Below are 57,671 nucleotides of genomic sequence, written 5' to 3' on the forward strand. Positions count from 1 at the left end.
CACCTAAAGTTCAGGCGACATTTTCCTTCGTCTAAATCCCCCTTAGTTGAGATTTATATCTCGAAGTGAACGGCAGGGACGCCGTTGCAAGGAATGTGCATAGGGATGTGCGTACATTCCGTCTTCGACGATAATATAAATCTTAAATAAGGATTAGGGATTTGGTCGAAAGCGGCCTTTTTGCCTACTTTTTTGGCTGTTGAAAAAAGTAAGGTCGACGCAGTCGAAATAGCCGCCCGCAGGGCAAAGAAAAGCGCAGCCCGCAAGGCGAATTATGAACTTCCTCTGCATTTGGTTGGAGATCCCTAATATCGCTTAGGCTCTTTTGGGATGACGGTTTTTTCTGTTGATTTGGAATGACGGTTGTTTCTTTTTACTATGAGCCAATTTAAAGCGAATTATGAAATTCCTCTGCATTTGGTTGGAGATCCCTAATATCGCTGTGGCTCTTTTGGGATGACGTTTTTTCTGTGTATTTGGGATGACGTTGTGTTCTATGGATTTGGGGGCCTGCTGGGTCAATGTCGCTGATTTTTTAACGTCCTCTGCACTCGGTTGGAGATCCCAAATATCGCTTAGGCTCGACTCATATTACAAGCTAAAGGATGACGTTTTGTGTTCTGAAATTATGAGCCAATTTAGGGCGAATTATGAAATTCCTCTGCATTTGGTTGGAGATCCCTAATATCGCTTAGGCTCTTTTGGGATGACGTTTTTTGTTCTGAAATCTTGAGCCAATTGAAAGGCGAATTATGAACTTCCTCTGCATTTGGTTGGAGGTTCCAAATATCGCTTAGACTCGACTCATATTACAAGCTAAGGAATGACGTTTTTTCTGGGTATTAGGAATGACGTTTTTTCTGTGTTTTTGGAATGACTTTTTTTCTAAAATTATGAGCATATATATTGAGAATAGCGATTGGTACAGACGTGCCGGAAAGGATTTGCGTCTGGCTTAAACAGCATCAGACGCATTAATCTTTTTATTTTACCCTTGATTGTCTTGTGCGCGAACACCTAACAAATGGCAAATGGCATACGTTAATTCACTACGGTTCAAGGTATAAAAATGGAAGTCTTTTACGCCTTCTTTAGATAATACTTTTACCTGATCCATAGCTACTGACGCGCCAACTAGGTTACGAGTTGTTGGGTCATTATCAAGACCGTCAAAGGAGTTGTGTAACCAATTAGGTACATTAACGTTAGTTAATCCGGCAAAACGCTTTAACGTTTTAAAGTTAGTTACAGGCAAGATACCCGGTACGATTTCAGCTTCGATTCCAGCGGCAACGCAACGGTCCCTAAATCGTAAATAGGTTTCTACGTCAAAGAAAAATTGCGTAATAGCACGAGTCGCCCCAGCGTCTATTTTACGTTTTAAGTTGATCAAATCTGCTTGTGCATTGCGTGCATCGGGATGCACTTCTGGATAAGCGGCTACTGAAATTTCAAAATCGTTTTCTTTTTTCAACAACTTAACTAAGTCTGTCGCGTACATATGCGGAACAGTAGAGTTGTCTGGCAAGTCACCACGTAAAGCTACAATATGACGAACGCCGTGATCCCAATAATCTTTAGCTATTGCTTTCAACTCATCTTCATTTGCGTCTATGCACGTTAAATGAGCAGCCGTTGCAAGATTTGTTTCTTTTTGAATGCGTTTTATTACATCGTGAGTACGGTCACGTGTGCCTGAACCTGCACCGTATGTAACTGATACAAACTTTGGATTAAGCGGAGTTAAACGCTCGATAGAATTCCACAATGTGGTTTCCATTTCTGCTGAATTTGGTGGGAAAAATTCAAATGAAACGTCGATCTTACCTTTAATGTCCAACAAGTTGTTGTTGATGGATTCTAGCTGTTGCGCATGATGAAAAGCCATGACGCCTCCTAATATAATTCTGTTCTTGGATTTCCTGTGCCAGATGCTGCGACAGCAATCTGCAGGATATATTTATTCAAATCTATGTTTACAGCGGTCGCGGTGACAATTGCACCTGCGCCCGGGCCTCGAATAACAAGCGGGTTATTCAAGTAAAAATCAGTTGTTAATGTGAAAACATTATCCGCTGGCGTAAGTTGGGTAAGCGCATTATCAAGTGGCAACGACACTAAACTCACCTCGCCTTCGGCAACATTGCCGTTAAAAGTGGCTTTTGCTTGATAAGCTAATTTCTGACCGACTTTTTTAGCTGCCGCGCTTTTCTCAGCCATAAACTGGTCAATCGCTTCAGCATTGTTCCAAAAGTCATTAAGGTCACCGTCTAATAAAGACTGGGGTAATAACGGCGATACTCTAATGTCTTCTAGGTTTAACGAATATCCTGCGATACGCGCCAAAATTAATAATTTGCGTTGAACGTCTGTCCCAGATAAATCGTCTCGTGGGTCAGGCTCGGTCATACCAACTTCTTTTGCTTGTTTGATTAAGTCAGTAAAACTTTGTTCACCGTCATAATAACTTAATAAGTAGGACAAGCTACCAGAAAAAACACCGGTTATAGACTGCAGTTTATCACCCGCTTGCAGTAAGTCACTTAAGCTAGACTGCACGGGTAACGCCGCGCCAACTGTGGCATTAATACCCCAAAAACACCCATTCGCTCTGAATGTATTGATCAACAATTTATGGCGTTCTGTTGATTTAGTTAAAGGGATTTTGTTAGCTGAAATAACATTCCAGCTACGTTCAGCAAATTCTAAATAACGATTTGCAACAATATCGCTGGCTGTGAGATCTAAAATAACCAAGTTTGGTAACTCTAAATCAGACAACGCACCAATCAGCTGATGTAAGTCCGCAGCTTTAGATAACTGAGCATATTGATTTAATTGTTCAATACCAAGACCATTTTTATCTAACAAATAGCGAGTCGAATTAGCAACAGCAACAATTTTAACGTTAGCAACATTTTTAAAACGAGATCTAAGCTCAGCACTACCGTCAAGCCAGACCGAGCCAACAACACCACGCCCCAATACAACAACATTAATTTCAGTAAGGTTATTTGACATTATCTACTCCCTACCACAATGCCGCGAGCGCAGGACTGAGTCGGCAAGCCGCTGAGTCTACTGAATCATCGTCTAATACTTTTTTTAAACCAGCTTTAGCAGAACGTCCCGCCGCATTTGGTGTATTTTTTTCAATGTTCGCAACGGATAAAGCCTGTATTACGTCAGCTACTAAGTCTGCTTTATCTTCAATCCCAACCGAGAAACGAACAAGTTGAGTCGTAATTCCAGCCGTTAATTGGGCTTCTTCATCCATTGCCGCATGAGTCATTGTTGACGGATGACAAACCAAACTCTCGGTGCCACCTAATGATTCAGCTAATGTGAAGAGCTGCAAATTTTTGATAAACGAATTAACGGTGTCGATATCCCCGTTTAATTCAAAGCTCAACATTCCAGCATTGTAATTTTGCTGACGATTCGCTAGTTCATGATCCGGATGTGAAGGTAATCCAGGGAAATTAACGTGCTTTACCAATTCGTGCGCATCGAGCACTTCAGCAATAGACTGGGCATTTTTACTGTGTTGCTTAATTCTTAACGGCAGGGTTCTGATCCCGCGCAATATTAAATAACTGTCGAACGGAGAACCGGTAACGCCTGTATTATTTGCCCACCAAGCTAATTGCTCATGATCGTCAGCACTCGCACAAATTACAGCGCCTGATACAACGTCTGAATGACCATTTAGATATTTTGTGCTTGAATGCACAACAATGTCGGCACCAAGTTTTAACGGCGTCTGACCAATTGGCGACAAAAACGTATTATCTACAACAGTGCGTGCGCCAACCGACTTAGCGGTCGCTGATAATTTTTTAATGTCAGTAATACGAAGTAGCGGATTACTTGGGGTTTCAATCCAAACAATGCTCGGTTTAATTTTTTGAATTTGTTGTTCGATATCGTCTGCGTAATAGTCAAGCCAGACTAATTTGAACACACCGCGCTGAGCAAAACTGTCGAACAAACGATAGGTGCCGCCGTAACAATCCTGTGGCGCAACAATCACATCATCTTTTGACAACAGATTTAACACTAAGTTGATTGCCGCCATGCCAGATGACGTAACCACCGAACCGACACCGTACTCAAGTTCGGTTAATGCATTTGCTAACAAGTCACGGGTAGGGTTGCCACTGCGGCTGTATTCGTAAGCCGGGCGATTGTTTAGGTCTTCAAACTTGTAGTTACTAGCCATATAAATTGGGGCAACAACTGATTGGTGATTTTTATCTGTGTTTAAACCGGTTTGCACGGCTATTGTTGCTGCTGCGAAATCTTTATTTGCTAAGTTACTCATGTTTATTCCAGACTTTTATACGTTTAGATGGCTAAACCACTCAAGGTGACTAGACTATAAACTGATTAATTTTTATGTCAACAGTCTAGACGTCTAAACTTTTAGAAATCGATAATTTGACTAATTAATTTAATCCAATACAATTTGCCGGGTCTTTAACTTATATCTTTCGATTTTGCCCATAACGTCCTAATACTTCCAAAGACGAGTTCGAAGTGGCAAAAATGTTAAAAAAGAATTACTGAACATCGCAGGTGTACTATGGCTACGTGGAATGGCGAATACATTCATCCTTATGCAGAACATGGAAAAAAAGCGGAAAAGGTTAAAAAAATAACCGTCTCAATTCCGCTTAACGTTTTAAAAGTATTAACCGACGAGCGAACTCGACGCCAAGTGAATAACTTGCGGCACGCTACTAATAGCGAATTGTTATGTGAAGCATTTCTACACGCGTTTACAGGCCAACCTTTGCCGGCCGACGGTGATTTGTCGAAAGACAATCCTGAACAAATACCTGAAGAAGTGCGCAATATTTTGATAGAGATGGGAAAAGCGATCCCTGAAATCGAAGATTAGTTATTTTAGTTAGTTCGACTAAATACAACCGAAATAAAAAAAGCCATCAAATTTGCATTCGATGGCTTTTTTATTAACGTTCGTTTTTGCTATTCATATTAACGTTTGATTTTAATATGAATACGCCTGTTAGCAAAATGACTGATAAACAAAACTTTTGCCCAACAGCACCTTTGTCTTAAATACCGTAGTTTGTACGATACGCTTCCACTAAAGGTAAATAGTCAGCATAAGATGGCGTCTTAGCTAAATAAGTAATTACGTCTGCTAATGTCACGATTGATATGACTTTTGTACCAAAATCGCGTTCAACTTCTTGAATCGCAGACAATTCGCCTTTGCCTTTTTCCTGGCGATCTAAAGCAATTAACACCCCAGATAAATTAGCACCATGTTGCTGAATGATCTCCATCGATTCACGAATCGCCGTGCCCGCGGTGATCACATCATCCACTAACATGATGTCACCTTTAAGCTCAGATCCAACTAAACTTCCGCCTTCACCGTGGGTCTTTTTCTCTTTACGATTAAAGCAGTATGGCGTGTCAATATCGTGATGATCAGCCAACGCAACCGCCGTTGTAGTCGCAATTGGAATGCCTTTATAAGCAGGGCCAAACAATACGTCAAACTTGATGCCAGAGTCGACCAATGCAGCTGCATAAAAACGACCTAAACGTGCGAGATCACGACCGGTATTAAACAAACCCGCATTAAAGAAATACGGACTCGTACGGCCAGATTTTAAGGTGAATTCGCCAAACTTTAAAACTTGTTTTTCTAGTGCAAATTCAATAAATTCAATTTGATAATCTTTCATGTGGTCACCTAGTATTACTTAAGCAATCGCTTTTTTCTGTTCATCGATAAGTTCGCCAATCGCATTTTTAGCTAAAGCTAACATTTCTTGCATTTCGTCAAACGTAAATGGTTCTTCTTCTGCCGTGCCTTGTACTTCGATTAAACGACCGTCTTCAGTCATTATCACGTTCATGTCAGTATCAGCCTCAGAATCTTCAAGGTATTCTAAATCGGCAATTGGCGTGCCTTTATAAACACCAACTGAGATAGCCGCAATAAGGTGTTTAAGCGGATTCGTTTTAATGATGTTTTCTTTACGCATATAGTTAATTGCATCAACTAACGCCACACAAGCACCTGTAATTGAGGCAGTACGTGTTCCGCCATCAGCTTGGATAACATCGCAATCAACGGTAATGGTATTTTCGCCTAGCGCCGTTAAGTCGACAGCGGCACGAAGTGAACGAGCGATGAGACGTTGAATTTCCATTGTACGGCCAGACTGTTTGCCACGCGCAGCTTCACGGTTGTTACGAGTATGAGTCGAACGCGGTAACATACCGTATTCCGCCGTTACCCAACCTTTACCTTTGCCTTTCATAAAACGCGGTACGCCCACTTCAACGGTCGCATTACATAATACTTTTGTATCGCCAATCTCAATTAAAACTGAACCTTCAGCGTGTGCTGTAAAGTTACGTGTGATGGTGACTGGTCGAATTTGAGAAGTTGTTCTGCCGCTTGGACGCATGTTAATACCCTATTAAATTTCTTGAAAACGTAATATACCAACAAAAGGTGTATACCTAAATTACGTTTGTAAATTGTTTATATAAAAAAGGGCAACGATACGTTGCCCTTAGATTAACCTAGATGGTTAAATTATTTTTCTGAACGACGTCCACGATGGCCTTCACCACCGCCACTACGTCCGCCGTCACGACCACGTCCACGTCCGCCACGGTCATCTCTACCGCGTCCGCCGTCACGACCGCCACCGCCTTCACGACGACCAACACCTTCGCCACCACGAGGGTCAACTTTAAGGTCAATCGTTTGATTACGGATCTTAGTTTGCTTCAACTTCTGTTGTACGTCAGCTGGCATTTCTGCTGGTAACTCAACAATTGAGAAGTTAGGAGCAAGTTTGATGTTGCCGATGAAACGAGAGCTAATGTTAGCTTCGTTTGCAATTGCACCAACGATATCTTTTGGTGATACGCCATGCTCACGACCAACTTCGATACGGTAAGCTTGCATCTTCATACCTGGATCACGTCCACGTCCGCCATCACGGCCGCCTCTGTCACCACGGTCATTGCGATCACGAGGACCACGATCGTTACGGTCACGAGGACCTCTGTCACCACGATCATCGCCGTTGTTGTGACCAGGCATACCTTTACCAGTAACCTGTAGAGGCGCTTCTTGTTGCGCTAAGTACGTTAACGCACCTGCAACTTCAGCAACATCCATTTGATGCTCTTCAGCATACTCAATCGCTAATTTTTGGAAAAATTCTAATTCTTGAGAACCCAATGCATCTGAAATCTTTTCTTTAAACGAAGAAACACGTAATTGGGTCACTTCTTCATTTGAAGGCGCTTCATAAGGTAAAATCGTTTGCTTGGTTTCGCGTTCAATCGTTTTCAATAAACGACGTTCACGTGGCGCTGCAAACAAGATTGCATTACCTTTACGTCCCGCACGACCCGTACGGCCAACACGGTGAACATAAGACTCAACATCATATGGTAAATCGTAGTTAATAACGTGACTAACACGTTCAACATCGATACCACGAGCAGCAACGTCTGTTGCGATGATGATATCTAAGCGACCTGATTTTAAAGATTCGATACATTGTTCACGATGCGACTGGTTCATATCACCATTAAGTGCCGCTGCCGCATAACCTCTTGCCGACAATTTATCCGCAAGTTCGCTTGTGCTAATACGTGTTTTAACAAAGATGATCATACCGTCGAATTGGATCAATTCTAAAATACGAGTCAATACGTCAAGCTTTTGGTTGTTATTAACAATCCAATATTGCTGCGTAATGTTTGAGTGGCTCGCAGTTTTAGGCTTAATGCGCACTTCTTTAGGATTTTTTAAGTAGTTTTTAGTTACTTTTAAGATCTGTGCTGGCATCGTTGCTGAGAACAAAGCAATTTGTGCTTGTTTAGGAACATGCTCCATGATCCATTCAACATCGTCGATGAAACCCATACGCAACATTTCATCAGCTTCGTCCAAAATAACCATTTTCAGGTTAGACAAGTCTAATGTTTCACGACGCATATGGTCCATAACACGGCCAGGAGTACCAACTACTACATGCACACCACGTTTTAAAGAACGTAATTGCGTACGGAAGTCTTGACCACCGTAAATAGGTAATACATGGAAACCTGATAATTTTTCAGCGTATGTTGAAAATGCTTCAGCAACTTGAATTGCTAATTCACGCGTTGGTGTTAATACCAAAACCTGTGGTGAATTAATTTTTGCATCTAATTTACATAATGCTGGTAATGCAAACGCGGCTGTTTTACCAGTACCTGTTTGCGCAATACCTAAAACGTCATCGCCGTTTAAGATATGAGGAATACATTCTGCTTGAATTGGTGAAGGTGTTTCATAACCAACACTGTGAACAGCGTCTAATACTTCAGGGCTTAAACCTAAATCAGCGAATTTTAATTCTGTTGCTTCAGCAACTACGGCTGCATTTGGTTGGGGTGTTACATTTTCTGTCATTGTTTACTCACATTTCGACCCCAACTTCACGCACTATTCCGTCATCACTCTACCTACACACGCGTCTTATAAACGTTCACAATTCGAGCTTAGCCTGATATGGGGATATATATCAAAGGGCGCGCATTGTACACGTTTTTATAACCTTTAGCGAGCCTTAATGTATAAAAAAGCATCAAATTAAAGTAATTACTTAAATAAAGTTACGATAACACCTGCGCGTGCCGAAAATTATAGTCGAAAAATTGTACATCGTTATAAAATCACAAATTAATTTTTATCTCAGTCACCGCCACCCAAATTAAATTTGCAATCAAAGTATTAGGATTAGTTTCAAACCTAAAAAACAAATAATTAGCGTATTAAATCCTAAAACTGCCGCAAACTAAAAGCGAAGCGCTAGGTATAGTTTTAGATCCAAAAAACAAATTTTCCGTGTGTTAACTCCTCCGATGTTTATAATAGAGGCAATTGTAAAATAAAATGTTAGGAACGACCGTGATCCAAAGTATGACCGCTTATGCCCGTAACGAAGTTAAAGGCGATTGGGGCAACGCCGTTTGGGAAATACGTTCGGTAAATCAACGTTATCTCGAAACGTATATTCGCTTACCAGAGCAATTCCGTTCGATGGAAACCATTATACGTGAACGTCTGCGCAAACAGTTACAGCGCGGCAAAGTTGAAGTATTTTTAAAATACACCGCCAATGCCTCGGCAGTTGCCAAATTGTCATTAAACGAAACCTTAGCGCAACAACTTATCGACAGTGCAAACTGGGTAAATAAAGCCGCTGGTGCTGGCGAGTTAAATCCAGTGGACATATTAAAATGGCCAGGCGTTATGGAAGCTGAAGAAACCGACATGGACTCAGTGCAAAAAGACGTTATCGGTGGCTTTGACCAACTTGTTAAAGACTTCAAAGAAGCCCGCGGCAGTGAAGGCGCAAACTTAAAACAAATGATCGACTCTCGTCTTGAGATCATTGTTGAACAAGTCGCTATCGTAAAACAACACATGCCTGAAATCATGGCGTGGCAAAAAGAACGCATAGTTGCCAAACTCGAAGACGCAAAAGTTGAAATCGACGCCGCTCGCCTCGAACAAGAACTCATTTATATGGCACAAAAAACCGACGTCGCCGAAGAACTCGACCGCCTCGAAAGCCACGTAACTGAAACGCAAAAGATCATGAAAAAAGGCGGCGCATGTGGCCGCAGACTCGACTTTATGATGCAAGAGTTCAACCGCGAATCAAATACCCTAGCCTCAAAATCAATCAATGCCGACATCACTAAAGCCGCTGTTGAGTTAAAGGTTCTTATTGAGCAGATGAGGGAGCAAATCCAGAATATTGAATAATATTCTTTAGAGTCCAAACACCTCCTCCAAAGCCCAGCCATACTGGGCTTTTTTATTTTTAGCGTTCAAGTTAATTTGTATTGTAACCAGTAGACTTACGTCTATCACCGTACTGCTTTGTCTCTTATTTAGTAAAATAGCTTAACCTCCGTACCAAATCTGCAACTGTATCCAAGTTAGAGCTAAACTAATTTACAAAGCTCTTACAGAGCATATGCAAGAGGACTCGCTTTGGTTAACGCAAAAACAAATTGCAGATCTATTTGAGCGTTCAAATAAAACAATTAGTGAACATATCAATAATATTTACGATGAAGGTGAGTTAGACCCCACTTCAACTATCCGGAAATTCCGGACAGTTGCCCTAGAAGGCGCAAGGGAATTAGAAAGGCTGCTAGATCATTACAATTTAGAGGCGGTACTTTCTGTTGGTTACAGAGTTCGCTATAGATGACGAACGCCTTAAAAACCCCGATAAAGATCTGAGTTCAGACTATTTTGATGAATTACTTGAACGCTTTCGCGATATACGTGATTTCTCGAGAATGGTCGTCGGCATTGCCCATACACTGGGTAAATGCAAAGACTCCAGTGGGAAGGCATCATCACGCTGAAAATAAGATTTACCGTAACGAAACTTGCCTACATTGGCGACTGGGTCTAGCTCGACAATGGCACAAATTACAGGCTTACCTTCTAGCCCATCAATAAACACATACGCACTAGAAGTCATTTGGCAGTTCCTTTTCAACTTTAGATGTACTGTGTTGCGGATTGTTTTTAACTAACTCATATCACTGTTCAACGGTGTCTAAAATTGGATCTAGTAAATCTAGGTGTTCTAAAACCGAGAACAAGGTATCAACATTTACGCCTTTACCCAGCTCTAAACGGCTAATGGTATTTTTATTCGCACCAGTCCGAAGCGCTAATTCATGTTGATCCATGCTCGTTGCTGGGGTTTGTTTAATGAGTTGCCCAAGTAACACTTTTGTATGCTCTACCTTATCCATAAAACACCATAAATTAGTAATTAAGATCTAATAACCAAATTATAGTGAATTAACTTAAAGCCACTAATAAAAACCCAAATTTTGTTAATTAACCACTAAGTACCAATATTTGGTTATTTAAAATCAAAGGTGAACGTTTGGGAGCACAAAGACTGAAGTTCAACTTTTCTGGAAATGGCTTTTCCATTGTCATATCGTTTTGGATTGATGATCACAAATCCCCAGAATTGCAAAAAGCGGACAATAAATCGCGATTCAATTAAGTTACCAAGTTGTTGTTCACGAGTTCGGTATTCACTTTCATGGACAAGCGATAACAAATCTGGAAACGCGCAGCTTACTTCATCGACTAACTTATCTACACTGCAATGAACTGTTAGTCGCCAAAGCATGAACAACCAAAACGTTCTTAAATCAACGTCGTCTTGACAACTGTCGAAATAACCCCAATTATATTTACGTAACGCAGCTTCTAACATTGGCCGAAATAAACCAGCTATACCTTGCTTTTGATATACCTTTTGCATGTCTTTCTTAACATGCAAGTAACCACTTCTGGCATAAATAATCCCAGCTAATTCCGCTAAGATCCGGGTATAGTGTAAAGCGTTAAATTTATCTTCATTACTGCCACAATACTCGCTAATACTTGGCACCGTTTCATATTGAGCTACTGCAAATTGAGGTAATAAGTCACTGGCTTGTTTCACCAACTTAGCCGGCAAGTTGCCTTTACTGGTTGTTTTAATTTTACCGCCATTAGCCGTAGCGTGGTCGATGATTAATGTTAAATAAGCCATTACTGGACTGTTTGATAAGGAGCAGGAAGGAGTATTAATTGTTATTCCTTCTAATTCCGAAAGTGGCGCATATAACCAATTCGTCATTTGCATGGGTGATAACCCACAGAATTCAGCATTAGGTCGCTGGTTTATCTCTTCCATCTTATGATTAACAACCACATTCAATTCATCTAGAGATAAATTTGGGTTGAATGCAGTTACCTGTTCAATTACTTCCTGCAATTCAATCTGTTGCTGTTGAATTTTAGCCATACAACAACGTTTATATTTATTGCCACTACCGCATTGGCAAGGCTCATTTCGACCAATTTTCATTTCTAATTACTCAATTCAATTTATGCAGCGTTAGGTGATCTTGACACTTCTAGCAGTAAATAAAAAACCACTTAAAATATAAAATTTAGACCTGTCATGCTATTAAACAAGGTTACCAAAATTACCATAAGTTAATTATATTTTACTTATAATTAAAGACTATGGTTGTGTGCCCCAAAAGTTAACTAAAATTGACTTTTGACTGCACTGCGACTAAGTTAACTACAAAAGTAAATTATAGTTAACTTATATGAATCAAAAATCAACCAAACAAACATTAGGTCGAGTTGTTAAGGGTACTGAGATGCCGGACTTAACCCGTGACTTTTCACCTGAACAACTAGCAAAAGCTATTACGGCCAAGCGTACAGGAATGAAACTTAAATTGGTTGATGTTGCTGAGGCGTTAACTATTTCTAAACCAACGTTGGTGAAAATAGAAAAAGGCGATATCAATGTTAAGTTAAGCAACATTCTTAAAGTAATGGAATACTTAGGTTTAACGTTCAGTATTATCTCTGACAACCTAACCCAAAATCATACTGAAGGTACCAGCGATGACGAATGGTATTAGTTCAATCAACCAGAACATAAATACATTAGATGTATATATTGGCGGCCAGAAGAAAGTGGCTACCATTACACTCCCTGTTGGTTCGGAGACTGAAATAGCCTTTACGTATGAACCAAGTTGGATAGCTGACGGCTTTGCTATTTCACCTCACTTGCCATTAACGGGTGACTTTGAGCATAAAGCCGTGCGTAACTTCTTGCAGAATTTATTACCTGAAGGTCAGGGATTTGAAGAACTGACCAGCAACACTACCATTTCTAAAAACAACACTTTTGGTTTGATTAAAGCAATAGGTGCAGAAACATCCGGTGCACTGTCATTTAAAACAGAAGTGTCCAATACAGATTCAAATTCCATTGGCAGCTCTTTTCGTGAAGTCACAGAACAAGAATTAAATGACAAATTAACGCGCTTTAAAAGCCATGGCGAGTCCATCACCTTTTGGGATGGAAAAACCCGAATTTCTGTAGCGGGTGTACAAGACAAACTCAACTTACTAGAAATTGATGGAAAGTTAGGTTTTGGTGAGGGCGATTTATGTTCAAATAAAATCGTTAAGTTTGAAACTGGCAAAGCCCCTTTCATTGCAGTGAACGAACTATTCACTATGCTTTTAGCTGGACAAGCTGGCTTGTCTGTTCCCTATGTTGAACTAAGACGTTATGGCGGCGTGAGAGCCTATGTAATTGACCGTTTTGACAGACGATTAACACCAGATAAAAGTAAAGTGCTAAGACGTCATATGATTGATGGCTGCCAAGCAACTAACTTACCGCCATCATACAAATATGAACGACAACATGGTGATGAAGGCGATGGTATCTATATAAGAGACGGCGTCAGCTTCGCTAAACTATTTGCTCTCAATACAGTCAACAATGAGGCTTATCATAGCCAACTCATAAGGTGGATGACGTTTAATATTCTAGCGAGAAATTATGATGCCCATGGCAAAAACATTAGCTTCTTTGTTGGTAAAAAAGGGTTAGAGCTCACACCGTTTTATGACCTAGTTAATGTTGAAGCCATCATAAGAGAAATCCAACAACAGCAAGTAGAGGATGCACCTAGCCGAGCAAACAGCATTTCCCAATACTACGCTATGTCGATTGGCAGTTATGAAAGGGGCAGCGCCGGAAATTTCAATAACCCGATTACCGCATATATGTTGGCTGATTTTGCCAATGAATTTGGTATCTCACGCCCCCGATTACAATTAATAATGGGACAAACCATAACCTCTGTAATAAACGGATTAGAAAGTGCAAAACAACAAGCGCTGCAACAAGGTTTGTCAAATAGTGAAATTCAACATATCGATTTATGTACAAGCATAATCAATGAAGCGGCTATGGAATTGCGGCAAGAGATTGAGCAATTGCCAGCAATGGGGGGGTTGGGTTTAACTATGTTAACTGATAAAAATTAGTTCACTGTGGATTCATCCAATATCTCTATAAATTCACCAACTATTCGAATATTTTCGCAGTCATCTTTGTGTAGAACAATATCTTTAAACTTTGATTCAGTGGAGTTTGGTTTTAATAAAATAACAGAATGCTCCCATTCACCATCGTCTGATACTCTTTTTTCACTGGCATATGTCTTAATTGTAAATGATGAATTATATTCTTCATCATTTTGACCATAATTTTCAACGAGAACTATTTTACCATTTCGAGATCCGCCTAGAGACTCCCTGAAAACACAAATAGAGTTATTAGGAATTCTACGATTCATAGACTCACCTTTAACTCTGCAACAAAAGTACTTCTGCTCTACAGTGTACTTTTCTGGTACTGGAATCATCTCAAAATCTTTATTCTCTTGCATTTCACTAAACGATCCAGCTGCAGCATAGAAGTCATAAAATGGTATGTAATTATCTTCGTTTGCTGCGGCATCATTTTTATCGAAAAGTGGATGTATTACTTCTAAGGTTTCTTTTTCTTTTTCTTTTTCTTTTTCTTTTTCTTTTTCTTTTTCTTTTTCTTTTTCTTTAAGGTATTTATACATTTCGTCGGCAACTGGTGTAGACAAATTGAAAGTGAAATTAACCACTGAAACCACTTTTCCACTGTCGGTATTCATTGACGTTTGCTTAACTTTATCTCTTTGAGGCTCAACGTCTCCCATATAGTAAAATTCAATACCTTCGTCGTTACTCTTTTTGATAAATAATGGAAGTCTAATTCTTCCTTTGTTACCTAATATCGATTGAACATCGTTACTTGCTAATTTCCTATTCGACTTTGACATCCATGAAAATTCTCTATTATTAATAAATTCATCTTCATATTTAGTTGATTCCGAAATATCTTCGTCTTTATGGTAATTAACAAAAATGGGGCAATGTGAGTTATCTGTACTGACAACATAACCTCCAACATTCTGAGCTACAGGGTTTGTTTTCACATTCAATATTCTAAAAACATCTTTCCTTGAATATTTCTCATACAGATTAAAACCATCTCGCCAATTTTCATCTCTATAAGCCTTGTTAAATGCATTTATCGAGTAATTAATTGAGTCCTGTAAATATTCATTAAAAGTATCATTCTCAAGTAATGAGTTAAACTCTGTAGTTAGCTGAAATACGCCACCTTTAAGAGTTATTATATTTACTCCAAAAATTTCATTAAGGGGAAGCAGCTTGCCTTCACACTTGTCACGTATAAACTTCAAGTTAATATTATTTAGGCACGATTCAATTGTTTGATCTGTAACTTCATAATTATATTCACCAGATACGATCTTTTTCAATTCCATAACGGAACAAGTTTTCCGTGTTAATAACTCATTTAGAATTAAACTTTCTTCAACTCGTTTTCCGTTATTTACTTCGATGGAAAAAAACTCTAGTAACTTTAGCGCTTTATCAGTCAATGAATGAGAGAAACTCTTTTCAACCTTGCATACAAAATTCAGAAGCGACTTAGAATATTCTATGTACAAAAAGGGATCGCGCGAACCATGTTCAATGAAGTCCATCATCAAAGGTAATCGTCCAAGCTTATACTTTAAAAGGAAATAATCATTTTTCAAATCTGAAAACAGTTTCATATTCGAAGAGTCAATTGCTGCAAATATTCGTTCTTTCGTAATTGCATCAAAGTTAATAGTAGAACTTCCGGGGATAAGTCTGCTACCACTAGACATTGCTCTTCGTAAAGCATCTTTGTTATATGAAGTATCGCCATAAAGAGCAATTGGAATAAGATAATTGTTATTATGATTTCCAATAAAATCTATTACCGTCAGGTATCCCTTGCCATCGATTTTTCGTAAGCCCCGCCCTAACTGTTGAACAAAAATAATTGCGGATTCGGTAGGACGAATCATTATAATTTGATTCACTTTCGGAATATCGATTCCTTCATTAAAAATATCCACAGTAAAAATATAATCTAATTTTTCGGATAAATTATCGGACTCTAGTAATTTAATAGCAAGTGACCTTTCTTCCTCTGAATTTTTCCCGGATAGAGCTATTGAACGGAACCCATGATTATTAAAGCTCTCCGCTAATTTTTTAGACTCTTCATTGCTAGAGCAAAAAACAAGACCTCTTGTTATACCGTTATCTGAGCCATAAAAATTAGCGTATTTAACAATATTATTAACTCTTTCTTTTGAGGAAAGATATGCAAAGTTTCGTGCATCTTCTTGCTCTTTTCCATCAATGATAAGGTCTGAAACACCGTAATAATGGAAGTTACTTAACATGCCTTCTTCCATTGCTCTATTCAAACGGATCTCATAGGCGATATTATGGTCAAATAAGCTAAATATATCCTCACCATCCGTTCTTTCAGGTGTAGCCGTCATTCCTAATAAAAATTTTGGTTCAAAATGATTTAAGAGTCGCTTATAAGAGTCTGCACCTGAACGATGAGACTCATCTACGACGATGTAGTCAAAATAATCTTGAGAAAAACTCTTTAGGTTGTGAGCTTTTGAAATAGTTTGAACCGTTGCAAATAAAAAATCATTGTCTAATTCTTTTTGCGAGCCAGAATATATCCCCATCTTTTTATTCGTACCGAAAATTTTCTTAAAGGTTTCTAACGACTTTTTAGCAATAGTTAACCTATGTACAACAAACAATAATCGTTTAGGTTGAAATGCTAACGCGTCAAAAGCTGATAAATAAGTTTTACCTGTACCCGTTGCTGAAATTAGAAGAGCTTTCAACTCACCTTGCGTTCTTAAGTCATCAATACTACTTAACGCTTCTTTTTGCATTGAATTAGGTGTTATTTCAGTTTCTATTAAGGCTTGGTACTTGTCATGCCTTATTCTCTGCTCATTATATTTGGCTTCATAATTATCAATAAATGAATCAGTTACAGGTATACCTTTTTTAAAATCAGCATTAAATTCACTAATAACTCTTTCAACAAGACCACTATCATGTAAAGCTGATACTTTGAGATTCCACTCTTTATTTTTAGTTAATGCTGATGCCGTAAGATTACTACTACCTATAATGAGATTATGGTATTCCTTTTTTTTAAATAAATATCCTTTTGAGTGTGAATTCTCATGAGTAGCAATTCGGAGTTCAATATTAGTAAATTTTAAAAGTTTTCTAAGAGCTTCAGGCTGAGTAAAGTTTAAATATTGAGAAACAACTATTTTTCCCTGTACACCTTTATCTTTAAGCTCTTTCAGAATATTGATTAAGGTAGCAACACCGCTTGTTGTAACAAAAGCAACTGAGATAAAGAACTCATCACAATATTGTAATTCTTCTAAAATTGTTGAAAGAACTTTTTGTGGTGGATTCTTTTTATTCACTAATAACATTGGTTGGTATAGTTTTTCAGAGTTCACCTCTTTATCTATAAAACCAGTTTCTAAACTTTTATTCAGTTCATTTAATATCATTAATTTTGAGCTCTTAAATGTGATCTTTTTGAAGTTTTTGGACTATTGGTATATCAGCTTCAGCCCAATCAAGATGACCTAACTCTTGTACTTTTAACCATTTTTGATCAATATGCTCAGTCAGAATTATATCCTTACTTTCAACTGTACAAGTGAACGAATGCATCGTAATGAAAAAGTCTGGGTATTGATGGTTAACGGTACTGAAATATTTTGGCTCTATTATATCCAACTGCAACTCTTCTTTAATTTCTCGGATTATCGCTGCCTCTTTAGTTTCTCCAGCTTCAATTTTTCCTCCCGGAAATTCATATTTTTTTGAAATATACTCAAGTTTTGCTGAACCACGTTGAACACAAAGAGTCTCTTCACCACACTGTATAATTGCTGCAACTACTTCAATCTTTTTCAAAAGAATTCCTATACTTTTACTTTCCAGAGCAATTTCTATTTTCAAAGATGCTTCGTATATATTCAAGACAATTAGTAAGAACATTCATAATAATTGCAGTGCCATAGTGATTTTGGCCACTTAATTGAAGGATATTACGAGATTTTTCAGTTCTAATTTTCCCTAATATTTTTAATCCCGAGTCGAGCTTTGGCGCTGCTGGCTGGGTTGCCACACATTTTCTCACAAATTAGTTATAGCGCCCTGCCCCTATTTTTTATTATGATTTCTAAAGTGAGTGTTTTTTGAGGATTTGAGATGAGTGCAATTGGTAATTTAATCTGGTTTATATTTGGCGGTGTAGTCATGGGTTTGGCTTGGTGCTTTTTTGGGTTCCTGGCCTTTATAAGTATTGTGGGTATTCCGTGGGGTCGCGCTTGTTTTGTTATGGCGGGGTTTTCGTTTTTTCCTTTTGGCAAAGAGGCTATTGCCCGCGACGAATTAACCTTGCAAGAGGACGTTGGCACTAGTGAGTTTGGGGTTGTGGGTAACGTAATTTGGTTTTTGTTTGCTGGGCTTTGGCTCGCCATTGGTCATATTTTTTCAGCTATTGCCTGTTTTGTGACTATTATTGGGATCCCGTTTGCCATCCAACACCTAAAGCTCGCTGGTATTTCAATTGCGCCTATTGGTAAAACCGTTGTAGACAAAGAAGTCGCGGCTGCAGCCCATGAAGCGAATGCTGCTGCCGAAGTGGCTAATCTGCGTCGTCGGTATTAACTAACTGCGTTTTTGCATTCGCGCCCACTTTGCTTGGTCAATTCTGCTTGGTCATTTCTGTTTGGCCAATACATTAGCGATACAAATTGCTGAGTGGGCGTCGTTTGCGGCGTATTGGATTTGGCTTGGTTTAAGTGGGTAAGCCCCCCAATTGGATTTTTGTGCGCCCTTGCCGAGTCGTGCGTTTAGTACCATGGCAACTGCGGTTCGAGCGCCAATTAGGTCTTTGTCGCCAATCATTACTTTCAATGTCACAGCTAAGTCTTCTACATTGCTCAGTTCTATGTCGAGCTTATTGCGCAGCTCTTTTTTATCACCTCTTAGCCCAAAACCGACTTTTTTGATCTGTTCATTGTTTAAAATTTTTCTAGCGGCGGTTACTGCACACTTAAACCGAGTGGGAAATAAATAGCCATGTGAGTCGGTAGCCAGTTGGATCAAGGTCGGTCCAGGGCCGGTTTCACCTTTATTAAAAATAGGCTTCATTTCTGTATCAAACCCAACACAGCGCTCTTGGTTTAATGCCGCAAATGCTTGTTTTGCATCTTGCTCATTTTCAACAATGGTGATGTCTTGTAAATTTAGACCTGAGTACATAGGTAGCGCTCGAATTTGCTCTTTGGTTGGACGTTTCAAATTTATCTCTTTTATCTTTTTGCAAATAACTTAGTTATATATTACTGCTTCAACGTTACTCTTTAACGAGCTAAAGCAACCTAGTTGCCGATTTTCCAACTAATACACACTAACGCCATTGGGTCTCTGACACATTCAGTTTTCCCATGTTACACGCTTCACACAGGATTTGAAGATTGTCTAACTCTAGTGCTAAATGTGGGTATTTAGACCGTGGTTTTATGTGATCTACATGCAACACGGCTCCGGTGTCTGGGGTTGCGCCGCAGCAAGCACACTTATTTCCAAATTGCTCAAACGCTGCTGTCCGCAGGCGGAGCCATTTAGCCGTGCGATAAAAATCAGTTTCGGTTTTGGTTCCTTCATATGGCAGTTCGTTACTGTCGGTAAATGTTTGCGGCATGCTGTGTGGGGAGAAATAATTCACAGAACCTTTATTGGCATTAAGCCAATTCCACATTGCCTTCATTGCGCCGGATTCGGTTTTGTATTTCTTCTTTTTAGAAATGCTTTTTGAAATGCTTTTAGCACTACTTTTAGAGATGCTTTTAGCGCTGCCCTTTGCACCGCTATTCGAACTCGCAGAAGAATGGTTGTCGGTACCTTCGGCGGCATGGAAACTTACGGTATACATAGCTGACTCCCTGCATTTATGGCCATACCTAATGTGTTAAACGGCGGCTTAACTTTGCTGTAATTAGCTCAACAACGGTTATTTATTTTGTGCAAAGCAAGCCAAACTGTATTGATTTCTTAGCAAAACTCTAGCAAAAAGTGTCTGTGTTGTTAAGTCACAAACCAATGTGTACGCGGATATTTGAGCACCTATGTTGCGTGATAGCTGGGGTTAACTGTCTGGTTGATTTAGATTTAACTCTTTTTGTTTTATTTTGGTTAAACCTAACGACACTAAACGATAGGATTCAGACAAATAATATGTAAGTTGTTCGTCGAGTTCTGGGTTGTTTGATATCTGCTGGATCCATTTCATTCCGCGATTGGCTAAATATGGCGCTGGTCGATATCCTTCGCTTTCACTTAAAAATCCGTAGTTTTGTTCTGAAGTTTTAAATGTAAAGGCTGGGGTCTTGTCTTTTGTCCAACCTCCAATAGCAAAGACTTTGCCGCCCACTTTCCAAACATGAGAATTGCCCCATTGCACAACATATGTGGTGGCAGGGAATGAACGGCAATATGTATTAAATTCGTCGTAATTCATCATCTATCCAAAGTGGCGTTTTAAGCATTTATCTGAGTTTGCCCTACTTAATCACAATAGTGTAATACCATTTTGAACATTATAAAAAGTCAGTCATGAGATACGCGAAAAGCCCTTAAAAAAGGGCTTTTTGGGGAATGTCATAGTTACCTTGTTGGTAAATGTGCATTAGTGTTCTTTTAAGGCTTTGTGCTTTTTCCAACTTTAAGTTTAGTGAAAGTCACTTGAGTGTAGTCACCATTGGCCTTGTCGATTTCCCAATCGCCCGTACCTGGACAAGCAGTATACCAACCAGCGACGTCATCTTTAGTGCTACATTGGTTGTAAGCACCGGCTTTAAAGTAATGCCAATCAAGCGTATAGCCAAATGGATTGTCTTTAAGGTCTTGGTTGCCGTACGCATCAATATTGTTACTAAGGTCGATTGCATAGTTAACCGTTGGTTTACCTGCAGCGGTAAATTCTAGGTACATGGTATTTTCATGGACGTTGATAACGTAACTAAATTCTTCACCAAGTCTTATGCCTTCTGCGCCTGGATCGGCAGGGTTTTTCCAAGTGTTACCCCAAACAGGATAAGCAATGTCGGTACGGTCTTTTGCTGTTTTTGGCAAGTTACGTTCGTAGGTCCAAAATACTGAGCCTGTATCGTGGTTTGGCCATTTTTTATAGAAGATCTTAATTGGTTCATTACCCCAACCAAACTGCTCGTTGGTTTTTTCCAATAAGTTTTTGTCTTTACCCGCGTGGATTTGACCAACAACCACTGAAAACGCCGGTGGCTTGTCTGGGTAACCAGCGCGTACTGCAACTTGGTCGACTTTTAAACTTGCTTCCATCTTGCCGCCAACTTGCGCAAATTTATCAGAAAATGTATGTCTCGCTATGGCAAAGTTATTTTTAAATGAGGCCGTTTTAATGCCCTTGTTGTCACCGCGTAACATATGTCGTAATTCACTACGCGTGTTTGATGAATTAGCAGAGGTCGTCGCTTTATTTGGTGTTGCGAATACCATGTGGCCGTTGTCGTCTAAATAGAAAAAGTCTGGGTGGGCGTAATCTTGGATCGCACGCACACCAACTTCGTCAATTTTACCGTTATTGTCTTCATCTAGAGGTAAAGTGATCTTCCATTCACGTAAGTCAAACTTAGATGCTGGCGCTTTTGAATTTGCTCTTTCTTTAAATGGTGCCGGTTGTTCTTCAGTCGCTGAACAAGCCAATAAACTTGTTGTTAACGCTGATATTACGGCGATTCTAGTTAAACGCATGCCTACCTCTGTTATTCTAATTTTATTTTTGATTGTAATCCTGTGGTGTATTGTTAACCAATCAACATCCAAAATACAAGTCATACTTACAATTTGGTTGACCATTTTTAAAATAAATTAGACAAAAATGCTTAAATTGGTTTGTTAACTTTATAATTAGAACGGCGATAAGTAAAAATGCGCGCAATGCGAAAAAATAGAGAGAAAGAATAAGTTAGTGGAAAAGACACGTTCAAAGACACACCTTAGTGCATCTTTGACCCGCTTTAATAAAAGACCAGAACAAAGGTCTTCAGTTTAATTATTGATAACAAACCTCAGTATCTGTGCCACATGGCGCGCCAGCCAAGATCCAGTCCAATAACATAGTGTATTGTTTTTCTCCTTCAACCGTAGAACGGTCAATCACAACCCCACCACCATGATTTTCAGACGTTGGTTTAATTAAAATTGGACTGTTTGTTGGGTCGACAAAATCGATCCGCGAGCGTACGTCAAAGTATTGATCAGGGTTCGAATCGGCATAATACGCTGGGATATTAGGATAGCTGCCGGTGGGTCGGTGACATAATGAACAAGAACTATTGTCGCTAGTCCCCATAAGAGTCCGAATTTCGTTATCAAACGTCACTGGTGTTGCGTCTGCGGCATCAACGACGGTAACTTCTATCAGACTTGGGCTACTAGCGGTTCCTTCCTTATTGGTCACCACAAGCTCAAATTCGTATTGCCCAGGTGTCGCCGATAAAATTGCTAAGTTAGGCGTATTTAAATCTCCCAACACAATATCGGTATCATCTGCTTTATTAACTAATCGCCATGCATAGGTTGAGGCAAATATACTGCCTTCACCTAGTACAAACCCCGGGGCAACAAGTGTTGATGGCGCAACGGTTTTGGCATAAGGAAATTGTGGTTGGGCGACTTGGCCGTTTTCATCTAAGACGTCAAACCCAGGTAAAAAAGATGCTAAGAATGTAGGTTTGCCCTGTGGATTTTGCCAAAAACGTTCGTAATTTCTTAACGACATTGGCATTTGCCCACGGCGATATACGTAGTCGATAATTCGATCCGACATACTTATGAATTTTTCATAACTGCTAAAATTCACCGCATTGGCTAAACTGATTAACTCGCCATCAACTTCAACTTTTGTCGACTCGCCAATTTCTGTACCCCGAAGCGAATGGCAACTAACACAATGCGGTTCGATAACCGTTTTATATAAAGACGCTACGCCCGAAGGACGAGAACCGTTTTGTTGCCAACCGGCGGGCACATATGCGGTATCAAAACTGCCGTTGTCTAAATCATCACCGTAGCGACCTTTCGCAATTTCAATCGCAAAATCGGCTGACCAATGACCTTTAACACCCGTTTGATTTTTCTGTTGCTCAAACGTATCAGCGATGATGCTGTTGAATGTACGTAAATTTTCACTTTGTTCAAGTTGACTAAAGCCCGTTAAATCACTGTATTCAAATGTATCTATTTCCAATAGATTTAACTTTGCCGTTTGTAAAGATTGTAATTGAAACTCGCCATTTTTATCCAGCGGCAGCATAGCGCCACCGTGACAACTAATACAAGTGGTTGGCACTGGCTTAATGCCGCGTCCATCTAGATCTGCTTCAAGTAATCGTTCTTGCACACCGCTGCTATCGGCCGGTTTGAAAGTGAAAAATTTAGTGATCATTGGCGAGTTGGGGTCACTTGCGTCAATGGGGCTAAACTCGATGGCATTAGTGCCCGCATGATATTTTCTATTTTGTTCAACGGCAGCGTGTACATTAAGTGGGCCATAATTGGCCGGTGACGGACCGCCTAATTTAACAATATAATTATCAACGTATATCGCTGTACCACCGTCTGCGCGTTTACGGGCGAACATGCTGCGGCCGTATCCGAGATCTTTGGTATCTCTAAATGCCACATAGGTTTCATCACCTTGGTCAAAACCATTTGCGTCTAACCAACCCGCCAAGGTTGTGCGAGTATTGTCTGGGTCAACCGCTCGATAATACGCATCAGAATAAGCTGCATTACTAATGTTACTTGCAGCAATCGAAATGACAGCGGGTTCGGTTGCGCTGGTTGTTTGCGTCGCCGCCATGAGTTGGTCGTTTTTATATAAGCCAATCGTCAATTCTGCCGATGACGCCATGGTAATTTCCACACCTATGGCTTGGTTTAGTAAAAAGGTTTCTGTACTTGTCTGACCGGAAATCCACTCACCGGTAAACGTTTCTGGCTGCAAGTTTGCGTCGTCAGTTACGGTTCCTTTTACGACTTCTATTTGGTAACTGATATTGTTGAAAGTGCCATTAGAAGACATTTTTAGTTGGTATTCACCTGCAGGTAACCCCGCTTGGGTGTTAACGTACTTTAAAAATTTATTGGCGTGGATCTTTGGAAAAGCACTTTCTGTTTCCGGCGCGACAGCGTCTTCACCGCAGGCCACCAGCATGACTGTTATTGCGCATATTAAAAATATTTTCATCATTAGAATCTCACCAATAAACTTGCTCGCACCAGCATTCGCTGATATTCAACCCAGTCTGACGCACTGCTATCGATTGCCGTGGCCGAAATGTCGACACTGTACTTATGGCTCAGCGCGTAGTTAACCCCTAACGCTAAACTTGTTGTTGTTGCGGCCAAACGATACGCAAACCAGTCGCCACAAAAATGTTGATTAAATGAGTCGTCACGCCAAATTGCTTTTGATTCGCTAATTAAGGGATAGATGTCGTCAGCGGTAAGGCCGTTACAAAAGGTGGCCTGCGCTACAGAATAAACGTCGCCAGATATGACACTCGCGGTAAGATAAGCGACGAGCTCTCTTGACCAAAGATAGTCGACGTTAGCAAACAACCTGTGTTCCGAATTATCAAATACCGCATTGCCCGCCGTAACATTGGTATATTGATAACCTAGTCGGCCGGTAAAGTCGGTGCTAATTCGTCTTGTTGCAAATGCTTGAAAACTCAATATGTCGGAGGTGCGGCCGGCACTATCAAACTCTTTGTGTTTATAGGTCAAGCTGGCACGGTAAAAAGGGGCTAAAAAACCAAAACTGTTTTGCCAACTGTAAGCAACTTCAACCCCAGCTGTGAGAGAATTGAGGGTATCAACTGTGTCGTAAAATTCAGACTCTGCTAAAGCACTCACCGACAACAAGCTTTTATTACTTTCCCAGCGATATTGAAATCGGCCGTTGAGTTGCACCACTTCATCTTCAACGGTATCTCGAAGGAATTTGGCTTTGCCGACGTTTGAATCGTAAAAGCTACCAATATCGGCATCGATAGACCAATTACGCTCTTCGCCTGCAGCGTTCACAGCACTGGAAAAACAGGCAACCAGTAAAGTGGCAGCAACACAAACTCTTGATTTACTTTTTGAAAGGGTGTTTAGCTTTAAAAAGGCATTGTTCATTTTGACATCTCCTTTTTAAGCTCGCGGCATGTGGCCATTGTTAATTTGCGACGTGTGCCAACTAAAAACGTTGCGAATAACAACCACAACATATTCATCGAACTGCCCCCTTCTGGTTGTTCTGTTGGTTTCTCAAGTACTGGTGTATCAAACGATACTGTCAGCTCGGTGGTTGTAATTGCTACCCCTCCTGGGTCTACAATGACGCCATTAACAACGCCGTCGGCGTCATTTGGTCCCCCGTCTGATAAGGTCAACCTTATGCAATTATCAAAAGAAGTTAATCCCGCGGTATACACATCGTCTTCTGGATCTGGGCATATTCCTGCAATCGTTTTTGCCGAGGCAATTGCGTTGTTTGCATCGGCCACAAAGTCGAGCCACTGACTGCCGTCAAACTTGCGATATGTCGCATTTAACGGAATTGATTGGCTAAGCGGAATGACCACTCGTGCTTGACGAATGGCATCATTTAGTCCTGAGACCTCAAAGTCATAAAGCCCGCCAATGACGGAGAAGCCATCATCTGCCACTTGTTCACCCGCGTCATTAACGATATTTTGCTGATTGATTAAAGCGCCACCAGAAAGATCTGCGGCCGCCAATTCACCTAACGATAATTGTAAGCCACCGTCTGTTGCTATGAGTTGGTCGCCTCCTATACTTGTGGCGATTAAACTTGGTTCATCAATTGAGTCTAAATAGTCCGGTACTTTGTCACCGTCACTATCGCCAAACCCTTCATCTGCGTCTGTGATGCCATCGCCATCGCTATCATTAGATGCGCTAAGTGTTGGTGCTGCAGCGACAATATCCAACCGCTTAGTAAGAGTTGTGACTTGTTGTCCATCGTCTGCGGTGGCGGTCACTCGCACAAAGGCTGTGTCGAGCAAAGTTGGGTCAAACGTAATTTCATTGTCGCTTATGGCGTCAAAAGTCACGCCATTTGTCATCGATATTGCCAGCGTAATTTGATCATTGTTGGCGTCAAATGAGCTGGCTGTCACTGTGACTAACCCCTGGTCTTGATAAATGCTCGCGGCAACTTGTGCATTTTGACGCGCCACGAGTTTTAGTTCTGGCGCAACATTGCGGTCTACTATCATTAGGGTTTGTTTTTGCTGATTGGCGATGGCATTTAAGCGCGCAAAACCGTCGACAGAAGTGAGTTGAATGAGCACAGATTCATCTTCTTCCACCAGCGTATCCGCGAATGTTGAAAACATAATTTTGCCTTCCTGTCCCTGTTCAATAACAACACTGCCATTAACCAGATCCATATCCTCACTGCTTGCGGTGCCTGACACTTCAAAACCAACTGTCACCGGATATTCAGGTGCCGAGCCGTTTAATCGTAAGGTCACTTCCACCGCCTGATCTTCACCAATCACCCGCGTACCATTAACACTGATAAGCGGTAATACATCGAGTCTTTGCGTTGTTGTAGCAACGTTGCCTTCCGCATCACGGGCTTGCCAAACCAAGTCATAACGACCCGGGCGGTAAGGGCCGACATTACTTAATGTGGCATCGACGTTACCAGAAACTAAGTCGTTTGCAGTGGCATTGCCGGTGAAATCAACTGCGGTAAGTAAGCCGGTTGAAACAACCGTTATGGCGTCGTTTTCCACCGTAATCACAGGTGGCACATTGTCGCGATTAAAGGTTGAACAACTTGTATCGCCTTCACTTTGACATAAAAGGTATTCGTCTAAATTAGACAAGCCGTCACCGTCTAAGTCGGTTAATGCATCGTCTTTATCAAGAGGGTTCAGCCCAAACGCCAATTCAATTTCGTCACTTAAGCCGTCGCCATCGTCGTCAGAATCACATACATCGCCGGCACCGTTCATATCGGTATCGAGTTGAGCTGTATTACCAACTAATGGGCAGTTATCGGCATAATCAGCAACCAAATCACCGTCGCCATCTAATAATAAAACGCTGACAACTAAGGTTTGTTGACCTAGATGATTGGTATCGCCGCCGTCATCCGCAACGACATCAACGGTATATTGACCTGCACTAAACTGCGGTGCTTGCCATGAAATTAGGCCATTTGCCGATATCGACATACCAAGCGGTGCGCCACTTAATGACCATGCGACCTCAGTAGAATCAACATCAGTCGATATGGCCTGAATGGCGATAGATTGTAATTCGGTGATTTGTTGTGGTTCAAATGCGCTCACCTCTGGTGCGTCATTAACGGCGGTAACGGCAATATCAAACGATTGTAGTTCAGTAATAAGTCCATCTGACAATGACAAATTAACACTGCCGGTAACAACGCCCTCCGTTGGTGTCCAACTTAATTGATTATCAACTAATGTCATGCCATTTGGGCCCGACAATAACAACAATGTCAGATTTTCAGAATCAATGTCGCTTGTAATAATATCGTAGGTATAAAGCGTATCTTCAACCGCAAGGGTAATAGGTTGTGAGTCAAAACTCGGCGCGTCGTTGACCAAAGTGACTATTATCGAAAAGCTCTGTTGAACGGTTAGTTCACCATCACTTACAACAACCACAATATCTGCATTTGTTGCATTGTTACCTGGCGTCCAGTTCAATTCGCCGTTAACGATCGTCATGTCCGTTGGCCCCTGAAGTAGGCTAAAGATCAGCGCGTCATTATCGTTATCTACATCGGTCGCAGTCACTTGGTAAGTATAAAGTTGACCTTCAGTCGCTTCAGTTATTGGGCTGCTATCAAACACAGGTGCGTCGTTAACTGCAGTGACCGTTATAACAAACATGACCGATGCTGCTTCCGCCCCATCTTCACCACCGTCAGCAACCTGAATAATGACATCGCCAGACGTTAATTGACCTTCTGCTGGTGTCCAATCGATAACCCCGGTAGCAGACACTGTCATGCCTATAGGACCACTAATTAACTGATAAGTGATATCTTGTCCGTCGTTTTGATCGTCAGGATCCGTAACCTCTAATGTATATTGATAAGGCAAGTCTTCCGTTGCGTTCAGCGATGTCACCGCCGCAACTTCAGGACCTTGATTGACACTTGTGACACTTACTGTGAAAGTTTGTACAGCACTTGTCGCACCATCTTCACCGCCATCTGTCACCGTGATGATGATTTCACCCGAACTTAAATCGCCCTCTTGCGGGGTCCATGACAATGCACCACTGTCGGTGACATTAAGCGCGTTACCTAATGTTGAAACCACAGTCGTTGTTAATGCCGATGCGTCTTGAGTCACGTCGTCATCTGTGTCAACAATCGTTAATTGATACAGCCATTGTTGTCCTTCAAGGACCGCGAGTGTTGGCGTCGATGTAATTGTTGGCGCGTCATTGATTTGAGTAACAACAATATCAAATGCTTGTGTGGCCGCTTGGCTGTCATTCTCGCCACCGTCGGTCACTGTAAGTAATATGGCACTCGCTAATTCAACGCCCTCAAGTGGTGTCCATTGTATTAACCCTGTACTTGTCACAGACATACCGTCGGGGGCATTCGTTAATTCGAAATTGATGTCTGTACCGTTATTTTCATCGTCGATATCTTCAACAACCACTTGGTATTCATACAGCACATCTTCAGTCGCGGTAAGAACCGGTTCTGAGGTGATCTCAGGTGGAAAGTTAAATACACTAACCGTAATAACAAACGTTTGCTCTACAGCTACGGCTCCATCTTCGCCGCCATCGGTAACGGCAATGGTAATATCCCCAGAGCTTAAGTCTTCTGAACCTGGCGTCCAGGTTAGCAATCCACTCGCAGATAGAGTCATGTTGTCCTGAGTAGACGTTAACGCAAAGGTTAATTCGCTAACATCATCATCAACATCTGTTGCCACGACCTGATAAGTATATTCAACAAAACGTACCGCCGAGGTGCTCGGGCTTGATGTGATTATCGGTGCATCGTTAACGGCGGCGACCGTAATGGAATAAGATTGAATATCCTGTTGGATATCATTATCGGCCCCGTCTCGTACTCGAACTTGAACATCAAAGTTACCGGTTTGTTCATCACTTGGCGTCCAGCTAATTAGCCCAGATGTATCGACTATCATACCTTCTGGCGCTTGGAGCAAAGTATAAACATGGTTAGCACCGCCACTTGTATCGTCTGAATCTACTACAGATAATTGATATTGGTATAAGGTGTTTTCAGTGGCTGTTGTGACTGCTGTACTTGAAATAAATGGGGCGTCGTCGTCTGCAATGACGTTTATAGTGAAGCTTTGACTTTCACTGCTATTGCCATCGGAGACCTCTACAACCACATTTTCGGCATAACTTGCGGCCGCCGCCGCAGGAGTCCACGTAATTAAACCGTTTGTTTCGTTGATTGACATGCCACTTGGCGCAGTGGTTAAGCTAAAGGTCAAGCTGTCATTTTCTTCATCAGTCGCAACAACCGTATATTGATAAACGACCGACTCAGCACCATTGGTAACCGCTACTGACGTTATGATAGGTGTGTCATTAACCGCGGTTACGGTAACGGTGAAGTTGTGAGAAATACTGGAGTTACCATCGGATATTGCAACAACCACAGCGTTGTCGCCAATTGCAGAGGCCTCTGGTGTCCAGTTAATTTCTCCCGTTGAAGAACCGATAACCATGCCAGTTGGTGCCGTCGTTAATTCATATCCGAGCGTATCGCCCTCTTCGTCAGTTGCTCCAACGTTATAAACATAACTCTGATCTTCAGTTGCTGTTGTCACTGCAGTTGTTGTTAAGGTTGGCGAGTCGTTTACCGCCGTCACGGAAATAGAAAACGTTTGTGTTGTTGTGCCTTCATTTGTTGCATCGTTATCCGATACTTTAATAATGACTGAACCACTTGTTGTTTGGCCATTGACCGGCGTCCATGTTATTTCGCCGTTTGACGCATTGATACTCATCCCTACCGGTTTTGACAGCAAGCTAAATGTAAATGCACTGTCGTCGTCATCAACAACCACGGGATTATAGGTATAAACCGAGTCTTCCGTCGCAACTATCACTGGAGTTGAAGTAATTTGGGGCGCATCATTAACTTCGAAGGCTTCAATTGTATAACTTTTCTGTGCCGTCGCATTAATATCAGCGGTCGAATCAGTTGCGGTCACAGTTACGGTATAGCTATTACCAGATTGTTCTTCTGTCGGTGTCCAACTAATTAATCCATTTAAGCTTCCTATTGTCATGCCTGTTGGGGCAGTGTTAAGCGCGTACTGGATAGTGTCGCTTTCTGCATCGGTGGCGGAAATTGTTTGCTGAAATAACGTTTGTTCTGTCGCGTTGTTTAACGTGGTCGTAGAAATTGTCGGGCCATAATTACAGGCCGATGTTGTAAAATTGTCCGTAGATGAATAATTAGTGCCATAGGCATTTGTCGCATATAGCCGCCAATAATAGGTTGTACCACAACTTAATCCGGATAGGCTTGTACTGACTTGTTTAACACTGTAATAACCACTATTGACACCACCACCGCCAGTACCAACGGCACTTTCTTGGCTGCTGGTTGAAACTACCGAATTAGTCCATGATCCATTTACTGTACTGTAATTAAAAACATATGCAGAAGGTTTAAACCCATTTGGGTCAATTGAAGCATAAAGAGTAGCGCTGGTTTTCGAGCTCACAATATCGGTAACTACGGCAACGGTTGGTGCTTCAGCGTAAACAGAACCGTCTGCTACCCACTGACTAATTAAATTTTTCTCATTGGTATTTAAGTCTGCATCGCTATAGGGCATAAACCCAGTCGCTATATAGCTACTGGAGGTACTGCCGTGAGTTTTAAACTTTGAATAGGTACTGAGGTCGGTATAACTGGAAGAGCCTGAGTAGTGGCAACTGGCACAAGCGGTAACAGAATTACTCAAATAAATTTTCTCATAAACCCCATTATCCCCGAGATACGTCACTTTTGCTTCACTACTTGAGGAAAAGCAAATTGCAATGAATATGCAACTTAGCCAAATTATCGATTTTATGGTTTTCATAACGTTACTCGTATTTTTATTATTTGAGAGATTAGCCCAGTCACACATGGTGAATGAAAATGGCCTAAACGTTTTATATTTGTCTGTAACTATTTGCTGGTATGCACAAACACGCCATCCCAACCATCACCCGGTGGGTACTGCTGGAAGTGACGGATGCGGTCTTCGTACATGGTCAACAATATTTCATTAATACTATTTTCTTGCTTGAAGCGTTTTATAAAGTCTAACGCAACTGTCCAATTTTGCTGTTTATATGCGTCTAAAAATTGTGCAAAGTTTGAATTTAGCTCAGGTTCAATTTCTTTGTCGATGTGGAAAATCGCCACAGGTTCGTTTTTACCCTTCACTTTTACAAAATCGACTTGCCTCAATGAAAATTCATTCTCCGCGAGATGCTGGGCTGTTTTAGGTCCAACAAGACAGAATACGCCGTACTGTTTCGTTAAAGCCTCTAGCCTTGAACCAAGGTTGACCGAGTCGCCCATGACGGTATATGCCATCCTAAACTCTGATCCCATGTTGCCCACAAACATAGTATCGGTATTTAGGCCGATCCCTATTTTGATTTCAGGCCAACCACGCGCGGTAAAGTCGACATTGAGTTTGGTTAACTCGTCGGCCATATCCATAGCCGCTCGCGCTGCTAAGAGGGCATGTTCCTCGGTATCAATCGGTGCGCCCCAAAAGGCCATTATCGCATCGCCCATGTACTTATCGATAGTGCCATTATGGCGGTGAATAACGGTAGTCATTGCGGTTAGATATTGGTTCATTAGATCGGATAGTTCGTCCGGAGAGAGGCTTTCAGAAATTGTGGTAAAACTTCGGATGTCAGAGAACAAAACAGTAAGTTCTTTATTGGTATTTTCCAAATGGTATTTCTCAGGTTCTCGGCTCATTTGAGCAACCAACTCTGGCGGCACGTACTGCCCGAACATCTTCACGATAGACAACTTTTGTCGTGCTTCGGTCATCATATTGATCACGGTTAACGTGACAAACAATACAATTGTTAGCAATAAGCTCGACGCTAATGGCATAACAAAACCTTTGTTCCAAAACACTTGGCTTAACACTAATAATCCGACGATAAGTACTAAGACAGAAACAATTTGCCAACGCGGATCTCGAAGTGAAATGATGAGCAATAACAGCACGGTACAGGAAATAATACTGGTGATTTCAAACGATAACGCAAATTCTGGCACTTGCATTACTCTATCTTCAATAATGCCGGAAACGATGTTCGCGTGAACTTCAACACCTGGGTAGGTATTGGCAAATGGGGTGGTTCGCAAATCCAGTAACCCGGCGGCGTCAGTACCAAGGAGCACGACCTTGCCTTTTAACGTTTCAAGATCAGCTGTTTGTTGAATGATATCGATAACAGAAAAGTAAGGAAAACTGTGTTCGTAACCACGATAAGGCACTAATATTTCACCGTTTTCAGCCACGGGTACAATCCGATCACCTAGTCGTACCGACTTCACAAAAGAACGTTGTTCATACCGATCAAAATGAACGTCTATTTTATCCGCCCCTAATCCTAAACGAGCGAGCTCTAGTGCCAATGACGGGTACACATAACCTTGTATATGTTGCAATAAGGGAACTCGACGAAACACCCCATCGTCATCCAACAATGGATTATCAAAAAATCCGGCGTATGAAGCTTCTTCATGCAATAAAGGTAAATTGGCAACAAATGAATAGGCTTCAACTAATGAGTTGTTACGTTTAACTTCAGGTGTCAGGTCCATAATAGGAAGCGGTAATCGATTTACATTGTCTTTTGGTGTTTGTTCAAATACAAACCCGGTTACGACATCTCGGCCCTTTAGGCTTGTGGCAAAGGCCAAGTCAAAATCCAGTTGCGGCTGCAATGCGTTATAAGCCATTTGAAAGGTCGAATTATCTTTTAAATCACTGTTGGCAAGTAACTGCAAAACTTCCTGTCCGGTATTATCCGACGCTTCGGCAAACACCATATCAAATCCCAACGCCTTAATTTGATAATGGTCAAATAAGGTGTCGACCATTTGCGCCAATACATCCCTGCGCCATGGCCATTGACCAAGCTCAGCTATGCTTTTTTCATCAATATTAGCGATGGCAACATGTTGGTCGGTGTCGTCGGTTAAATGGATTTTTAAACTGGTATCGTAAAGTGATTTTTCGATGGCGCTGATAAGCGGTATTTCAAAAGCAGTAAATGCATGACACAGCGTAACTAAGCATAACAGCAAAGTTATGCAGAGCCGGTCTGCTGAAATCCGCTTAAACATGAACTTTATATCTCATTCTTTAGCACCACTTTAATAACCCCGGCGCGGTGCGTTGTATTGCATCAAAGAAGAAAACGGAGGCGCGCGGCCCACTAAGGCTTCGATGATCATGAGTTCTTCATCAGTGTGGTTTTTCATTGGTGCAGCTTCAATCAAGCTACCGGCTTTGCCATCTTTTAAAATATATCGAGGTGCATCATGATGTGTTGTTGTCACTATCTCTGAGCTGCTCGGATCGGTCAAAGAAGCAATTTCAGTTTGACCATAACAGGTACATACATAGCTGTGATCTTGGTGTGACTCAGAATAAACCCCGGTTCCTCGAATGCCTATTGTCGCCGTCGTGGTTTTGAGCTTTAAACTGCCTTCACCCTGCCCTCTTTTACCAAAGACCGACAACACTTTCCCTTTCGCTAGTTGCAAACCTGCTTCTAAGCTTGAGGTATTGTCGGTTAAAATCAGCTTACTGTTTTCTCGTAAAATATGTGCATCTTTACCAACCACAAATATGAGTTGACTGTTACTGTCAGTTTCAATGGTATCGTTGGCGGTAATAATGGATGAATCAGAAGCTTTTTTTCCGTTTATTTTTACTTTTCCCGACAAGGTAAAAATAGACTCACCGTCGTCCAGTTTGGTTGGGACTTTGCCTAGCGCATGCACTAGCGGCGCAAGTAACGAACTGCCAGCAGTTAGGGAATAACCAGCGGCCATTAATGAATAACGAACAAATTCTCGGCGAGTAAAGGGTGACGATTTCATAACTACAACCTATTGAACAAAAATAATGCACTTATAGATACTATGAAGTAGTTGTAATTTGATTACAATCAATCAATTAATTTAATAAATGTGGTAGCAACAACAAAAACGCCCGAGACATAATCTCGGGCGTTTTTTAAAAATAAAGACTCTACTGACAAATCAAACGAACAACGACGCCAGTTTAATGTTTCTGCGCATTAAGAACTAAGCACTAACAGCTGACTCAGAAAACGCATGTTCGTTTACAACCACCATTTCTGCGCGTTTAAAGAAGTTAAAATCGGTTGCCGTACAAGAGCAATAAGCTCCCATCATAGTGCTCACTATCAAATCGCCATTGTTTAGTTTTGGCAACATGATGTTTTCCGAAATCACGTCGATACTGTCGCACGTAGGACCGGCTAACACAGCTGGGAATAATTCGTCAGACTGTTTAACGCTTGTTGTTTGGTATTTTGCTTCGTCAAACATCAAACCACTAAATGACCCGTAAATTCCGTCGTCTAAGTAATACCAAGTTTTGCCGTTTCGCTCTGCTTGACCCATAACTGAAGCAATATTAGTTACCGCAGGGGCAACAATAAAACGTCCAGGTTCAGCAATCACACGAACTGTGTCTGGTAATTGCGCTAACGCATCACGAATTGGCGCACAAAAGATATTAATTGGTAGAACGTCCGCTGTGTATTGCACAGGGAAACCGCCGCCAATGTCCAACGTATTAAGGGCTGGTAAACCGGCTTCGGTAACTTGCTCAATAATGTCGGCGCAACGTGAGATTGCAGTCGCGTATTTGTCACCAGAACGTGTTTGCGAACCAACATGGAACGACAACCCTTTTACACGAATGCCCAAGTTGTGCGCGTGATTAATCAACGCAACAGCGTGTTCTGGTTTACAACCAAACTTTTTCGACAAGTCGGCTAAAACATCGGCGTTAGGAAAGCTCACACGAACCAGTAACTCAACGTCGTCTTTGAAGGCCACAAACTTGTCGATTTCGTTAATGTTGTCTACCACAAATACACAACAACCGTATTCAAGCGCATATTGAATGTCGCTTACACGTTTGATCGGGTGAGTCTGAATCGTGCGATCGCTTGGTACACCTACTGAATTAACTAAGTCAACTTCGCCGTTTGTCGCCAGATCAAAATATGCACCTTCCGCTAACAATGCTGACACTACAGCAGGATGAGGCAAAGGTTTTAATGCGTAATGTAAATCTACGTTTGGCAACGCTTGTTGCAAAGATCGGTATTGTTGACGCACGACATCACAGTCAAGCACCATTAACGGCGCGCCGTATTGGGCAACTAAAACTTCAGCAGAATCGACATGGTTAAATGACAAAGATTGAGCGTGAATAGGCGTAACAATTGGGTTGATAGACATAGTGTTCTTTTATTCTCCAGACGTCTTCAATAAAACAAATATATAAACCTCAAAAGTGAGGCGAGCGAGTCAAAACATAACTAAACATTCAAAGTCACTCTTGGATAGTTGCTCAACTGCCTGGCCGTGTTTTTCACGATGTACTTGGATTGGCTATCAACAAGAAGTGGCGGTATTTTAGGCAAAAAAACATTCAGTGCAATATTTTTTTTCATTATTTTGAAATTAATTTCAACCTCATGTTTTTAATGGATTTTAATTTATTTTTAGTGACATATGATCGACAATAAAGACCACAAATTGAGTATTTCCCCTTCTGTTTATGCTGAGTTAGCGTTAAAAGGACAGTTGAAAATACGGATAAAAAGCGGATTTTTAACTGTAACTTTTCAGTAAAAATTTCGTCTTTCCAAACTATCTTCAATTTGGGTCATTGCTGCTTGAGACAAACCGAATAAAACCAAGTATAATCGAGAAAATTTTGAACAAATGCGACCTAACATGACCAATAACGACGCTCTTCGAAGACTTCGATTTACCCTTAGCTATGACAACGCTAAAATGCTTTCAATTTTTGACCACGTTGGTTACAAAGTTGAAAATGCTCAATTAACTAGCTGGTTAGCTAAAGACGAAGACGAGCGTTACAAAAGCTTGCCTGATGAAGCTTTTGCCAACTTCTTAAATGGTCTTATTATTGAACGACGTGGCAAGCGTGAAGGCCCATCACCGGCAGCAGAAACCACCTTGAATAACAACATTGTATTGCGCAAATTAAAAATCGCGTTTGATTTGCAATCTAAAGGCATGTTGGAAATTTTAGAATTAGCGGACTTTCGATTCAGCGAACATGAACTAAGTGCACTGTTCCGTAAAGCAGGACATAAACACTTCCGTCCTTGTAAAGACCAAGTATTACGTAACTTCCTAATGGGACTGCAGCTTAAGTTTGCGCCTAAAGAAGACTAAGTTAGGTAGACTCTACGTTATCAAATAACTTATGCCGCGTTTATCGCGGCATTTTTGTGTCTGCTTTCCTATGTTTGCCAATTTACATAAAAAACCAAGCTAGAGTTCCTTTATCAGGCACTTTGTTGTTTTGCTAGCGCCACAAATTCATCGACAAATCGGCTTTGGGTTTCACCCTTTCTTACCGCAATAAAGGTCGACTTATGCAGGCCTGTTTTTCCTAACCGTAATGACATTATTTGATCTTTGTTTTCAGCTTTGGCCACCAGCCAATCGGGCAATACCGCAACCCCTCGATTTGACGCAACCAGTTGTAGGATCATTTCAGTGTTTTCTAATGTTTTATGTTGTTTCACTGTGCGTCCAGCCGGTAACAAAAACTGATTAAAGACATCCAATCGCGTGGTTTCTACCGGATACGTAAACAAAATTTGATCTTCGAGTTGTTCGGGCAAAATATGCTCTAACTCGGCAAAGGCATGTTGGTTACTGACCACTAAAACCTGTTCGTAGTCAAAAATTGGAATGTATTCTATCGCTCTATTCAATAAAGGATCCGGCGTGATAAGCAAATCAATTTCATGAGCAAATAACGCGCCCATGCCACCAAATTGAAATTCGTTTTTTATATCCACATCGACGTCTTGGTATTTGCTGAGATACGGTGATACCACTTGCAATAACCATTGAAAGCAGGGGTAACATTCAATGCCTAACTTTAACGAGCCAACAAAACCTTGCTTGAGTGCCTCAAGTTCAGACTCAAAACGCTCAAATTGCGGCAGTATTTTATTTGCCGCTTGTAAAACATGTGCACCGGCGTCGGTCAATAACAAGGTTCGCCCAGACTTGCGCCAAAGTTGAACGCCTACCCGCTGTTCGAGCTTTTTAATCGCATGACTTAATGCCGATTGCGTTAAACATAAGTGTTCTGATGCCTTAGTCACTGTGCCGTAGTGGTCAATGGCGCGTACCATTTCGAGTTGATGTCGGTCTAACATGATCTTCCATGCAATTATTTCATGAGCCATTTTCATGTATTTATGAAAATAAACCATTTTTATTAATAGAACAGTCACTCTACCATACTTCAAAATCATTTCAATTTAGAGGTATAGATGGCTAAATCACATTTATTGGGCGCGGCACGGATCGGTCCAAACAGAGAACTTAAATTTTCACTTGAATCATACTGGCGTGGCGACATTACTGCTGACGAACTGCAGTTAACGGCAAATACGATTCAACAACAAAACATTCAATCAACGGCAGATTTAAACTTCACCCAAGTGGGAGATTTTTCTTTTTACGACCACGTGCTCGATACCAGCTTTTTATTAGGTAACGTGCCGAAGCGGGCTCAAAACGACGATGATTCAAGACTCGACAATTACTTTAAAGTAGCCCGTGGCAAAGCGCGCAACCATAACAATTGCTGCACGCAAGCAGGTGAAATGACCAAGTGGTTCGACACCAACTACCATTACATCGTTCCAGAATTTGATCAAAACACTGAGTTTTCGTTAAACCCAGAACAACTCATTCGTCAAATCAATCAGGCCAAAGCATTAGGCTCAACGGTGAAACCTGTGATTTTGGGTCCGGTCAGTTATTTACATCTAGGAAAAAGTAAAGATCAATGTGATAAATTGGCCTTATTAGACAAATTATTGCCTATCTACCAAGAACTCTTTGCGGTCATCGAACGCCACGGAATTGAATGGGTACAGATTGACGAACCCGCTTTAGTTGTTGATTTATCACCTGAGTGGCAACTTGCTTATCGCTATGCGTTTAATGCTCTAAAAACATCGTCACTGAAAATTTTGTTAACCACTTATTTTGGGCCACTGGGCACCAATCTCGATCTCGTTGCCACATTACCAGTCGCGGGTATTCACATCGACGTGACTCATGACATTGATGAAGCGTCATCGTTAGTGCAATCCCAACCGGTTGACCAAGTATTGTCTCTTGGCGTGATTAATGGACGAAATATTTGGAAATCTGATCTCACAAAAATTTTAGACTCGATAGAACTCCTTGCCCAGGTGAAACAAGACAATCTATGGTTAGCGCCAAGTTGCTCGTTATTGCACGTTCCTGTCACTCTCGCGAACGAAACGTCATTAGCGGACGAACTCATCGACTGGCTAGCCTTTGGCCAAGAAAAAATTGCCGAACTAGAATGTTTAACGCTGGCATTAAATAAAGGCCGTAATGCGGTTGTACAGCAACTAAAGGATAATGAAACAAGTCTGCTCCGTCGTCACCACTCTCCTTTAGTGACCAACCAAGACGTGCAAAACGCCCTAAGTAATATCAATACTCAACATTTAAATCGAATAAGCCCGCATGTCGAAAGACAAGCGATACAACAACAAAAACTTAAACTGCCGACGTTCCCCACAACAACCATAGGGTCATTTCCGCAAACCGCTGATATTCGTCAAACCCGCAACCAGTATAAGCGCGGTAAAATCGACCACGCTGAATACGTAACAAAAATGCAGCAGGAAATTGAATCGGTTATTCAATACCAAACCGATTTAGACCTCGACGTATTAGTGCACGGCGAACCTGAGCGTAATGACATGGTTGAATACTTTGGTGAGTTGCTCGAAGGTTTTGCTCAAACGCAACTGGGCTGGGTACAAAGTTACGGTTCTCGTTGTGTAAAACCGCCAATTTTATTTGGTGATGTTTACCGTAGCCAACCATTAACAACACAATGGGCTGAATACGCGCAGTCGTTAACAAACAAGCCAGTTAAGGGCATGTTAACGGGGCCTGTGACTATTTTGAACTGGTCGTTTGTTCGTGATGATCAAGCCTTATCTACCACTTGCTATCAGATTGCGTTGGCAGTTAAAGAAGAAGTACAGGCGCTGGAACAATTAGGCATTAACATAATTCAAATAGATGAAGCGGCACTAAGAGAAGGATTGCCTCTGCGTAAAAATGACTGGCAGCACTACTTAGACTGGTCAGTAAATGCATTTAAATTATGTGCCCGTGATGTCGCTAATTCAACACAAATACATACTCACATGTGTTACTCAGAATTTGATGACATTATCGATGCAATCGCGCATATGGACGCCGATGTGATTACGATTGAATCGTCTCGTTCAGACAATGAGTTGTTGAAAACTTTTGAACGTTTTCAATATCCAAATCAAATTGGCCCTGGGGTTTACGATATTCATTCACCTAATATCCCAACGCTGGAAAGTATCCAGACGTTGATCAAAAAGGCGACGACAATATTTGACCGTGACCAGATATGGATCAATCCCGACTGCGGACTAAAAACCCGTCGGTGGGAAGAAGTAAAACCGGCATTAGAAAACATGGTAAAAGCAGCCAAGTCACTGCGTAACCCTTCAGTGGTAATCGCGGACTAATCAAAGAACACAAAAAAACCGTACTGTTTTAACAATCCAGTACGGTTTTTCCGTTTAGTTATGTATTAATGGATAAACTGGCTATTTCAATTAGTAAAATATCAACACAAGTTTATTTGGTCGAAATAGCAACCAGCGCGCTCCGACGTCGTCTAAATCCGACAATCCCTAAGGCAAATATCAAATAACCTATCGACAAACTTAATCCAAATTTAGGGCTTGAGTCATCCTTTTCGTCTGCCTCGTCGGGTGTTTCTTCATCTGGGGTTTCAACAACAATGTCGACCACAACAGTTACATCTTTGTAAACGGTAAACTGACCATCATTTACAACCAATCGAAATTTCAGCAACACTGATTCGTCACTTTCAGGCGCAATAAAACTGGGCGTTAACGTATCATCATCAATAAGTTCCACTGACGGCCCCGTGGCTTGCAACCAATTAAAGACTAACTCATCATCATCGGCATCAAAAATTACCCCAGCTAACCACACTTGTTCGCCAGGTCGCGCTGTTAGTGTCTCTCCTAGCTCGATTGTCGGAAGGTTATACCCCGGAATATTAGTGCCGATAGGAAATACATTGATGTCATATAATTGCTCTGCCGAAGATCGACCATCACTCGCCACCAACTTAAATTGCAAGACTTGATGTTCGTCAACACTTGGCGCAACAAACTCTAACTCTTGTCCTAATTGCCGTAAAATATTAGCGTCTGGACCACTAAGCTGTTGCCATTGAAATGTTATCGGATCGTCTTCGGGATCGGAGACTTCAGCGATTAACAGGTATTTGACATTGCTCACCAAATTCACTTCTTCGGCTGGCACAAAAACAGGCACCGTATTGTCACGTTTGACGACGTTTACTGTAAGACCTGATTGATTATCAAACACATCGAAATATGAGGCTGAACTTTGCACCAGAACATCTAGGTCTTGATCGCCGTCAACATCGGTAAAATGCGGGAAGACATTGCCTTCAAATTGCCCCTGGTTAAATGGGTTCAACAATCCTTCGGATTTAAATAAGGGCTGGGTTACCGTGCCGAGGTTTTTATAATAAATCAGTCGACCTGAGTCGCTGCCTACGAGCAGATCAACGTCGCCGTCGGTATCAAGATCAGCAAACGCCAAACCTAAAACATTGCCCACTAAACTTAAGTCAATTAACGTTTGGTTTTGCAGTCCAAATACGGCATTGCTAACACTGCCTGTATTTTCGTAATAAAATAATTCACCGTCACTGTTGGTAATATACAAGTCGAAGTCTAAATCATTATCAGCATCGACTAATGTCGGTCTGGCCCCAGCGCCAACGTCAATAAACCGGCCGGGGTTTTCTCGGCCAATTTTACTGACAAAAGTGAGTGCCCCACCGTCGGTGGTATTTTCAAAATAGCTCAAAAAACCAGACTGATTTCCCACGAGCAAGTCGTTGTCACCATCATTATCTAAATCAGCAGCAAAAGGCACTGCATCTGATCCAACATCAAACTGCGCTAACGCTCCATTAGCTGTACTTTGCCAGTCAAGCACGGCGTTGGCGTTGTTGATATATACCGCGAGTTGTCCATCGCTTTGGCCAACCACTAAATCAACTAAATTGTCGTTATTTATGTCAGTTAAATGAGTGTTCGAGTCATTTGTTAATGTAAAGCTTGGCTGATACTGATCATCTTCAATCATATCTAAACTGTTTATGAGCCTAATAACTTTGTTGTTTTGGTCCACTAACTCAAAATAAATCAAACGACTTTCGACCGGTAAAATTGCACTATTGCGATAGCTAATGGCCGACAAAATGACATTTGCAGCGTCTGGCGTCGTAAACTCATTAAAGGTAATTTCTAACGGTGCACCCGCTTCGCCTTTTTTGCTCGGTGTGATTTGGGCAACAATTTCCCCCATATAAATGACCTGACCGGTTTGCGACAACACAGTTAATTCTGCGGACAGATCACTTTCCAATACAATTGAGTCTTCCGGTAAGTGGCCCCAAATTGTCAAAACTTGACCAGCAAATTGTGCGTCGGGCTCAACCCAAGTAAGACTTTTAAACAGTGGCGAGCTTTCACCATTGCTGGCGTCAACTTCGTAAATAACAATAGGTGCAAGACCTGTGAAATACCCTAATTCTTGGCGGTTTAAGACCGAAAAGTTAACGGCTAATTGCCCAACATTGCCATTTATATCTTCAGCTAAAACAATCAGCTCATAATCATTATTCGCGTCTTGGTCCTGTGGTTGTTCAAAGTTTAAGGTGAATATCGGCGTGACCTGAAAGTCCTCTGACAACAAAAACAACTCGGCGTCTGCACCAGCAATTGAAAACGTAAATTCGTCGCCGTCTTCATCACTTGCCGCTAAACCAAAACTAAAATTGGTGTCTTCATAGGCCGAATAGTTGTTGTTGATTGAAATCACGGGTGCTTCATTCACATTAATAACGATGATTTGAATGTCTATGGCTGACGGATTTCCCTGGCTGTCCCTTGCATTGACCCTCAAGCTGTAAACATTATTGTGGGTATTGTCGCCGGGCTGCTCATAATTTGGGGCTTGGGAAAACGTTAGCTGGCCTGAATTTAAGTCGAATAAGTCGCCATCTTCTCCTTCTAGACTAAGCGTTTTAGTGCCATTAAATTCATCATCAATGATAAAATTGGCAACAAACGTGCTGTTTTCATCTACATCAATTTGAGCGCTGCCGGAGACGTCACGCGGGACATCTGAAGGCGCAGCAACAAGTGGCTTAATGCTCAAAATCACGAGGAGAATGACCAGTAACAATTTATTCGGCATAAAACATCTTCACCATCTAAGTATTAACTGTCGACTAATTCAAACAGCTTATTTAAAAAATGACACAACTGAGCCTGCGATAGACTCCAGAAAATATCTAGGGATTACACAAAAGATACGTTTTAGTGTAATCCACTTGGTTAAAACTCTGATAAAAGATCAGCTTATTAGCTATTATCGACCGCTAACGCTAAAAAGTGAATGTGATATTATTCACCCCCAAATTTCTTTTCAGTCTTGCATTTGGCACAAATTGGCCTTTAAATGCATTACTATTAACTGAATTTGTTAACGAGAAACGTATGTTTAAATTAATTCTGAAAATCGCCGTTGTATATTTAGTTCTTCAATACGGTTTAAAAGTCGATATTAATGGTTATGTAAAACCTTATATTGAGCCGCTTTGGGCTGAAGCACAGGATAACATGCCAGAGTCGGCTAAAATGTTGTTAGAAAAAGCAGAACCATTAGCGGATGCCGCGGTAGATAATCCACTTGTTGGTTATGTTACCGAACGAGCTCAGGCACTTGATGAAGCTAAAGCGAGCGTCAAAGCGTTAGAAGAAAAAATGAAAGAGATGCAAGAAGCCGCTGACAAAGCAGCCGATGGCGGAAATTAAGTTCATCATTTAAATAGATGATATACTGACGCGCTTTAAAATAGTCCAATTCAAAAGAACGAGTAATATGAAAGGTAATTTGTTCATCATTTCCTCACCAAGTGGTGCGGGTAAATCAAGTTTGATCAGCGCATTGTTAGCAAAACATGACGATATGAAAGTATCTGTGTCTCATACAACACGCGCACCAAGACCCGGTGAAGTTGACGGTGTTCACTATCACTTTTGTGATAAAGATGAATTTAAAGCGGTTATTGAGCAGAATGGTTTTTTTGAATGGGCTGAAGTATTTGGCAATTTTTATGGCACCTCTAAACAAGCGATAATTGATCAACTTGACCAAGGCATTGACGTATTTTTGGATATTGATTGGCAAGGCGCGCAGCAGATGCGCAAGTTAGTGAGCGAAGTTATTTCGGTGTTTATTTTACCACCATCAAAAACTGAACTGGAAAATCGCCTTAATAAACGCGGCCAAGATTCACAAGACGTGATCGCCAAACGCATGGACAAAGCGCAAAGCGAAATGTCTCACTATGACGAATATGGATTTGTTTTAATAAACGATGATTTTGATACCACTTTGGCTCAATTGGAGTCAGTTGTACTCGCACATCGGTGCAGAAAAGCAAACCAACAAATTAAACATCAATCCTTGTTAAATGATCTGTTGGCTAAAAGCTAACCTTAGTGTAATATTACGCCCCTTAAAAAATTTTTAACTTAGTGCAATTTTTGCGTTAAGTGTTGAAGTGAATAATCCGCAAAATGCGGTAAAACTGGAGATTGTAAATGGCTCGCGTAACTGTAGAAGACGCTGTTGATAAAATTGGTAACCGTTTTGATTTGATTTTAGTTGCATCACGCCGCGCGCGTCAGTTAGCAACTGGAGGCAAAGAGCCGTTAGTAGATGCTGGTCTAGATAAGCCAACTGTAACTGCTCTACGTGAAATCGAAGCTGGTTTGATCACAAACGAAGTAATGGATCTGCAAGATAACGAAGCAGAACATGTTCGTGAAGCGGAAGAAATGGCAGCTGTTGCCGCTATCGTTGGTAACGAATAGTAGAAAAACTTTATCGCCAACGTGTAACTTCACGTTGGCTTTACCCCTCAAACATCGTATATTTTAAATAATTCCATCCACCATCTTTTTGAACTGATTAATTAGTGTACTTATTTGAAGGCTTAAAACAAAAGATCTGCGAATACTTGCCGACCGAGCAAGTTAAAATCATTCAGCGTGCCTATGTTGTTGCGCGAGATGCGCACGAAGGCCAAATGCGTTCGAGTGGCGATCCATATATCACCCACCCTGTGGCTGTCACAGTGCTACTTGCAGACATGCGTCTTGATCATGAAACATTAGCCGCAGCGTTAATGCACGATGTTATCGAAGATACACCAGTAACCAAAGAAGAGTTAGCTGGCGAATTTGGCGATACCATTGCCGATTTAGTTGAAGGTGTTTCTAAACTCGACAAACTTCATTTTAAAGACAAAAAAGAATTCCAAGCCGAAAATTTTCGAAAAATGATCATGGCGATGACTCAAGATATTCGAGTCATATTAATTAAATTGGCAGACAGAACGCACAACATGCGTACTTTAGGATCACTAAAACCTGAGAAAAAACGTCGCATCGCCAAAGAAACATTAGAAATCTACGCGCCAATTGCTAATCGCTTGGGTATTCACGAATTTAAAAACGAATTGGAAAATCTTGGTTTTCAAGCCCTGTATCCAATGCGTGCGCGGGCCTTATCCGCTGCGGTAAAACAAGCCCGCGGCAATCGTAAAGAAATCATTCAGAATATTCAGGAAGAAATTGAAACCCGACTCCAAGAAGTTGCGATTGCTGGCAATGTGCTGGGTCGCGAGAAACATTTATTTAGTATTTATCGGAAAATGTTGAACAAAGAACTGATGTTCAACGAAGTCATGGACATTTATGCCTTCCGAATTGTCGTTAACGACATCGACACGTGTTACCGTGTCATCGGCGTAATGCATAATCTTTATAAACCTATTGAAACTCGTTTTAAAGACTATATTGCGATCCCAAAAACCAATGGTTATCAGTCACTGCATACCTCTTTGGTTGGTCCTCATGGCATTCCAATTGAAATACAAATTCGTACAAGTGAGATGGATCAGTTAGCTGACCGAGGTGTTGCTGCACATTGGGCATATAAAGGTGAAGGTGAAACCACAGGCAATACATCGCAACAACGTGCGCGCCAATGGATGCAAAGCTTATTAGAGTTGCAGCAAAGCGCAGGTTCGTCATTTGAATTTATTGAAAACGTAAAAACAGATTTATTCCCTGAAGAAATTTATGTCTTTACTCCTGATGGTAAAATTCATGAATTACCTATGGGGGCAACGCCTGTAGATTTTGCCTACAGTGTACATACCGATGTCGGTAATACATGTATCGGCGCTAAAGTTGACCGCAAACATCATCCGTTAAGTAAAGCATTAGATTCTGGCCAAACTGTTGAGGTTATGACCTCCAAAAACGGTAAGCCGAATGCCACTTGGCTCAACTTTGTAACAACCGCCAAAGCGCGCTTGGGGATCAGAAATTACCTCAAGCACCAACGTCGTAACGAAGCCATTAATTTAGGCAAACGTCTGCTAAATTCAGCATTGGGCGAACTCAATATCGAAGATATTGAAGAAGATAACAAAATACAGCTATTAAAAGATCTGCATTTAAAATCAATGGATGATCTGTACCGAGAAATTGGTTTAGGTAATTTGATGGGGCTAAGTGTTTGTAACCGTTTGCTAAATTCTGACGAGCAAGACGACGAAACAATGGCAAAGGATCATACTCCAATTGCCGGCGCTCACGGCATGTTGGTCACGTATAGTAAATGTTGTCATCCTATATTCGGTGATGAGATTGTTGCGCACGTGTCACAAGGCAAAGGGCTTACCATTCATCGCGAAGACTGCCCGAACTGTCGTCATTGGGAAAAAGAACCCGCAAAATTCTTTAAAGTGAAGTGGGATACAAATACCGACCGTGAATATGTCACGACACTTAAAATTGAATTAATCAATCATCAGGGCGCGCTAGCGAAAGTCACTCACTTGATTTCTAAGAGTAATTCCAATGTTGAACACATCAACACTGAAGAAAAAGATTCCAATTTATATGTGATCACCGCCGATGTAACGGTCAAAGACCGTATCCACTTAGCCCGATTGATTAAAAAACTTAGAACGATGCCAGATGTTCAACGCATCAGTAGAAAATAAATAAGGAACGAACATGACTCGAGTAGTTATCAGTACAGACAACGCACCAGCGGCGATTGGCACGTACAATCAAGCGATTAAAACGGGCACAACAGTATATTTGTCAGGTCAAATTCCGTTGGTACCAGAAACAATGGAAGTGATCTCTGAAGATTTTGAACAACAAGCAGAGCAAGTTTTTAAAAACTTAGCAGCGGTTTGTGAAGCTGCCGGCAGTTCACTTGGTGACGCAGTTAAGCTCAATATCTTTCTAACTGATTTAGGTCAGTTTGCGAAAGTAAATGAAATCATGGCCAAATTTGTTGCTGAACCTTTCCCAGCAAGAGCCGCGGTTCAGGTATCTGCTTTGCCAAAAGGCGTACAAATTGAAATCGACGGTATTCTAGAATTAGCAGACTGCTAATCCTCCTATGACCCCAGAAAGATTTAAACGGATCACTGATCTGCTCGATAAACGCCAGACAGATTTAACAGTATGTATGGAGCAGGTCCATAAAACCCATAACTTATCAGCTATAATTCGTACGGCGGATGCCGTCGGCATCCACAATATCCATGCGATTTATACCACCGAAAGTCGGTGGCTTAGTGGTGGCCGTGCCTCTGGTAGCCAAAAGTGGGTGAAAGTAACCGAACAGCCTGATACCACAACAGCGATTAATCAGTTTAAGCAACAAGGCATGCAAGTACTTGCTACTAACTTGTCTGATAAAGCAGTGGATTTTCGTGATATCGACTATACAAAACCGACGGCACTGATCTTAGGACAAGAGCGGGATGGCATTTCTGAACAGGCATTAGAAATGGCCGACCACCATATTGTTGTGCCTATGTATGGCATGGTTGAATCACTCAATGTCAGTGTTGCAGGCGCATTAATAATGTACGAAGCACAACGGCAACGTCGAGAAGCGGGAATGTACAACCAGTCGCGAATCGACAAATCGATTCGTCATCAAATGTTGTTCGAAGGTGGGCATCCAATTTATGCCGAGTTATGTGTTCGCACACAAACGCCATATCCCCCACTAGATGAATACGGCCAAATTGCAGCAGACCCTGATTGGTATCAAACGTTGAAGCAACGTTTTGCATTATTGAGCCCGGAACAAAAATCGAAACGTGTGGACTTTACCCATAGCGATCAGCAGTTTGAACTCGATCCTTTACCAATGCCTGATAAGCGTAATTAACGATGCGTATTTCTTCGTTAGCATCTGTTCCAGTAACGACATTAAAAGGCATAGGGCCTAAAGTTGCTGAAAAACTAACGAAGATCCATATCTACTCAATTGAAGATGCCCTATTCCATCTCCCGATCCGTTACGAAGACCGTAGCCGCATAGTCCCCATTTCAAATACAGTTGTAGGGACTCATGTATCTGTTGTGGGCGAGGTGATCAGTAGCCAAATTCAGTTTGGTCGTAAACGCATGTTATTGGTTAAAATTGCCGATAAAACGGGTGGCATGACGTTACGATTTTTCAATTTTAGTGCAGCACAAAAAAATCAGCTCGAACCCGGCACGTGGTTAAAATGTTTTGGCGAAATTAAAGGTGGCCGCAGTGGCCCTGAAATTATACATCCAGAATATAAGTCCATAACCCCTGACGCGCCTATTGAATTAGAAGAAACGTTGACGCCAATTTACCCCACAACCGAGGGGGTAAAACAAGCAACTTTGCGCATGATCACTGAACAAGCCCTTCTACGTTTGCAAAAGTATCAAGTGACAGAGCTTATTGAACCAAGCTTGATGCCATTTTCATTTACCATCAAACAAGCACTCGAACTTTGCCATCGACCACCCGTCGACACGCCTTATCACTTGTTAGAAGACGGCATTCACCCAGCACAACAACGTCTAGCGCTAGAGGAATTGGTGAGTCACCAAATTAGTATGTTGTCGCTCAAGCGAAAGGTTCAGGCAGATAAAGCCACCAAATTTACGCCAAACGATGCGCTGCACAATCAATTTATTGCGACATTACCCTTTACGCCAACCGGCGCTCAACAACGAGTTGTTGCGCAAATTAAAGCGGATATCGCGCTTCCGCAACCAATGTTACGACTTGTACAAGGCGATGTTGGATCGGGTAAAACGTTAGTCGCCGCCCTTGCAGCTTTAAGTGTTATTCAACAAGGTCATCAAGTCGCCTTAATGGCCCCCACTGAAATATTGGCTGAACAACATTGGATCAATTTCCGCAATTGGTTTGCGCCTCTTGGCATCGAAGTCGCGTGGATTGCGGGTAAGGCAAAAGCGACTGAAAAAAAACTCGCATTAGAAGTGATTGGCAATGGTCAGGCTAAAATGATCATTGGGACCCACGCGATATTTCAAGACAGTGTTGAGTTTCACCAACTATCCATGATCATCATTGATGAACAACATCGCTTTGGTGTTCACCAACGACTTGAACTTAGAAATAAAGGCGTTTGGCACGATGCAGGTCATACTTACTTTCCGCATCAATTAGTAATGACCGCAACCCCAATTCCACGAACGCTAGCAATGACGGCCTACGCCGATTTAGATTGTTCGGTTATTGACGAGTTACCACCCGGTCGAACTCCGGTTACGACTGTAGCAATGCCTAATACGAAGCGCGATAGCGTTATCGCGAGGGTGGAAGAAGTGTGCAAAACAACCGGGCAACAGGCTTATTGGGTCTGTACTCTGATTGAAGAAAGTGAAGTTTTGCAATGCCAAGCTGCTGAAGAAATTGCTATCGAGTTGCAACAAGCCTTGTCAAATCTAACCGTAGGTCTTGTCCACGGAAGAATGAAAGCGGACGAAAAACAGCACGTAATGGAGCAGTTTAAAGCAGGGGCAATCAACCTACTAGTTGCAACAACCGTTATTGAAGTTGGCGTTGACGTTCCGAATGCCAGTTTAATGATAATTGAAAACCCTGAACGCTTAGGGTTAGCGCAATTACACCAATTACGTGGCCGAGTTGGCCGCGGTGCGTTAAAGTCGCACTGTGTTTTGTTATATAACCCGCCTTTAACTCAGACGGCACAAAAACGATTAGCCGTTTTGCGCGAATCTAATGATGGCTTTGTCATTGCGCAAAAGGATTTGGAAATACGTGGTGCCGGGGAAATATTAGGAACAAAACAAACAGGCCTCGCCGACTTTAAAATTGCCGATATAGAGCGCGATGCAGAGCTTATTCCAACCGCGGCAAATATTGCAAAGCACATAGTATTAGAATCTCCCAAAGAAGCCGAACAGTTAATGACTCGATGGCTTGGGGAAAAAAACCTTTACGGTTACGCATAAAAGAAATTGCCCTGCCGATACAATCTAATCTTGTCTTCGCCTTGCTGTTCTCTTTTTATAGTGCTTAACTCTAACTTAGCGTAGTAAAAATTATTAAGTCTATGAACAAAATATTAATCGTCGAAGACAGTTTACCTATTATTCAGTTGCATTCTTTTTTAGTTAAAAAGGCGGGATTTGAACCTGTAACCGCAACAACGTTTGAAGAGCTCAAAAACCTCAAAGTTGCTCTCAATGAGTTCTTTTGCGCGATAATAGACTACAGTCTGCCGGACGCGCCGGATGGCGAAGCAATTCATTATCTACTTGAGAACAAAGTTCCCGGCATTGTTATGACCGGTATGTTAGATGATGACATTCGCGACAAAATGCTGAAATTGCCAATCATTGATTACATCACCAAAGAAAGTAAACAAGCCTACAATTATTTGCACAATCTAATTTTAAGACTCCAAAAAAACGAAAGAGTTAAAGTGCTTGTCGTAGACGATTCTCAAAGCGCACTTAGCTTTTTACGTCGATTGTTAGTGCGACATAACTACAAAGTGTTAACCGCAAATAGTGGTTCAAAAGCATTAGAACAACTCAAAGCCAATCCCGACATTAAGCTTGTAATTACTGATAAAGAAATGCCAAATATGAACGGCCTAGAGCTTTGTAACGAGATCAGAGCAATACACAATAAAGATGAAATTAGCATCATTGGTATTTCTGGCGCTGACAATCCGTCGTTAACGGCAAAGTTCATTAAAAATGGTGCAAATGACTTTTTGAAAAAACCATTTTGTCCTGAAGAGTTTTATTGCCGCGTTCAGCAAAATATTGAATATATTGAAAATATCGAAACCATCACCCGACAAGCCAATACCGACTTTTTAACGGCTTTGTATAATCGAAGATACTTTTTTGAGTCTTTGGCACACTTAGTTAAATCAAAAGAGAATCAAACTTTAGCAATGTTAGATATCGACTTTTTTAAATCGATAAATGACAACTACGGACACGAAGTTGGCGATGTTGTACTAAAAGAAGTTTCCAGCCTACTCGCCAAACACTTTTCTGAACAACTCGTTGCACGATTAGGTGGCGAAGAGTTTAGTGTCCACTTTGGCTCAATGCCTATAGATGAAGCGGAAGATTTATTGGAAGACTTGAGGCTTGAGCTTGCTGCGATGTCGATCAATGCCAATGGTCAAAATGTGTCTTGTACAATAAGCATCGGCTTAACTTGCGGAGTATTTGCTAGCCTTGACCAATTAATCAATCGGGCTGACGAGCTACTTTACGAAGCAAAAGACACAGGCAGGAATAGAATTGTCGCTAATCAATAACACTTATGTGTCATTTTATCTAATTTGTTTGCACTCACTGTAATTTTAAATTCGATAATAAAATATCTAAATTGTTGTATAGTTTAGATATTTTATATTATTGCATATCAAATCAACTTACTATTCTGCTAATGTCAACTATACTTTATATTCATAATTTTCTAGGATTTTTTTCGCACATGAGAATTCGTCACGTCATTGCTTGCCCTGCATTGTTTTTTTGCAATGTCATTCACGCTGTGGATAAACACGAACTGGAACATATTGAAGTAACAGCCCAAAAACGAGTGGAGTCGGTGCAGCAAGTTCCAATTTCAATTACGACTTTGAGCCGCGCTCAACTGACTAAAATGTCGATCACTCAATCCCAAGATATTGCGGAATTAATCCCAAATGTAAATACCACCCGAGCGATCAGTGGTATGCATAATTATTTTATTCGTGGCATAGGGCTCGATGATTTTAATTTGTCCTCGGTTTCTGCTGTTGGCCTTTATATTGATGATGTAGCAATTAACAACCCGATGTTAGCGGCATTTACATTAAATGATATTGAACGCGTTGAAGTATTACGTGGCCCACAAAACACCCTTTATGGTAAAAATACAACTGGGGGGGCAATTAAATTTATGTCCACGTCCCCTCAACTTGAATCCGACTTAAACGGCTTTGCTAGGCTTTCCATCGGCAGTTTTAATCGTCGATTTTTTGATATCGCAAGCGATATATTTATAAACGACACAACAGGACTTAGGCTGTCCTTCTTTAATCACACCGCAGACGGCCAAGTGACCAGTAAACAACTTGGTAATAATACTGAGTATAACGACGTTAATAAACAAGGGTTTCGAGCACATCTTCGACATCAATTTAGTCAAAATATTCAGCTAGATATGAGTATTTACGGCGGTGCACAGGATCAGATATCCGCCGTGAAGACGCTGGTTTCAGGCACAGACGAACAACCCACAATCGATATAGATAATATTGACTTAGCTTACAATCAGTCACGTATTATCGACCCAAGAAATGACATCACCGCCTTTGGTGGATATTTCAAACTTAATTGGCAACTTAGTTCAATGGAATTTAACTCAATTACATCGTTTGAAACCGTTGAATCTGAGCGCATGGATGATTGGGGATCACAAAATATACCTTCAGCGATTTTCCAAGCCCTAACTTATAACTCAACGGACACCAATAATTTATCCCAGGAATTTCAACTGCTATCGACCAATCAAAAATCAGCTTGGTTGGTTGGTTTGGCCTTCAATAAAGATACCGGCGACCTAGCACAGGCCGCTTATATTGACCCCGGCACTCAAGGCCGACCAGATGACGCAATCGATGATGCTGGAGGGGGCCCTTTATTTGACCGAGCCGCAATTGTTGAAACCAATACAACAACCACATCAATTTATGGCCAATACTCACAATCTTTGACGGAAAAACTACAGTTTACCGGCGGCTATCGCTGGACCCATCAAGAGTTAGCACCTACTGTGAATTCCGCTGGTATGATGATGGATGATCCCGCTAACCCTTTTCCACTAGGTACTTTGGGTTGGTACAGTTTAGGTAATCCTAACTTTAATATTTATCAAGATTATGTTGGGTTTAAAGAATTAAACCAATTTGTAATCGCGAACAATGGCTACGGTGGCTCTGCAAATATTGATGAGTCATTTTCCGAATGGGGTGGCAAACTGGCGCTTGATTATCAAATAATTGATGACACTTTGTTATACGCCTCAATTTCGCGGGGGTTCAAAATGGGCGCGGTAAATTCTAACCCGACAACCATAACATTCAACAAATTACTCGATAAAGTCGTTCTCCCTGAAACACTAATTACGCTAGAAGCTGGGTGGAAGTCGCAGTTTTTAAACAATAGATTGCGGATTAACGGCGCAGTTTTTACCAACAACTGGCAGAATTATCAGTTTTACCTAGTGTATAATCCAGGTAATCCGGCGGAGCTTTATGCGTCGCTTGTTAACTTGCCTGAAGCTAAGTCAACGGGTGCTGAGGTAGAAGTTGACTGGCTGATTGCCGCCAATTTACAGGCTAAATTAGGTATCGGTTGGTTAGATACTGAAGTGACTGATGCTAAGTTAGATGTGAGCCATTTACCGCAGAGTCAACAGGTGGGGTTTCAGAACCAAGTTGTTGCTGGCAACAAACTAACAAATGCGCCAGAATTAACATTAAATGGCTCAATTGAGAAAACAATTGAATTTTCTCAAAGTGAATTAGAATTGCGGCTACACTTAAGTTATGTCGAACAACATATCCATGCATTGGCTGGTGAAAATAGCACGATTTGGCAAGCAAACTTTTCAGAGCCGGCCGTCACATTGCTAAATACCAATGTAAATTATACCTTTGGCCATGACAGACAGTACCAGTTAAATTTGTGGGTAAAAAACTTAACTGATGAACAATTTTGTAGTGAACGTGCGACTGTCCCGGGCACGTCTACCGAATTGGTAAGGCTATGCGCGCAAAGCCACCCTAAAACAATTGGAATAACACTTGAATACTTATTTGATTAGAATGCTAAATGAAATACTTTAATTTACAAAAACATTCCTCAAAAATATTGACGCTAATTGTCTTTTTATTGGGCCTTGCTAGTACTTTTTATCTCTATGATTTAAAGCAAGCTCAAGAGCGTATGAATGCAAATGTCGAATTTCAATCACAGGCAAACTTGCGAGCTAGAGATATATCCTCTGAGTTTAATCGATCTTTTTTTCAAGTTACATCTGTTGCCAATCTATTTGCATCTTCCAATTGGGTAAATTATGTCGAGTTTTCCAATTTCATCGAAAGTGTTTATCCCACGTTTCCAGCCGGTAGAAGGCTTTCTGTTCTGCGGTCTATAGATTTAGACCAAAAAGAAGAAACAATCGCCAAGATAAAAGAAAACCCACAACCACAATTTTCAGACTTTGCTATTTTTGATCTTATTGATGGCAACGTTGTCACCCCTCCGAGTACCCATCAAAATCGACTAAACTTCGTTCAATACACATTTCCACAGCCTACACAGAACCATTTTTATGGTCGTAATATAAGGCCACAGTCGCCTGTAGGCCCAAGGTTTTTTCGCGTAATAGAAAACCAACAACCTTACATCAGTAGTATTTCCGGACCTTTACCAGGCCTTATTTCAAAACCTTTCTTTTTACATATGCAACCGATTATAAAAAAGCAAGAAAACGGTAGCACTACTTTTGAAGGGATAATTGTATCAAGCCAGCATATTGAAGATATTTTTGGCAATAACGTAATTCAACAGTCTTTAGATCAATTTAATTATAGGATTCTCGACCAAAACGGAAATTGTTACCAATACCCACAAAAACAGTTTACCCCAGCATCCGAGCGTAGCTCTACTGAACTGCCGCCATTAAGTTTTCAAAGCACGATAAACGTAGAAGGTAGCCAATGGCAATTGATCATATTGCCAAAAGTTGCACTTGAAGACACATCAATTGAACTTCTGAGGAGCATTTTGATTGCCGGCATCGCATTGTCTGCACTAGTTTCCTTGCTCATTTTTCAAATTTTGAATCAGCGAACAAAATTGACTCAATTAGTTAAAGTCAAAACGGAGCAACTGCATGATCAGAATGTCCAACTGGAATCGGCAGTTACCAATGCAGAGAAGTCTGCACAAATAAAATCTGAGTTTCTTGCCAATATGAGTCATGAAATTAGAACACCGTTAAACGGTATATATGGTTTTTCTCAACTTCTATTGGAAACCGAATTAACAAAACAACAGAGTAATTTTGTCAAGCAGATGGACACCTCAGTTAACCACTTGATGACTGTTATTAATGATATTTTGGATTTCTCTAAGATTGAATCGGGCAATATTGCAATCGAATCCGTCCCTTTTTCCATCTATAAATTGATCGACTTTATTCATAATTCCCTTAATGAAAATGCAAAAGAAAAAGGCATAGATTTTAATATTAATATTTTGAGTGACATAAAGCCGGATCTATTAGGAGATATCGTCCGGACCAATCAAGTCCTATTAAATCTCTGTTCTAACGCAATTAAATTTACCAACAAAGGCATTGTTACGGTCAATATATATATGGAACTTGTCGATCCGACAGACAGCAGTAGTGACATTACACTTCGATTTGAAGTTGTTGATACTGGTATCGGACTGACACCTGAACAGCGTAAAGGACTTTTTGTCGCGTTTACCCAAGCAGATACATCAACAACGCGTAATTTTGGCGGCACGGGTTTAGGCTTGGCTATCAGTCAACGATTGTGTCAGTTAATGGGTGGTGAAATCACCGTTAAAAGTGAATATGGTGTTGGCAGTACATTTACTGCTTCTATGGTGTTTCGCCAAAATAAAAATATTATTATTGTCGATGATTTAGATGAGCGTTATGAGCCACCTTTAAAACTATTAGTGGTTGACGATAACCCATTAGCATTAGATGTTTTGCAACTTCATTTAACAAAAATGAATGCTGTAGTGACGAGCTTTGACAATGGTAAAGATGCTGTCGCTCACTTATCTAATAACCCAGATTCTTACGATGCTGTATTATTAGATTGGACTCTACCTGAGATGGATGGCAAACAAATCATTGAAGCCATATTAGCATTACAGCTTAACAAGCTGCCTAAATTTATCGTTATTTCATCTTATGACCTATCAATAATAGAAAGTGCTTCAACAGATCTTCCGATAAAGTCGATTTTGCAAAAACCATGTTTAGAATCAAAATTATTTTATGCCATAAAAGGCGCTGTAAATGATACAGAAGTTGATGCTCAACTTATTACCGACAGTAAAACGCTAATTGGTTTTAATATATTAGTTGCAGAAGACAACCCAATTAATCAAATTGTTATAAAAACTATGTTGACCAACGCTAAGGCCAATATAACCATTGTTAATAATGGGCAAGAATGTATCGATACCCTAGTTAAGTCAGACACATTTGATGTCATCTTAATGGATATTCACATGCCGATAATGGACGGGATCGAGGCGGCAAAATTCATACGAGCCCTAGACAATAAAAAACAAGCTTCGATTCCAATAATTGCATTAACCGCTAACGTTATGAAGAAAGACGTCGATTATTACCTATTAAATGGTATGGATTCACACGTCGCAAAACCAGTCGATTTTAACCAATTGAAGTTGACTATTATTGAGCTTGCCGCAAAAAATAAGTTGCATAGCAAGTAGTTGATGAGAAACCGTCTTTCTAATCGCCCTCTAGCGTTGGTCTGAGACATAAATTAAAGTTGTTAAGTGAATAAGCAGACTACAACTTTAAAAGGGTATAAATAAAGCTGGAGGCGCTTTGGGGTTTGGGTTTGGGTTTGGGTTTGGGTTTGGTTTGGTTTGGGCTTGGTTTTGTCTTTGGTTTTTCTTGGTTTCGCTTGGTTTGCAGTTTTTTTGATTCTTAAATGTAAAAAGCAGTATTTATCCAAAATACTGCTTTTTAGGATCAATTAGAAAATTGAAATTAACTTGCAAATTCTTCAATGATTTTAGTTAAATCTTCGGTAATTTGCGACTCTAGTTGTTGCTCTGCTTGCCAACGGGTCATATCCATTTTAGCCATTTCTTTTTTAGTCAGCTTTTTACGAGCTTCATGTGTTGGCATATCTTTAATAATTTCATATAGACCTGCAAAACCTGGGTATAAGGTGTAATAGTCTGCATCGAGCTGAGCGTCTCGCTTATAATGCTCAAGCAAAACCCATATTCGCAACACTCCTTCAGAATATTCACATTGCTCAGCCTGCATTGCCAAAGCGATATGTTTGATACTATCTGTTAGATAGGTTTTACGCTTCTCAAGTTTAGCTTGTTGTTGCTTTTTTTGCTCTTGTACCTGCCATAACAACTGTCCGGCGTAATATGCCAAACCAATTACCACTAAAACGGCTACTGCGATTACTGCATACCACATAGTAAGCTTACTTATCCTTATCCATCAAATCACTCCACTCATCACCGCCAAGCGATTCTAATGGGTCTACGTACTCTTCTTCGTCGTATTCATCTTCGTCATCAATATCGTCTACAAGTCCAAGCTTCTCAGCGAGTTCGTCGTAACGATTCATATTGCGGTTAAAGTACTTTGCGTCCTTACCTGTCAGCAATTCACCTGCTTCAACACGTTCGGCAAGTGCTATAAGTAGCTCATCATTTTCCAGCGCAGCAAATTCTTCTGCTGGCGTTAATGTGACTGGTTGAATTTTTTCAAGTTTAACACCTGGTACACCGTGAACCACTTCCACTTCTTTAACTGGCTTTTTAGGCACTAAATCAATTTTGATTTTACTACCCAATTTCTTATTTAGCTTTTTCCCAGAACCGGCTGTATTAGCAG

42 protein-coding genes and 1 pseudogene (1 of these 43 running past the window's edge) are annotated in these 57,671 nt (G+C 41.0%); 18 read left to right on the plus strand and 25 right to left on the minus strand.

The genetic code is table 11. The features are described 5' to 3' along the window. Positions 1–988: 988 nt before the first annotated feature. From metF to metB, 3 genes are read right to left on the minus strand one after another with little or no spacing between them, the layout of a single operon-like run. The gene (gene metF, locus KO525_RS03725; RefSeq protein WP_215962453.1) at positions 989–1,888 is read right to left on the minus strand and encodes a methylenetetrahydrofolate reductase; all 900 of its coding nucleotides are present in this window, start codon (positions 1,886–1,888) and stop codon (positions 989–991) included. Between the two features lie 8 nt (positions 1,889–1,896). Then, positions 1,897–3,021 (minus strand): aspartate kinase, encoded by a 1,125-nt coding sequence (locus KO525_RS03730; protein ID WP_215962454.1) that lies wholly within the window; start codon positions 3,019–3,021, stop codon positions 1,897–1,899. A gap of 10 nt (positions 3,022–3,031) precedes the next feature. Continuing rightward, the gene (gene metB / locus KO525_RS03735) at positions 3,032–4,324 is read right to left on the minus strand and encodes a cystathionine gamma-synthase (RefSeq protein WP_215962455.1); all 1,293 of its coding nucleotides are present in this window, start codon (positions 4,322–4,324) and stop codon (positions 3,032–3,034) included. A gap of 261 nt (positions 4,325–4,585) precedes the next feature. Between metB and metJ the strand changes: the two genes are divergently transcribed. After that, positions 4,586–4,903 (plus strand): met regulon transcriptional regulator MetJ, encoded by a 318-nt coding sequence (metJ, locus tag KO525_RS03740; RefSeq protein ID WP_215962456.1) that lies wholly within the window; start codon positions 4,586–4,588, stop codon positions 4,901–4,903. A 178-nt stretch (positions 4,904–5,081) separates the two neighbouring features. On the opposite strand, the gene pyrE is transcribed toward metJ, so the two are convergent. The 3 genes from pyrE to KO525_RS03755 form a co-directional block, all read right to left on the minus strand. Then, on the minus strand, positions 5,082–5,723 hold the full coding sequence (gene pyrE / locus KO525_RS03745) for an orotate phosphoribosyltransferase (protein ID WP_215962457.1): 642 nt from the start codon (positions 5,721–5,723) through the stop codon (positions 5,082–5,084). A gap of 18 nt (positions 5,724–5,741) precedes the next feature. Then, positions 5,742–6,455 (minus strand): ribonuclease PH, encoded by a 714-nt coding sequence (rph, locus tag KO525_RS03750; RefSeq protein ID WP_215962458.1) that lies wholly within the window; start codon positions 6,453–6,455, stop codon positions 5,742–5,744. Positions 6,456–6,586: 131 nt separating this feature from the next. Then, the gene (locus KO525_RS03755) at positions 6,587–8,467 is read right to left on the minus strand and encodes a DEAD/DEAH box helicase (RefSeq protein WP_215962459.1); all 1,881 of its coding nucleotides are present in this window, start codon (positions 8,465–8,467) and stop codon (positions 6,587–6,589) included. Positions 8,468–8,965: 498 nt separating this feature from the next. On the opposite strand from KO525_RS03755, the gene KO525_RS03760 reads away from it, so the two are divergent. Both KO525_RS03760 and KO525_RS03765 read left to right on the plus strand, forming a co-directional pair. Next, entirely contained in the window at positions 8,966–9,829 is an 864-nt protein-coding gene (locus KO525_RS03760; protein ID WP_215962460.1) for a YicC/YloC family endoribonuclease, read from the plus strand. Between the two features lie 214 nt (positions 9,830–10,043). Further along, a pseudogene (locus KO525_RS03765) lies at positions 10,044–10,311 on the plus strand (hydroxyacid dehydrogenase); the annotation flags it as partial. A gap of 11 nt (positions 10,312–10,322) precedes the next feature. Here the strand turns inward: KO525_RS03765 and KO525_RS03770 are convergent. From KO525_RS03770 to KO525_RS03780, 3 genes are all read right to left on the minus strand, one after another. Then, a complete protein-coding gene (locus tag KO525_RS03770) occupies positions 10,323–10,562 on the minus strand; it encodes a hypothetical protein (protein ID WP_252736803.1) in 240 nt (79 codons plus the stop codon). A gap of 61 nt (positions 10,563–10,623) precedes the next feature. Then, the gene (locus KO525_RS03775; protein ID WP_252736782.1) at positions 10,624–10,842 is read right to left on the minus strand and encodes a helix-turn-helix transcriptional regulator; all 219 of its coding nucleotides are present in this window, start codon (positions 10,840–10,842) and stop codon (positions 10,624–10,626) included. A gap of 113 nt (positions 10,843–10,955) precedes the next feature. Further along, complete coding sequence (locus tag KO525_RS03780) at positions 10,956–11,960, minus strand: YecA family protein (RefSeq protein WP_215962461.1); 1,005 nt, start codon at positions 11,958–11,960, stop codon at positions 10,956–10,958. A gap of 250 nt (positions 11,961–12,210) precedes the next feature. Between KO525_RS03780 and KO525_RS03785 the strand changes: the two genes are divergently transcribed. Beyond that, positions 12,211–12,534: a helix-turn-helix domain-containing protein gene (locus KO525_RS03785; protein ID WP_252736783.1), complete on the plus strand. Its 324-nt coding sequence runs from the start codon at positions 12,211–12,213 to the stop codon at positions 12,532–12,534. Further along, on the plus strand, positions 12,518–13,963 hold the full coding sequence (locus tag KO525_RS03790; RefSeq protein ID WP_215962462.1) for a HipA domain-containing protein: 1,446 nt from the start codon (positions 12,518–12,520) through the stop codon (positions 13,961–13,963). Before KO525_RS03785 ends, KO525_RS03790 begins: the two co-directional genes overlap by 17 nt. On the opposite strand, the gene KO525_RS03795 is transcribed toward KO525_RS03790, so the two are convergent. Both KO525_RS03795 and KO525_RS03800 read right to left on the minus strand, forming a co-directional pair. Then, a complete protein-coding gene (locus KO525_RS03795) occupies positions 13,960–17,424 on the minus strand; it encodes a DUF3427 domain-containing protein (protein ID WP_215962463.1) in 3,465 nt (1,154 codons plus the stop codon). The two genes, KO525_RS03790 and KO525_RS03795, sit on opposite strands and share 4 nt — an antisense overlap. Before the next feature lie 13 nt (positions 17,425–17,437). Further along, positions 17,438–17,881, minus strand: a complete 444-nt coding sequence (locus tag KO525_RS03800) for a (deoxy)nucleoside triphosphate pyrophosphohydrolase (protein WP_252736784.1) — start codon at positions 17,879–17,881, stop codon at positions 17,438–17,440. Between the two features lie 252 nt (positions 17,882–18,133). Here KO525_RS03800 and KO525_RS03805 point away from each other — a divergent pair, with 252 nt between their 5' ends. Further along, positions 18,134–18,595 carry a YccF domain-containing protein gene (locus KO525_RS03805; RefSeq protein ID WP_215962464.1) on the plus strand — a complete coding sequence of 154 codons (462 nt, stop codon included), beginning with the start codon at positions 18,134–18,136 and terminating at the stop codon, positions 18,593–18,595. Positions 18,596–18,646: 51 nt separating this feature from the next. Here the strand turns inward: KO525_RS03805 and KO525_RS03810 are convergent, their stop codons facing one another. From KO525_RS03810 to KO525_RS03855, 10 genes are all read right to left on the minus strand, one after another. Beyond that, the gene (locus tag KO525_RS03810; RefSeq protein ID WP_215962465.1) at positions 18,647–19,231 is read right to left on the minus strand and encodes a 3'-5' exonuclease; all 585 of its coding nucleotides are present in this window, start codon (positions 19,229–19,231) and stop codon (positions 18,647–18,649) included. 109 nt (positions 19,232–19,340) lie between these two features. Next, on the minus strand, positions 19,341–19,865 hold the full coding sequence (locus tag KO525_RS03815) for an HNH endonuclease (RefSeq protein ID WP_215962466.1): 525 nt from the start codon (positions 19,863–19,865) through the stop codon (positions 19,341–19,343). Positions 19,866–20,078: 213 nt separating this feature from the next. Continuing rightward, complete coding sequence (locus KO525_RS03820) at positions 20,079–20,450, minus strand: MmcQ/YjbR family DNA-binding protein (RefSeq protein WP_215962627.1); 372 nt, start codon at positions 20,448–20,450, stop codon at positions 20,079–20,081. 179 nt (positions 20,451–20,629) lie between these two features. Then, positions 20,630–21,721, minus strand: coding sequence for a polysaccharide lyase family 7 protein (locus KO525_RS03825; protein ID WP_215962467.1), 1,092 nt, complete (start codon positions 21,719–21,721; stop codon positions 20,630–20,632). Positions 21,722–22,022: 301 nt separating this feature from the next. Next, on the minus strand, positions 22,023–24,224 hold the full coding sequence (locus tag KO525_RS03830; RefSeq protein WP_215962468.1) for a hypothetical protein: 2,202 nt from the start codon (positions 24,222–24,224) through the stop codon (positions 22,023–22,025). Continuing rightward, entirely contained in the window at positions 24,224–25,159 is a 936-nt protein-coding gene (locus KO525_RS03835; RefSeq protein WP_215962469.1) for a hypothetical protein, read from the minus strand. The genes KO525_RS03830 and KO525_RS03835 overlap by 1 nt, the downstream gene beginning before the upstream one ends. Then, complete coding sequence (locus tag KO525_RS03840; RefSeq protein ID WP_215962470.1) at positions 25,156–31,134, minus strand: putative Ig domain-containing protein; 5,979 nt, start codon at positions 31,132–31,134, stop codon at positions 25,156–25,158. The genes KO525_RS03835 and KO525_RS03840 overlap by 4 nt, the downstream gene beginning before the upstream one ends. Before the next feature lie 89 nt (positions 31,135–31,223). Further along, the gene (locus KO525_RS03845; RefSeq protein ID WP_215962471.1) at positions 31,224–33,422 is read right to left on the minus strand and encodes a CHASE2 domain-containing protein; all 2,199 of its coding nucleotides are present in this window, start codon (positions 33,420–33,422) and stop codon (positions 31,224–31,226) included. A gap of 30 nt (positions 33,423–33,452) precedes the next feature. Next, positions 33,453–34,184, minus strand: coding sequence for a FecR domain-containing protein (locus KO525_RS03850; RefSeq protein ID WP_215962472.1), 732 nt, complete (start codon positions 34,182–34,184; stop codon positions 33,453–33,455). A 207-nt stretch (positions 34,185–34,391) separates the two neighbouring features. Then, positions 34,392–35,582 carry a type III PLP-dependent enzyme gene (locus KO525_RS03855; RefSeq protein WP_215962473.1) on the minus strand — a complete coding sequence of 397 codons (1,191 nt, stop codon included), beginning with the start codon at positions 35,580–35,582 and terminating at the stop codon, positions 34,392–34,394. 501 nt (positions 35,583–36,083) lie between these two features. Between KO525_RS03855 and KO525_RS03860 the strand changes: the two genes are divergently transcribed. Continuing rightward, complete coding sequence (locus tag KO525_RS03860; RefSeq protein ID WP_215962474.1) at positions 36,084–36,551, plus strand: DUF1456 family protein; 468 nt, start codon at positions 36,084–36,086, stop codon at positions 36,549–36,551. A gap of 113 nt (positions 36,552–36,664) precedes the next feature. On the opposite strand, the gene KO525_RS03865 is transcribed toward KO525_RS03860, so the two are convergent. After that, a complete protein-coding gene (locus KO525_RS03865) occupies positions 36,665–37,630 on the minus strand; it encodes a LysR family transcriptional regulator (protein ID WP_272181638.1) in 966 nt (321 codons plus the stop codon). Between the two features lie 39 nt (positions 37,631–37,669). Here KO525_RS03865 and metE point away from each other — a divergent pair, with 39 nt between their 5' ends. Continuing rightward, positions 37,670–39,958 carry a 5-methyltetrahydropteroyltriglutamate--homocysteine S-methyltransferase gene (metE, locus tag KO525_RS03870; protein WP_215962475.1) on the plus strand — a complete coding sequence of 763 codons (2,289 nt, stop codon included), beginning with the start codon at positions 37,670–37,672 and terminating at the stop codon, positions 39,956–39,958. A gap of 112 nt (positions 39,959–40,070) precedes the next feature. On the opposite strand, the gene KO525_RS03875 is transcribed toward metE, so the two are convergent. Next, entirely contained in the window at positions 40,071–42,764 is a 2,694-nt protein-coding gene (locus KO525_RS03875) for an FG-GAP-like repeat-containing protein (protein WP_215962476.1), read from the minus strand. A gap of 302 nt (positions 42,765–43,066) precedes the next feature. Here KO525_RS03875 and KO525_RS03880 point away from each other — a divergent pair, with 302 nt between their 5' ends. The 10 genes from KO525_RS03880 to KO525_RS03925 all read left to right on the plus strand — a co-directional run bounded on the left by KO525_RS03880 (position 43,067) and on the right by KO525_RS03925 (position 56,515). Further along, a complete protein-coding gene (locus KO525_RS03880; RefSeq protein ID WP_215962477.1) occupies positions 43,067–43,384 on the plus strand; it encodes a hypothetical protein in 318 nt (105 codons plus the stop codon). 67 nt (positions 43,385–43,451) lie between these two features. After that, entirely contained in the window at positions 43,452–44,069 is a 618-nt protein-coding gene (gmk, locus tag KO525_RS03885) for a guanylate kinase (protein WP_215962478.1), read from the plus strand. Between the two features lie 107 nt (positions 44,070–44,176). Continuing rightward, complete coding sequence (gene rpoZ, locus KO525_RS03890) at positions 44,177–44,449, plus strand: DNA-directed RNA polymerase subunit omega (RefSeq protein ID WP_215962479.1); 273 nt, start codon at positions 44,177–44,179, stop codon at positions 44,447–44,449. A gap of 104 nt (positions 44,450–44,553) precedes the next feature. Next, positions 44,554–46,653 carry a bifunctional GTP diphosphokinase/guanosine-3',5'-bis pyrophosphate 3'-pyrophosphohydrolase gene (spoT, locus tag KO525_RS03895; protein ID WP_215962480.1) on the plus strand — a complete coding sequence of 700 codons (2,100 nt, stop codon included), beginning with the start codon at positions 44,554–44,556 and terminating at the stop codon, positions 46,651–46,653. A gap of 13 nt (positions 46,654–46,666) precedes the next feature. Then, positions 46,667–47,056, plus strand: a complete 390-nt coding sequence (locus KO525_RS03900; protein WP_215962481.1) for a RidA family protein — start codon at positions 46,667–46,669, stop codon at positions 47,054–47,056. Positions 47,057–47,063: 7 nt separating this feature from the next. Next, on the plus strand, positions 47,064–47,846 hold the full coding sequence (gene trmH, locus KO525_RS03905) for a tRNA (guanosine(18)-2'-O)-methyltransferase TrmH (RefSeq protein WP_215962482.1): 783 nt from the start codon (positions 47,064–47,066) through the stop codon (positions 47,844–47,846). A 2-nt stretch (positions 47,847–47,848) separates the two neighbouring features. Continuing rightward, a complete protein-coding gene (gene recG, locus KO525_RS03910) occupies positions 47,849–49,942 on the plus strand; it encodes an ATP-dependent DNA helicase RecG (protein WP_215962483.1) in 2,094 nt (697 codons plus the stop codon). 101 nt (positions 49,943–50,043) lie between these two features. Next, on the plus strand, positions 50,044–51,273 hold the full coding sequence (locus KO525_RS03915) for a diguanylate cyclase (protein ID WP_215962484.1): 1,230 nt from the start codon (positions 50,044–50,046) through the stop codon (positions 51,271–51,273). A 179-nt stretch (positions 51,274–51,452) separates the two neighbouring features. Continuing rightward, a complete protein-coding gene (locus KO525_RS03920) occupies positions 51,453–53,831 on the plus strand; it encodes a TonB-dependent receptor (protein ID WP_215962485.1) in 2,379 nt (792 codons plus the stop codon). Between the two features lie 8 nt (positions 53,832–53,839). After that, the gene (locus KO525_RS03925; protein WP_215962486.1) at positions 53,840–56,515 is read left to right on the plus strand and encodes a response regulator; all 2,676 of its coding nucleotides are present in this window, start codon (positions 53,840–53,842) and stop codon (positions 56,513–56,515) included. 283 nt (positions 56,516–56,798) lie between these two features. On the opposite strand, the gene KO525_RS03930 is transcribed toward KO525_RS03925, so the two are convergent. Together KO525_RS03930 and yihI are read right to left on the minus strand one after the other, a co-directional pair. Further along, complete coding sequence (locus KO525_RS03930) at positions 56,799–57,248, minus strand: DUF2489 domain-containing protein (protein ID WP_215962487.1); 450 nt, start codon at positions 57,246–57,248, stop codon at positions 56,799–56,801. A 7-nt stretch (positions 57,249–57,255) separates the two neighbouring features. After that, on the minus strand, positions 57,256–57,671 hold the 3' portion of the coding sequence (yihI, locus tag KO525_RS03935) for a Der GTPase-activating protein YihI (RefSeq protein WP_215962488.1). It continues 157 nt past the right edge of the window; only the last 416 of its 573 coding nucleotides appear in the window; its start codon lies beyond the right edge, outside the window — the gene reads right to left on this strand; the stop codon is at positions 57,256–57,258.

The organism is Psychrosphaera sp. B3R10 (assembly GCF_018861025.1).
Classification (GTDB): Bacteria; Pseudomonadota; Gammaproteobacteria; order Enterobacterales; family Alteromonadaceae; genus Psychrosphaera; species Psychrosphaera algicola.

Excerpts from the sequence above, each read along its gene's own strand:
- metF (WP_215962453.1), bottom strand. The coding sequence starts at position 1,888 with ATGGCTTTTCATCATGCGCAACAGCTAGAATCCATCAACAACAACTTG.
- KO525_RS03730 (WP_215962454.1), bottom strand. The coding sequence starts at position 3,021 with ATGTCAAATAACCTTACTGAAATTAATGTTGTTGTATTGGGGCGTGGT.
- metB (WP_215962455.1), bottom strand. The coding sequence starts at position 4,324 with ATGAGTAACTTAGCAAATAAAGATTTCGCAGCAGCAACAATAGCCGTG.
- metJ (WP_215962456.1), top strand. The coding sequence starts at position 4,586 with ATGGCTACGTGGAATGGCGAATACATTCATCCTTATGCAGAACATGGA.
- pyrE (WP_215962457.1), bottom strand. The coding sequence starts at position 5,723 with ATGAAAGATTATCAAATTGAATTTATTGAATTTGCACTAGAAAAACAA.
- rph (WP_215962458.1), bottom strand. The coding sequence starts at position 6,455 with ATGCGTCCAAGCGGCAGAACAACTTCTCAAATTCGACCAGTCACCATC.
- KO525_RS03755 (WP_215962459.1), bottom strand. The coding sequence starts at position 8,467 with ATGACAGAAAATGTAACACCCCAACCAAATGCAGCCGTAGTTGCTGAA.
- KO525_RS03770 (WP_252736803.1), bottom strand. The coding sequence starts at position 10,562 with ATGACTTCTAGTGCGTATGTGTTTATTGATGGGCTAGAAGGTAAGCCT.
- KO525_RS03775 (WP_252736782.1), bottom strand. The coding sequence starts at position 10,842 with ATGGATAAGGTAGAGCATACAAAAGTGTTACTTGGGCAACTCATTAAA.
- KO525_RS03780 (WP_215962461.1), bottom strand. The coding sequence starts at position 11,960 with ATGAAAATTGGTCGAAATGAGCCTTGCCAATGCGGTAGTGGCAATAAA.
- KO525_RS03785 (WP_252736783.1), top strand. The coding sequence starts at position 12,211 with ATGAATCAAAAATCAACCAAACAAACATTAGGTCGAGTTGTTAAGGGT.
- KO525_RS03790 (WP_215962462.1), top strand. The coding sequence starts at position 12,518 with ATGACGAATGGTATTAGTTCAATCAACCAGAACATAAATACATTAGAT.
- KO525_RS03795 (WP_215962463.1), bottom strand. The coding sequence starts at position 17,424 with ATGATATTAAATGAACTGAATAAAAGTTTAGAAACTGGTTTTATAGAT.
- KO525_RS03805 (WP_215962464.1), top strand. The coding sequence starts at position 18,134 with ATGAGTGCAATTGGTAATTTAATCTGGTTTATATTTGGCGGTGTAGTC.
- KO525_RS03815 (WP_215962466.1), bottom strand. The coding sequence starts at position 19,865 with ATGTATACCGTAAGTTTCCATGCCGCCGAAGGTACCGACAACCATTCT.
- KO525_RS03820 (WP_215962627.1), bottom strand. The coding sequence starts at position 20,450 with ATGAATTACGACGAATTTAATACATATTGCCGTTCATTCCCTGCCACC.
- KO525_RS03825 (WP_215962467.1), bottom strand. The coding sequence starts at position 21,721 with ATGCGTTTAACTAGAATCGCCGTAATATCAGCGTTAACAACAAGTTTA.
- KO525_RS03830 (WP_215962468.1), bottom strand. The coding sequence starts at position 24,224 with ATGATGAAAATATTTTTAATATGCGCAATAACAGTCATGCTGGTGGCC.
- KO525_RS03835 (WP_215962469.1), bottom strand. The coding sequence starts at position 25,159 with ATGAACAATGCCTTTTTAAAGCTAAACACCCTTTCAAAAAGTAAATCA.
- KO525_RS03840 (WP_215962470.1), bottom strand. The coding sequence starts at position 31,134 with ATGAAAACCATAAAATCGATAATTTGGCTAAGTTGCATATTCATTGCA.
- KO525_RS03845 (WP_215962471.1), bottom strand. The coding sequence starts at position 33,422 with ATGTTTAAGCGGATTTCAGCAGACCGGCTCTGCATAACTTTGCTGTTA.
- KO525_RS03850 (WP_215962472.1), bottom strand. The coding sequence starts at position 34,184 with ATGAAATCGTCACCCTTTACTCGCCGAGAATTTGTTCGTTATTCATTA.
- KO525_RS03855 (WP_215962473.1), bottom strand. The coding sequence starts at position 35,582 with ATGTCTATCAACCCAATTGTTACGCCTATTCACGCTCAATCTTTGTCA.
- KO525_RS03860 (WP_215962474.1), top strand. The coding sequence starts at position 36,084 with ATGACCAATAACGACGCTCTTCGAAGACTTCGATTTACCCTTAGCTAT.
- metE (WP_215962475.1), top strand. The coding sequence starts at position 37,670 with ATGGCTAAATCACATTTATTGGGCGCGGCACGGATCGGTCCAAACAGA.
- KO525_RS03875 (WP_215962476.1), bottom strand. The coding sequence starts at position 42,764 with ATGCCGAATAAATTGTTACTGGTCATTCTCCTCGTGATTTTGAGCATT.
- KO525_RS03880 (WP_215962477.1), top strand. The coding sequence starts at position 43,067 with ATGTTTAAATTAATTCTGAAAATCGCCGTTGTATATTTAGTTCTTCAA.
- gmk (WP_215962478.1), top strand. The coding sequence starts at position 43,452 with ATGAAAGGTAATTTGTTCATCATTTCCTCACCAAGTGGTGCGGGTAAA.
- rpoZ (WP_215962479.1), top strand. The coding sequence starts at position 44,177 with ATGGCTCGCGTAACTGTAGAAGACGCTGTTGATAAAATTGGTAACCGT.
- KO525_RS03900 (WP_215962481.1), top strand. The coding sequence starts at position 46,667 with ATGACTCGAGTAGTTATCAGTACAGACAACGCACCAGCGGCGATTGGC.
- trmH (WP_215962482.1), top strand. The coding sequence starts at position 47,064 with ATGACCCCAGAAAGATTTAAACGGATCACTGATCTGCTCGATAAACGC.
- recG (WP_215962483.1), top strand. The coding sequence starts at position 47,849 with ATGCGTATTTCTTCGTTAGCATCTGTTCCAGTAACGACATTAAAAGGC.
- KO525_RS03915 (WP_215962484.1), top strand. The coding sequence starts at position 50,044 with ATGAACAAAATATTAATCGTCGAAGACAGTTTACCTATTATTCAGTTG.
- KO525_RS03920 (WP_215962485.1), top strand. The coding sequence starts at position 51,453 with ATGAGAATTCGTCACGTCATTGCTTGCCCTGCATTGTTTTTTTGCAAT.
- KO525_RS03925 (WP_215962486.1), top strand. The coding sequence starts at position 53,840 with ATGAAATACTTTAATTTACAAAAACATTCCTCAAAAATATTGACGCTA.
- KO525_RS03930 (WP_215962487.1), bottom strand. The coding sequence starts at position 57,248 with ATGTGGTATGCAGTAATCGCAGTAGCCGTTTTAGTGGTAATTGGTTTG.